The sequence below is a fragment of the Motilimonas cestriensis genome (assembly GCF_021295315.1).
Classification (GTDB): domain Bacteria; phylum Pseudomonadota; class Gammaproteobacteria; order Enterobacterales; family CBDFNC01; genus Motilimonas; species Motilimonas cestriensis.
On the sequence record NZ_JAIMJA010000025.1, the window covers coordinates 1 to 57,671 of the forward strand.

General features: G+C 44.6%; 47 protein-coding genes, 3 tRNA genes and 1 pseudogene. 28 read left to right on the forward strand and 23 right to left on the reverse strand.

Annotated features, from left to right (window positions below; all coding sequences use genetic code 11):
- A partial coding sequence (locus tag K6Y31_RS22525) for a transposase (RefSeq protein ID WP_427901917.1) occupies positions 1-147 on the reverse strand: 147 nt, incomplete at its 3' end.
- Positions 148-216: 69 nt separating this feature from the next.
- Here K6Y31_RS22525 and K6Y31_RS18615 point away from each other — a divergent pair.
- Positions 217-624: pseudogene (locus tag K6Y31_RS18615) on the forward strand (DUF2238 domain-containing protein); the annotation flags it as partial.
- A gap of 108 nt (positions 625-732) precedes the next feature.
- Here K6Y31_RS18615 and K6Y31_RS18620 read toward each other — a convergent pair.
- Complete coding sequence (locus K6Y31_RS18620) at positions 733-1,671, reverse strand: LysR family transcriptional regulator (RefSeq protein WP_233054493.1); 939 nt, start codon at positions 1,669-1,671, stop codon at positions 733-735.
- 348 nt (positions 1,672-2,019) lie between these two features.
- Between K6Y31_RS18620 and K6Y31_RS18625 the strand changes: the two genes are divergently transcribed.
- From K6Y31_RS18625 to K6Y31_RS18640, 4 genes are all read left to right on the forward strand, one after another.
- Positions 2,020-3,102, forward strand: coding sequence for an efflux RND transporter periplasmic adaptor subunit (locus K6Y31_RS18625; RefSeq protein ID WP_233054495.1), 1,083 nt, complete (start codon positions 2,020-2,022; stop codon positions 3,100-3,102).
- Between the two features lie 113 nt (positions 3,103-3,215).
- The gene (locus K6Y31_RS18630) at positions 3,216-6,302 is read left to right on the forward strand and encodes an efflux RND transporter permease subunit (protein ID WP_233054497.1); all 3,087 of its coding nucleotides are present in this window, start codon (positions 3,216-3,218) and stop codon (positions 6,300-6,302) included.
- A gap of 91 nt (positions 6,303-6,393) precedes the next feature.
- Complete coding sequence (locus tag K6Y31_RS18635; RefSeq protein ID WP_233054499.1) at positions 6,394-7,320, forward strand: DUF7916 family protein; 927 nt, start codon at positions 6,394-6,396, stop codon at positions 7,318-7,320.
- A 146-nt stretch (positions 7,321-7,466) separates the two neighbouring features.
- Complete coding sequence (locus tag K6Y31_RS18640) at positions 7,467-8,612, forward strand: RCC1 domain-containing protein (RefSeq protein WP_233054501.1); 1,146 nt, start codon at positions 7,467-7,469, stop codon at positions 8,610-8,612.
- 76 nt (positions 8,613-8,688) lie between these two features.
- Here K6Y31_RS18640 and K6Y31_RS18645 read toward each other — a convergent pair whose 3' ends face one another.
- A complete protein-coding gene (locus tag K6Y31_RS18645; RefSeq protein WP_233054502.1) occupies positions 8,689-9,042 on the reverse strand; it encodes a RidA family protein in 354 nt (117 codons plus the stop codon).
- A gap of 102 nt (positions 9,043-9,144) precedes the next feature.
- Between K6Y31_RS18645 and K6Y31_RS18650 the strand changes: the two genes are divergently transcribed.
- Entirely contained in the window at positions 9,145-9,453 is a 309-nt protein-coding gene (locus K6Y31_RS18650; RefSeq protein ID WP_233054504.1) for a putative signal transducing protein, read from the forward strand.
- A 59-nt stretch (positions 9,454-9,512) separates the two neighbouring features.
- On the opposite strand, the gene K6Y31_RS18655 is transcribed toward K6Y31_RS18650, so the two are convergent.
- The 3 genes from K6Y31_RS18655 to K6Y31_RS18665 all read right to left on the reverse strand — a co-directional run bounded on the left by K6Y31_RS18655 (position 9,513) and on the right by K6Y31_RS18665 (position 13,700).
- Positions 9,513-10,187: a DUF3047 domain-containing protein gene (locus tag K6Y31_RS18655; protein WP_233054506.1), complete on the reverse strand. Its 675-nt coding sequence runs from the start codon at positions 10,185-10,187 to the stop codon at positions 9,513-9,515.
- Between the two features lie 258 nt (positions 10,188-10,445).
- Positions 10,446-12,758, reverse strand: a complete 2,313-nt coding sequence (locus tag K6Y31_RS18660; protein ID WP_233054507.1) for a YgiQ family radical SAM protein — start codon at positions 12,756-12,758, stop codon at positions 10,446-10,448.
- A 102-nt stretch (positions 12,759-12,860) separates the two neighbouring features.
- The gene (locus K6Y31_RS18665) at positions 12,861-13,700 is read right to left on the reverse strand and encodes a DNA replication terminus site-binding protein (protein ID WP_233054509.1); all 840 of its coding nucleotides are present in this window, start codon (positions 13,698-13,700) and stop codon (positions 12,861-12,863) included.
- A gap of 248 nt (positions 13,701-13,948) precedes the next feature.
- On the opposite strand from K6Y31_RS18665, the gene K6Y31_RS18670 reads away from it, so the two are divergent.
- From K6Y31_RS18670 to K6Y31_RS18690, 5 genes are all read left to right on the forward strand, one after another.
- On the forward strand, positions 13,949-14,146 hold the full coding sequence (locus K6Y31_RS18670; RefSeq protein WP_233054511.1) for a hypothetical protein: 198 nt from the start codon (positions 13,949-13,951) through the stop codon (positions 14,144-14,146).
- 89 nt (positions 14,147-14,235) lie between these two features.
- Positions 14,236-14,592, forward strand: a complete 357-nt coding sequence (locus K6Y31_RS18675; protein WP_233054513.1) for a hypothetical protein — start codon at positions 14,236-14,238, stop codon at positions 14,590-14,592.
- A gap of 21 nt (positions 14,593-14,613) precedes the next feature.
- Positions 14,614-14,757, forward strand: coding sequence for a hypothetical protein (locus tag K6Y31_RS18680; protein ID WP_233054515.1), 144 nt, complete (start codon positions 14,614-14,616; stop codon positions 14,755-14,757).
- A 169-nt stretch (positions 14,758-14,926) separates the two neighbouring features.
- Positions 14,927-16,642, forward strand: a complete 1,716-nt coding sequence (locus K6Y31_RS18685) for a DUF1800 domain-containing protein (RefSeq protein WP_233054517.1) — start codon at positions 14,927-14,929, stop codon at positions 16,640-16,642.
- Positions 16,642-17,976 carry a DUF1501 domain-containing protein gene (locus K6Y31_RS18690; RefSeq protein ID WP_233054518.1) on the forward strand — a complete coding sequence of 445 codons (1,335 nt, stop codon included), beginning with the start codon at positions 16,642-16,644 and terminating at the stop codon, positions 17,974-17,976. The genes K6Y31_RS18685 and K6Y31_RS18690 overlap by 1 nt, the downstream gene beginning before the upstream one ends.
- A gap of 74 nt (positions 17,977-18,050) precedes the next feature.
- On the opposite strand, the gene gloA is transcribed toward K6Y31_RS18690, so the two are convergent.
- From gloA to K6Y31_RS18750, 12 genes are all read right to left on the reverse strand, one after another.
- Positions 18,051-18,461, reverse strand: a complete 411-nt coding sequence (gene gloA / locus K6Y31_RS18695; protein WP_233054519.1) for a lactoylglutathione lyase — start codon at positions 18,459-18,461, stop codon at positions 18,051-18,053.
- 92 nt (positions 18,462-18,553) lie between these two features.
- Positions 18,554-19,192 (reverse strand): endonuclease III, encoded by a 639-nt coding sequence (gene nth, locus K6Y31_RS18700; RefSeq protein WP_233054521.1) that lies wholly within the window; start codon positions 19,190-19,192, stop codon positions 18,554-18,556.
- 30 nt (positions 19,193-19,222) lie between these two features.
- Complete coding sequence (locus K6Y31_RS18705) at positions 19,223-19,930, reverse strand: electron transport complex subunit E (protein ID WP_233054523.1); 708 nt, start codon at positions 19,928-19,930, stop codon at positions 19,223-19,225.
- Positions 19,927-20,559: an electron transport complex subunit RsxG gene (rsxG, locus tag K6Y31_RS18710; RefSeq protein ID WP_233054525.1), complete on the reverse strand. Its 633-nt coding sequence runs from the start codon at positions 20,557-20,559 to the stop codon at positions 19,927-19,929. Before rsxG ends, K6Y31_RS18705 begins: the two co-directional genes overlap by 4 nt.
- Positions 20,556-21,611, reverse strand: a complete 1,056-nt coding sequence (gene rsxD / locus K6Y31_RS18715; protein ID WP_233054527.1) for an electron transport complex subunit RsxD — start codon at positions 21,609-21,611, stop codon at positions 20,556-20,558. Before rsxD ends, rsxG begins: the two co-directional genes overlap by 4 nt.
- Positions 21,608-23,974 carry an electron transport complex subunit RsxC gene (gene rsxC / locus K6Y31_RS18720; protein ID WP_251080912.1) on the reverse strand — a complete coding sequence of 789 codons (2,367 nt, stop codon included), beginning with the start codon at positions 23,972-23,974 and terminating at the stop codon, positions 21,608-21,610. The genes rsxD and rsxC overlap by 4 nt, the downstream gene beginning before the upstream one ends.
- A gap of 1 nt (position 23,975) precedes the next feature.
- Positions 23,976-24,521 (reverse strand): electron transport complex subunit RsxB, encoded by a 546-nt coding sequence (gene rsxB / locus K6Y31_RS18725; protein ID WP_233054528.1) that lies wholly within the window; start codon positions 24,519-24,521, stop codon positions 23,976-23,978.
- 17 nt (positions 24,522-24,538) lie between these two features.
- Entirely contained in the window at positions 24,539-25,120 is a 582-nt protein-coding gene (gene rsxA / locus K6Y31_RS18730; RefSeq protein WP_233054530.1) for an electron transport complex subunit RsxA, read from the reverse strand.
- Between the two features lie 169 nt (positions 25,121-25,289).
- Positions 25,290-27,149 (reverse strand): EAL domain-containing protein, encoded by a 1,860-nt coding sequence (locus K6Y31_RS18735; RefSeq protein WP_233054532.1) that lies wholly within the window; start codon positions 27,147-27,149, stop codon positions 25,290-25,292.
- 171 nt (positions 27,150-27,320) lie between these two features.
- Positions 27,321-27,396 (reverse strand) — tRNA-Asn (locus K6Y31_RS18740).
- Positions 27,397-27,475: 79 nt separating this feature from the next.
- A tRNA-Asn gene (locus K6Y31_RS18745) sits at positions 27,476-27,551 on the reverse strand.
- A 27-nt stretch (positions 27,552-27,578) separates the two neighbouring features.
- Positions 27,579-27,654 (reverse strand) — tRNA-Asn (locus K6Y31_RS18750).
- A gap of 247 nt (positions 27,655-27,901) precedes the next feature.
- Between K6Y31_RS18750 and K6Y31_RS18755 the strand changes: the two genes are divergently transcribed.
- Positions 27,902-28,639, forward strand: a complete 738-nt coding sequence (locus tag K6Y31_RS18755; protein ID WP_233054534.1) for a hypothetical protein — start codon at positions 27,902-27,904, stop codon at positions 28,637-28,639.
- Positions 28,640-28,684: 45 nt separating this feature from the next.
- Here the strand turns inward: K6Y31_RS18755 and K6Y31_RS18760 are convergent, their stop codons facing one another.
- Positions 28,685-30,010 (reverse strand): methyl-accepting chemotaxis protein, encoded by a 1,326-nt coding sequence (locus K6Y31_RS18760; protein ID WP_233054536.1) that lies wholly within the window; start codon positions 30,008-30,010, stop codon positions 28,685-28,687.
- A 1,241-nt stretch (positions 30,011-31,251) separates the two neighbouring features.
- Between K6Y31_RS18760 and uvrB the strand changes: the two genes are divergently transcribed.
- Complete coding sequence (gene uvrB / locus K6Y31_RS18765; RefSeq protein ID WP_427901918.1) at positions 31,252-33,252, forward strand: excinuclease ABC subunit UvrB; 2,001 nt, start codon at positions 31,252-31,254, stop codon at positions 33,250-33,252.
- Positions 33,253-33,304: 52 nt separating this feature from the next.
- On the opposite strand, the gene trpS is transcribed toward uvrB, so the two are convergent.
- Positions 33,305-34,324 (reverse strand): tryptophan--tRNA ligase, encoded by a 1,020-nt coding sequence (gene trpS / locus K6Y31_RS18770; RefSeq protein ID WP_233054539.1) that lies wholly within the window; start codon positions 34,322-34,324, stop codon positions 33,305-33,307.
- Between the two features lie 129 nt (positions 34,325-34,453).
- On the opposite strand from trpS, the gene K6Y31_RS18775 reads away from it, so the two are divergent.
- The 4 genes from K6Y31_RS18775 to K6Y31_RS22465 all read left to right on the forward strand — a co-directional run bounded on the left by K6Y31_RS18775 (position 34,454) and on the right by K6Y31_RS22465 (position 36,750).
- Entirely contained in the window at positions 34,454-34,606 is a 153-nt protein-coding gene (locus tag K6Y31_RS18775) for a hypothetical protein (protein ID WP_233054541.1), read from the forward strand.
- A 77-nt stretch (positions 34,607-34,683) separates the two neighbouring features.
- A complete protein-coding gene (locus tag K6Y31_RS18780; protein ID WP_233054542.1) occupies positions 34,684-34,938 on the forward strand; it encodes a DUF3297 family protein in 255 nt (84 codons plus the stop codon).
- 245 nt (positions 34,939-35,183) lie between these two features.
- Positions 35,184-35,768, forward strand: coding sequence for a nicotinamide riboside transporter PnuC (pnuC, locus tag K6Y31_RS18785; protein WP_233054544.1), 585 nt, complete (start codon positions 35,184-35,186; stop codon positions 35,766-35,768).
- Positions 35,761-36,750 (forward strand): AAA family ATPase, encoded by a 990-nt coding sequence (locus K6Y31_RS22465; protein WP_233054546.1) that lies wholly within the window; start codon positions 35,761-35,763, stop codon positions 36,748-36,750. Before pnuC ends, K6Y31_RS22465 begins: the two co-directional genes overlap by 8 nt.
- Before the next feature lie 170 nt (positions 36,751-36,920).
- Here K6Y31_RS22465 and tpiA read toward each other — a convergent pair whose 3' ends face one another.
- Complete coding sequence (tpiA, locus tag K6Y31_RS18795) at positions 36,921-37,676, reverse strand: triose-phosphate isomerase (RefSeq protein WP_233054548.1); 756 nt, start codon at positions 37,674-37,676, stop codon at positions 36,921-36,923.
- 153 nt (positions 37,677-37,829) lie between these two features.
- Positions 37,830-38,591: an envelope biogenesis factor ElyC gene (gene elyC / locus K6Y31_RS18800; protein WP_233054550.1), complete on the reverse strand. Its 762-nt coding sequence runs from the start codon at positions 38,589-38,591 to the stop codon at positions 37,830-37,832.
- 257 nt (positions 38,592-38,848) lie between these two features.
- Between elyC and mukF the strand changes: the two genes are divergently transcribed.
- From mukF to K6Y31_RS18820, 4 genes are all read left to right on the forward strand, one after another.
- Positions 38,849-40,207 (forward strand): chromosome partition protein MukF, encoded by a 1,359-nt coding sequence (gene mukF / locus K6Y31_RS18805; RefSeq protein WP_233054551.1) that lies wholly within the window; start codon positions 38,849-38,851, stop codon positions 40,205-40,207.
- A gap of 73 nt (positions 40,208-40,280) precedes the next feature.
- Positions 40,281-41,015: a chromosome partition protein MukE gene (gene mukE, locus K6Y31_RS18810; RefSeq protein ID WP_233054553.1), complete on the forward strand. Its 735-nt coding sequence runs from the start codon at positions 40,281-40,283 to the stop codon at positions 41,013-41,015.
- A gap of 2 nt (positions 41,016-41,017) precedes the next feature.
- Entirely contained in the window at positions 41,018-45,481 is a 4,464-nt protein-coding gene (gene mukB, locus K6Y31_RS18815; RefSeq protein WP_233054555.1) for a chromosome partition protein MukB, read from the forward strand.
- A gap of 195 nt (positions 45,482-45,676) precedes the next feature.
- Positions 45,677-46,990, forward strand: coding sequence for an HD-GYP domain-containing protein (locus tag K6Y31_RS18820; RefSeq protein WP_233054557.1), 1,314 nt, complete (start codon positions 45,677-45,679; stop codon positions 46,988-46,990).
- A 41-nt stretch (positions 46,991-47,031) separates the two neighbouring features.
- On the opposite strand, the gene ulaR is transcribed toward K6Y31_RS18820, so the two are convergent.
- Positions 47,032-47,799: an HTH-type transcriptional regulator UlaR gene (gene ulaR / locus K6Y31_RS18825; protein WP_233054559.1), complete on the reverse strand. Its 768-nt coding sequence runs from the start codon at positions 47,797-47,799 to the stop codon at positions 47,032-47,034.
- Positions 47,800-48,026: 227 nt separating this feature from the next.
- On the opposite strand from ulaR, the gene K6Y31_RS18830 reads away from it, so the two are divergent.
- The 7 genes from K6Y31_RS18830 (at position 48,027) to ushA (ending at position 57,662) form a co-directional block, all read left to right on the forward strand.
- Entirely contained in the window at positions 48,027-48,518 is a 492-nt protein-coding gene (locus K6Y31_RS18830) for a PTS sugar transporter subunit IIA (protein WP_233054561.1), read from the forward strand.
- A gap of 15 nt (positions 48,519-48,533) precedes the next feature.
- Complete coding sequence (locus tag K6Y31_RS18835) at positions 48,534-49,922, forward strand: PTS mannitol transporter subunit IIBC (protein ID WP_282560210.1); 1,389 nt, start codon at positions 48,534-48,536, stop codon at positions 49,920-49,922.
- Between the two features lie 91 nt (positions 49,923-50,013).
- Complete coding sequence (gene ptsP, locus K6Y31_RS18840; protein WP_233054563.1) at positions 50,014-52,671, forward strand: phosphoenolpyruvate--protein phosphotransferase; 2,658 nt, start codon at positions 50,014-50,016, stop codon at positions 52,669-52,671.
- 67 nt (positions 52,672-52,738) lie between these two features.
- Positions 52,739-54,481 (forward strand): alcohol dehydrogenase catalytic domain-containing protein, encoded by a 1,743-nt coding sequence (locus K6Y31_RS18845; RefSeq protein WP_233054564.1) that lies wholly within the window; start codon positions 52,739-52,741, stop codon positions 54,479-54,481.
- Positions 54,482-54,756: 275 nt separating this feature from the next.
- Positions 54,757-55,329, forward strand: coding sequence for a pyridoxamine 5'-phosphate oxidase family protein (locus K6Y31_RS18850; protein ID WP_233054566.1), 573 nt, complete (start codon positions 54,757-54,759; stop codon positions 55,327-55,329).
- 9 nt (positions 55,330-55,338) lie between these two features.
- On the forward strand, positions 55,339-55,575 hold the full coding sequence (locus K6Y31_RS18855; RefSeq protein ID WP_233054568.1) for a hypothetical protein: 237 nt from the start codon (positions 55,339-55,341) through the stop codon (positions 55,573-55,575).
- Positions 55,576-55,898: 323 nt separating this feature from the next.
- Positions 55,899-57,662, forward strand: coding sequence for a bifunctional UDP-sugar hydrolase/5'-nucleotidase UshA (gene ushA, locus K6Y31_RS18860; protein WP_233054570.1), 1,764 nt, complete (start codon positions 55,899-55,901; stop codon positions 57,660-57,662).
- Positions 57,663-57,671: the final 9 nt, after the last annotated feature.

Sequence of the window (57,671 nt, forward strand, 5' to 3'; positions counted from 1 at the left end):
AAGCTGCCTTGCCCATTTATCGACGGTTGACTTGCCTAACTCTAATGACTCAGCAACCTCGCGAACTGAGCGCCCGTTATCGACAACTTCTTGGGCAACTTCTAGTCGGAATTCTGGTGAATAAGTTGGTCTTGTACGTTTTGACATATTGATACCTGCTTAGTTATGGTGATCTTATCACCTCTAATCAGGTGGCCAAAATAGTTGTACCACTACATGCTGATGGTTGGTGGGCATTACACCTATGCTGAAGTGCCGCTGTTTGATGGCTTATTTGGCTCAGAGCGAAACAATTACGATAAGGTCGGCCATTTCTTTCAAGGCTTTGTGCCAGCTTTACTGGCTAGAGAAATATTAATACGTAAAAATGTCGTCAATGGCGATTTTTGGCGCAGTGTTATTATTGTGTCTATTTGCTTAGCCTTTAGTGCCTTCTATGAGCTAGTTGAATGGTGGGTAGCAATTGCTACTGGTGAAAATGCTGAAGCATTTCTCGGCACACAAGGCTATGTTTGGGATACGCAATCAGACATGGGATTAGCCTTACTGGGGGCAATTTGTTCTTTGCTCGTATTATCTTCAGTTCACAACAAGCAATTGCAAAAAGAATTATTTAAAGGCTAACGTGAGTTTACGCTAGCAGTAATGAGTGCTCGGTAAAGTACTTTTTACCTAAACGCTACTGTTATTGATCTGATTTGGCGGCCAAAGGCATGGCCGCTACTTTACCCATCATCTGTGTATTAAGCCGTGAGCAGCAATACCAATATTACCTGCGTTACTTTGTTTGTGTTGCTCCAACGTATTCATCATAAAGTCGATAAAGCGTTGACTGGCTAAACTAATAAAACGCCTAGATGGATAAACAAGATAGCATTTGCCTTCAAATGGCCCTATTTCTTCAAATAGCATGATCAATTGGCCATTATCAATAAACTCTTGTACGTATGGCCGCGGCATCATAGATATACCACGCCCAGTCAGTGTTGCTTCTAAGATGGCCTCAAGATTGTTCACACATAAATTACCTTTGAGTGTTAACACCTTGTCTTCACCGATAGGGAAGTTATTAAAAATTCGGCCATTAGGGTAACGAAAAAGGATAGAGTTGTGATTAGGCAGCTCTTCGAGCGAGATAGGGACAGGTGAATTTTTAATATAGTCAGGGCTGGCGAAGAAATGTATTTTTTCGTCACATATATGCCGCGCAACCATCTCAGTTTCATTGAATGTGTCTTCGAGTAAAAAAGCTAAATCGATGTTATTACGGATCATATTTTGTGGTTCAGCACTGACGATTAGCTCAACTGACAGCTTTGGGTTTTGATCCATAAAGTCAAAAATCACCCGTGTGATCCACAGCTGTTCGGGAACAGGCACAATTAATATGCGTAAGTGTCCTGATACGTCGGATTTATGCCCTGTTAACTCCGTTCGGGTTTGCTCTAACGCTGCTAACAGAGGTGTCGTTTTACTGTAAAAATGGCTACCGGATGCTGTTAGAGACATAGCACGGCTTTGACGATGAAATAACTTCACGTTCAGTTCATCCTCCAGCGCTTGTAAACGGCGGCTTAAAGTCGATTTTGGTAAGTTAAGGATATCAGCAGCCTCAACTAAACTACCGGTTTCTACAATGCGGTGAAACAGTGCAATATCTTCCGTTTTCATGTCATCACCCGACTCTTGGATAAGCGAAATAGTAGGCTTTTCTGCATAACCTATGCATATACCTCGATATGCTTAGTGTTTTCGCCCCTAAAAACGAAACTTTGCGTAAAACATACTGGTACTTAGTTGTAACCGGTTTAGGGAATACTGAGGTTATTTAACCACTCGTGCGTACTAAGCCACTTGTTTAAGTGTTAACAGTTTTACATAAAAATCACTGAGTTCAAGCTTATTTTGTCTCATTTTATGGAACTATCGGTTCCATTTGATTCCGTTTTTGTCAACTTTAATGACTGATATCGTTAACTCAACGCTAGACGATTTAGCAATATTTATGGAGTTAATATTATGAGACGTTTACTGACTAATGTTTCACTCATTGTTTTAGGGGCACTATTAATAGGTTGCAGTGCTGAGTCCCTTGAAATGACAACAGCCACGGTAAGGCCAGTCAAATTACTTGAAATAACCGACCGCAGTGCGGATTTAACACGGGTGTTTCCAGCTAAAGTGGCTGCAACTAAGCAGGCTAAGTTAGCATTTAGGCTATCTGGCCATCTTGTTGACTTTTCATTACACGAAGGGGATACCGTGACGAAAGGCACGGTTTTGGCGCGTTTAGATAACCGTGATGCGCGTAATACGCTCTTGCATCGCGAGGCGGATTATCAATTAGCAGCTGCCGACTTTAAGCGTAAAGACCAATTATTACGCCGAAAACTGATTTCTCAAGCTGATTACGATTTGGCTAAAGCGCAAGTTAAGTCTGCAAGAGCCAGTTTAGCCAGCGGCCAAGACCAACTAAGTTACACCGATTTAATCGCCCCTTATGACGGTATAGTGGCTAAGGTTCTCGTGGATAATTATCAAATGGTGCAGGCAGGTCAATCCATTTTAGTATTACAAGAAGGGCAATACCTTGATGTGAAAATCCAAGTTCCCGAGTCTTTTGTTAACAACCTCCAACACTTTAAAGTCAATGCGCAAGGTCAGGCAAGTGTAAGGTTTGCGATCAACCCAGACTTAACGTTGCCGGTGAAGCTGAAAGAATATTCCTCGCAAATTACGCCAGGTACGCAAAGCTATGAGGTGGTGTTTACTTTGCCCCAACCAGAAGACATGGCCGTGCTGCCTGGCATGAGTGCTGAAGTGATCATGGATATACCCGCAAGCCAATCAAGTACTGTGGCTGCCATTTTACCTGTTAACGCGATCATGAAACGCGACCATGACGGCAAGAGTGTGGTATGGATTTTTGATACAAGTAGCGGCACAGTTAATTCACGCCAAGTAAGCCTAGGCAAGGTAACCAATAAGGGCATTGAAGTGACTCATGGTGTGAGAGGTGGAGACAAAGTGGTGGTTGCAGGTGTGCAATTTTTAGCGGAAGGCTTAAATGTTAAGCCCCTGCGCAGACAGCGAGGGGTGTAGTGAATGTTATCTATTCGTTTTGCACTTCTCTGCTCGCTGTTTAGCCAGCACTTTAGCTCACCATGCAGCAACTTGCAGTTAAGCCGTTATGTTACTAGAGCGAGGTATAATGGATGAATTTTGCCGAATATTCTATTACGCACAAAGTGATCAGTTGGATGTTTACTTTGCTACTGCTCGTTGGTGGAACCGTATCATTTTTTCAATTAGGTCAGTTAGAATTTCCTGAGTTTACGATCAAACAGGCATTGGTTGTCACCGCTTATCCTGGCGCGTCTCCCGAGCAGGTCGAGGAAGAGGTGACGCTGCCCATTGAAGACGCATTACAGCAGCTGGAGGGAGTAAAACATATTACTTCGGTCAACAGTGCTGGCTTGTCGCAAATAGAAATTGAAATGGCCGCACATTTTGGACCCGATGAACTTCCGCAAATATGGGATGAAGTGCGCCGAAAAGTAAATGATATGTCGGACACTTTGCCGAAAGGGGTGATGACGCCAAAAGTAATAGATGATTTCGGTGATGTTTATGGCATTTTGTTAAACCTGACTGGTCAGGGCTACAGTGATCGAGAATTGCAAAATTATGCTGATTTTTTAAGACGCGAATTGGTACTGATTAAAGGCGTAAAAAAAGTCACTATCGCAGGCAAGGTGATGGATCAGGTCGTGGTCGAAATTTCTCAGCAAAAGCTTAATGCGCTTGGCCTTGACCAAGATTATATCTATAGCATGCTTCAACGTCAGAATGTGGTTTCAAACGCGGGGAGTGCCCGTGTTGGTAATCATCGTATTCGTCTCCATCCAACAGGGGAGTTTGATAACTTAGCGCAAATGGAGCGTTTACTTATTAGCCCGCCTAGCAGTGATAAGCTCATCTATCTTGGCGATATAGCTGAAATTTACAAGGATACCCAAGAGCAGCCTGCTAATATTTATCACTCCGCTGGCAATCAAGCGTTGTCAGTGGGGATCGCCTTTTCTAGTGGGGTAAATGTTGTTGATGTTGGCGCCGCTGTCAATGCGCGAATGATAGCGCTTAATAGTGAATTGCCAATGGGTATGGCGCTTACCACTGTGTACGATCAAAGCAAAATTGTTGATGAAACCGTGCGTGGCTTTTTAATTAATTTAGCCGAATCTATTGGTATAGTGATTGTTGTTTTGCTCATCTTTATGGGACTGCGATCAGGGTTGCTGATGGGAGTAGTATTATTACTCACGATCCTAGGTACCTTTATTGTGATGAATATACTCAATATTGAGTTACAAATAATCTCATTAGGCGCTCTGATCATTGCACTTGGTATGCTGGTTGATAATGCTATTGTTGTTACCGAAGGCATTCTCATTGGGATCAAACGCGGTAAAAGTCGTTTGGAAACAGCGAAGCAAGTGGTTTCGCAAACACAATGGCCGCTATTGGGGGCAACGATTATTGCCATCATGGCGTTTGCACCCATTGGTTTAACCGATACTGCCACGGGTGAATTTTGTCGTTCATTATTTCAAGTGCTATTAATTTCACTGTTTATCAGCTGGATCACCGCGATGACGTTAACACCTTTTTTCTGTCATCTGCTTTTTAAGGACGGCATTGTTAACAAAGGAGACGAAAGCGACCCATACAAGGGGATTTTGTTTACGGTTTTCCGTCAGGTATTAACCCTCGCCATGAGGTTTCGCTGGGTCACACTATCCCTCGTCATGGTGGCATTGGTGTTGGCCGTGATTGGTTTTGGTCAGGTCAAGCAAGTTTTTTTCCCTGCTTCAAATACCCCGATTTTCTTTGTCGATGTGTGGATGCCTGAAGGCACAGATATCAGAGCAACAGAGCAGCATATATCGCGTATTGAAAGCGATATTATGCAGCAACAAACTCGCAATGATATTGGTTTAGTCAATTTATCGTCCGTGATTGGTCAAGGCGCACAACGCTTTAATTTGTCTTACATGCCTGAAAAAGGCTACAGCGCTTATGGCCAAATAATTATTGAGATGGCTGATTTAACAGCACTTAATAAGTTTATGAGGACATTAGAAAATGACTTGAGTTTCACATACCCACAAGCTCAGTATCGTTTTAAATATATGGAAAATGGTCCCGCGCCTGCTGCTAAACTTGAAGCTCGATTTTTTGGCGATGATCCTAAGGTGTTACGCGAACTGGCGGCGCAAGCTAGCGCGATATTTAATGCCGAGCCCACCGCTGTCGGTGTACGTCATAATTGGCGTAATCAATCCACATTGATTCGTCCGCAGATATCTTTAGCGCAAGCCAGAGAAGCAGGGATCAGTAAACAAGATTTAGATGATGCATTACTGGTGAACTTTAGCGGAAAAAGGATTGGTACCTATCGAGATAATAGCCATCTTTTACCTATCATCGCCAGAGCGCCAGCTAGCGAAAGGCTAAACGTAGATAGCATTTCTGAAATACAAGTATGGAGCTCAGACAACAATACTTTTGTACCTATTACTCAAGTTGTTTCTAACTTTGACACTGAATGGGAAAACCCATTGATTATGCGCCGTGACCGAAAACGTGTTATTTCGGTACTGGCTGATCCCGTGAATGGCCAAGGTGAAACATCAGACTCTGTACTTAATAAGATAAAGGCGGATATAGAAGCGATTGAATTACCAGCCGGTTATGGCTTTGAATGGGGCGGCGAGCGTGAAATTTCCAAAGAAGCAGAAGCTGGGGTGTTTGGTTCAATTCCATTAGGGTTTCTCGCGATGTTTATCATCACAGTGATCTTGTTTAACTCGATTAAGCAAACATTCGTGATATGGTTTACAGTGCCGTTGGCAATGATCGGCGTGGCGTCGGGTTTATTGTTATTTGACGCGCCATTTTCTTTTATGGCGATGCTTGGCATATTAAGCCTAAATGGGATGATCATTAAAAATGGTATCGTGCTAGTTGATCAGATTAATTTAGAGTTAAGTGAAGGCAAACAGGCATACCAAGCAGTTATTGACTCAACTATCAGTCGGGTTCGGCCGGTATTAATGGCAGCGATAACGACTATGCTTGGCATGCTGCCTTTGTTAAACGATGCTTTCTTCGGCTCAATGGCTATTACTATTATTTTTGGTTTAGGCTTTGCGTCAGTGTTAACACTTATCGTATTGCCAGTTACCTATACATTAATGTTTCGTGACCAATGTCAACCTAGGTTGCCACAGGGAGAATAGCCCAGCATCAAACGCTAGGCGGATAAGGCTAATGTATCTCTTACCTGATTTTATTTTACCCTTAAATTTATCGCGCATGAGGATGTAAACAATGCATAAACGACTATTAGACTGTAGCGCTTCCGAGCTAAATGCCTTAGACAAAAATGAGCTGCTTTATGCCATTAAAGCAAGCGAAGGGCGAGTGTTGGTGAGTGAAAACATTGTGATTACCTCGCCTTTATTAACGCAAGTTACCAATGCTGAGTTAGCCGCTTCTCAGGGGGCGGATTTATTGCTGCTTAATATGTTTGATGCAGAAAACCCGGTCATTAATGGTATGCCTGAGAATATTGCGCCGACTGATCTCATCACCGAATTAAAGCGGCTAACTGGCAGGGTGATAGGGGTTAATTTAGAGGCCGTCGACCCTGAATTTGCGCAGCAGCATGATGAAATTTGGCAGATGAGCAGTGGCCGTGTGGCAAATGCCGAGAACGCACAAAAGCTTTATGATATGGGCGTGCGGTTTATTGTGATCACCGGAAACCCCAATAATGGCGTCAGTAACCGTGCTATTAGCCATGCTTTACAACAGATCCACTCTGTGGTTGGCGATAAGCTCGTTATCATCACAGGAAAGATGCACGGGGCAGGGGTGGTGAGTGAAAGTGGCGCAAAAATCATTACCGGTGAAGATGTCAGTCGATTTGCAAAAAATGGTGCCGACATTATTCTTGTTCCGGCACCGGGAACCGTGCCGGGCATGAGCCAAGATTATGTGAGCGAGCTCATTAATGTCGCGCATCAACACAAGGTAATGGCAATGACGGCGATTGGCACCTCCCAAGAAGGCGCAGACGTAAGTACAATCAGACAGATAGCGCTAATGAGTAAAATGGCGGGAGCCGATTTACACCATATTGGCGATACCGGGTACATGGGGATGGCGCTTCCTGAAAACATTCAGGCCTACAGCGTTGTCATAAGAGGCATCAGACATACCTATACGCGCATAGCTCGTTCAATTAATCGTTAATAGAGCATTATTGTTATTAACATTCATGGGCCCAAGTTTAATTAGAACAACTTGTTATCGATTTTTTCATGAATATAGTCAAATAATTATAGGTCGGTTGCGTTTATTAGCGGTGCCTAACCACAAAGAAATCAAGGGGAGCAACAGTGTCAACGCAAGCAGGGATTTTGTATGGCTGGGGAGCTAATCATTGTGGTCAACTTGGTTCGGGTCCTGGCGAGGATATCGCTAAACCGATTGTGATCCCTCATTTACCCCCGGTATGTAAAGTTTATACGGCAGCAATGCAAGCCTATGCGATTGATGAGCAAGGTAAGGTTTGGTCTTGGGGCTGGGATGCTTATTCCGGTCTACTGGGGCGAGGTGATGTAAAAGGCCAAGCAAGTTGGCTGCCAGCGTCCCTTAGACAAAAAGGGTCCACTGGCAATGAGTTACCTCAAGGCGATGGTGGTGTGGCAACTCCAGCCATGATTGAAAATCTTAATGACATCGCGATGCTGGCTTGTTGCAGTGAAAGCACTATTGCGCTTAGTAATAATGGCTCAGTCTGGGCTTGGGGAGAACAGCAGTCAGTTGGTTCGCCATCTGTAAATAGACGTTTCCCCACAAAAATTGAAGGGTTAGAAGGCATTGTTGAAGTGTTTGCTTCTAATGGTGGCTCATGTTTTTACGCACTTGATGAGCTCGGCAAGGTTTGGTCTTGGGGTGGAGGCTATGAAGGAGAGCTTGGACACGGTAAGCGGCGCAATCAGCCTAAACCCGAGATCATTCCGGGCATTGAGCACCCTAAACAACTGGCGCCGGGAAACTATTGTTGCTGGTTTTTAGATCAGCAAAACCAGTTATATTTTTGGGGCAATGGACAAAGTGTTGATATCCAACACAAAGGCACCCTAAGAATTAAAGAGCCCTTGAAGATTGACCGTTTTGAACAACCTACGCGCCTTTACGTTAATGAACATTATCATTTTATCCGTTTAGCTAATGGCAATTTAATTACGCCGGTAGGTGATTTAGTCGAGGAGTTGTTTGATTGGCAGCTTGATACAACTAATCCCATGCGTCTAACACCCATAGAGCAGTTTGAAGAGATAAATATGGGGGCCGATCATGGATTAGCCCTTGACCGTGATGGCAAACTCTTCGCTTTCGGCGATGCCTCACAAGGTGCATTGGGTAATGGTATCACCGAAGAGCAACGCTTTTATTTGCCTACTGCGGTGCCACTTAATGGTAGGGTTATTCAAGTTAGAGCGGGGCAAAATTGTTCTTTTGCGATTATCAATCAGTAAAAAAATGTGCTGTGAATATCGGCGTGATTGCTTGGCTTCAGTGATTTAATTTAAAGCTGAAGCCAAACCGTTTACCTTAGGCATTTATTTCAGCCGCAATGACTGAAATTTCAACCAGTAACGCTTCGCGGGCCATGTTCGCAGTGACACAAGCGCGAGCGGGGGCGTGGCCAGGCTCAACCCAGTTGTCCCATACTTCATTCATGGCGGCAAAGTCGTCCATGGTTTTAAGGTAGATAGTGGCCGAAAGCATATGCTGTTTGTCACTGCCAGATTGCAGCAGTAGCGTCTCAACTTTATTTAGCATGGTTTGGGTTTGCTCGGTAATGTCTTTACTAGCGTCAGCACACACTTGACCACAAAGATAAATAGTGCCGTTGTGTTTTACAATTCGGCTCATGCGTTGCTTAGTTTCTTGGCGCTCTATCATTTTTATTTCTTATTCGCTGTTATGATTGCGAGCAGTTTAGCAACATAAAATAAGATGTCTAGCCAAGTACCGGCAAGCTTAAAGTGGATTAAGGCAGGATCAATGAAGCTTATTTACACCCATGAAAACCGTTTATTAGTGAATAATGTGAAAAACTTGCTTGAACAAGCAGGGATAGAAACCCTCTTAAAAAATGAATTTAGCCAAGGTGGCATGGGTGAGTTGGCAATCTTTGACTGTTGGCCAGAGCTTTGGATCACCCAAGAAGGCAAGCTCGAGCGAGCCAAGCAGTTAGTGTATGACATCACCCACGCCAAGGAACAACCGAGTTGGTTTTGCCGTGAATGTGATGAAGAAAACGATGCCAGCTTTGAAACGTGCTGGCAGTGTCAACATAATAAGCCGGAATAAAGCATTACTTAATCAGGCGGGCTATAAATAGGCGAGTGCCAACTCATGTACTCATAAAATTAGTCTGATAAGGTTATTTCGCCATAGTAAGACTCGGCTTGGCTGGCGCTATTGTCGGTGTCGGTCATAATGGCAATAACGTCGATGTAGCGATAGGCTTTGCGATTCGCTTTATCACTGCCTTTGTCACCAAAATGAGTGATTAAGTCTTGATAGATGTTACGCCGCTCTTGGTGCCACTGGCCAAGGGCGTCTTCTTTGCCGCGCAGCGCGATCATTTTTAGGTTCGACCCAGCATAAGCATTGTTCCAAACTTGCCCTTTTGCTTGGTTACTTGACCATACATAGCTAATGGATTTAGTGCGCCAGACGAATAAACCGCCTTCGATCACCAAATAAATACGGGCGATATAATCATCACCACTTTTGCTGCGCTCATCTAATGCTGGCAGGGCTTTTTCTGCTAGCCAGCTCCAATTCAGATAGGGCGTTTCTAACAGATCAATTTGCTGCTTTAACACTAGGCCGGAAGCCGCATTATGACTGACCGCTTTTAGCGCTAAACGGCCTTTATATGGTTGCACGCTGTAACTTGTTTGGCCTGAAAACACCTCGGGAGTCCAACGTTCAACCCCCTTGTTGGCCAAGTCCGTTAAATTAACCGTCGCGTGAGCACTAAAACAAGCACTCAGGCAAAAAAACAGTGATACGTATATGCTGATAAGCGAGCCCATAGGATCACCTTATTCATCTTAATGTTTAAGCTTGAGTCTAGCCGAATGGCTCAGTGATCACACTGAATGGTTTTACTTAATCCGAGTTATTGATAAGCAAAATATACCTTATCCGCTTGTAATAGGCTTAAGCAATAGACTTAAGCAATAGACTTAAGCAAAGCGGAGGTTACTTAAAACAGAAGGTGTTAATTGAGGTTAAAAAAATACCCCGTATTGACGGGGCATTGTATAGCTAATGGCTTAAATTAAGGGCTTTTAGCGCCCTTGGCGAGACGGTTTACTCGGCTTGCGTTTACTTGCTGCGCTGGGTTTATTGCCCGGATTAGCGCGACTGCCTGCTGGCTTGCCATTGTTACTGGGCTTACCTGCCGATTTACCAGCGGCTTTTGGTTTATGCGTAGGGCTAATGGTTGCGCCTTTTGGTTTTTTAGCATTTCGACCATTGGTGGTGCCGTCTTTGCGAATATCTGGCTGGTTAGGGTGCTTAGTGGCAAAACGGTTGCTGCCGTGGCGACCCGATTGACGGCGCGTACCGCGCACGTTGATGTGCTCGGCTTCGGCTGATGGGATCAAACACTCAGGGCGCTCACCGATTAAGTTGGCTTTACCCATGTCTTTTAACGCTTCACGAATAATCGGCCAGTTAAGAGGGTCGTGATAACGCAGCAAGGCTTTATGTAGGCGACGTTGGCGGTCGCCCTTGGCAACATAAAGCTCTTTACGCTTTTTGTATTTCACGCGTGACAGCGGACTGGTTTCTGAGTGATACATGGCGGTGGCGTTACACATAGGTGATGGGTAAAAATTTTGTACCTGATCGCACTCAAACTCATTTTGCTTAAGCCACAGCGCTAAATTCAGCATGTCTTCATCGCTACAACCCGGATGGGCGGCAATAAAGTAGGGGATTAAGTACTGTTTTTTACCGGCTTCACGGCTGTATTTTTCAAACATTTCTTTGAATTTGTCATACGCGCCCATGCCTGGCTTCATCATCTGATCCAGTGTGCCTTTTTCGGTATGCTCCGGAGCAATTTTTAAGTAGCCACCCACGTGATGGGTCACCAGCTCTTTCACATATTCCGGTGATTCAATCGCCAGATCGTATCGTACGCCCGAGGCGATCATCACGTTTTTCACGCCTTTTACTTTGCGCGCTTCGCGGTAAAGTTCAATGGTGTGTTGATGATCGGTATTGAGTTTTTCACAAATTTTTGGAAACACACAAGACGGACGGCGACAGTTGATCTCGGCTTTGGGATCAGAGCAGCCTAGGCGATACATGTTCGCCGTGGGTCCACCTAAGTCGGAAATGGTGCCGGTAAAGCCTGGTACTTTATCGCGAATGTCTTCCATTTCTTTAATGATTGACTCTTGCGAGCGGTTTTGGATCACGCGGCCTTCATGCTCAGTGATGCTGCAAAATGAACAACCGCCAAAGCAGCCGCGCATGATGTTGACCGAGGTTTTAATCATCTCATAAGCAGGGATTTTTGCCTTGCCGTAGCTTGGATGGGGCACGCGCGAATAAGGAAAACCAAATACACCGTCCATTTCTTCGGTAGTCAGTGGAATCGGCGCTTGGTTTACCCAAAGCTCACGCTCGGCATGTTGTTGCACTAAGGCGCGACCCGACCAAGGGTTGGTTTCTAAGTGCATCACGCGGCTAGCGTGGGCATATAAAATACGGTCGTTACGCAGCTTTTCAAAAGACGGTAATCGCACCACGGTATTTTTGGCATCGTGGCGTGAGGTTTGAATACGAATAGGTTTGGCTGGCTCTTCTGCGGGATTTTGCCCCGTGCTGCACTCTGACTCAACTTGATATGGATTGGCCATCACCATGGCTTTGCCCGGTTTGTCGATGCGTGATGAATCGACCACTTTAAAATCTTCTGGGACTTCTTTTAACATCACTGCGGTGCCGCGAATACGGGTAAGGTCATTAACCGATTCACCTTTGCCTAAGCGATGTGCCACTTCAACGAGGGCGCGCTCGGCGTTACCAAATAACAAGATATTGCCTTTGGCATCGGGCAGTACGCTGCGACGGATCTTATCCGACCAATAATCGTAATGGGCAATGCGGCGCAAGCTGGCTTCAATGCCACCCAGTACCAGTGGTATTTCTTTATAGGCTTCGCGGCAACGTTGCGAATAAATCAACACGGCGCGATCAGGGCGTTTACCGCCTTCGTTATTCGGGGTGTAGGCATCATCGCTACGAAGTTTTCGGTCTGCGGTGTAACGGTTGATCATCGAGTCCATGTTCCCAGCGGTGATCCCGAAAAATAAATTTGGCCGACCTAGCGCCATAAAAGCGTCTTTGCTGCTCCAATCAGGCTGGGCAATAATGCCCACGCGAAAGCCTTGTGATTCAAGCATGCGGCCGATAACGGCCATGCCGAAGCTGGGATGGTCAACATATGCATCACCGGTGACGAGAATAACGTCACAGCTGTCCCAGCCAAGCTGTTTCATTTCCCGTTTTGACATAGGTAGGAAAGGCGCTGGTTTGAGATCAGGGCGGAATTTTGGGTAGTCAAAAAGACCAATTTCAGCTTGCATAAGTACATCCACAACTTTGGGGGCGCAAAGTATAACCTATCCCCAAGCCACTTCAAACTGAAGGATCCCGTGTATGTTAAGGATTTTTTCTATTAGGGGTTGTTAGGGTTTAATGATGACACTTTCATCCTTATAACTCGGCTTTTTCTGCGCGTGATTATTAAAGTGATTAAGCGAGCCGATTTGTTTTAGCGCATCTGGCTTACCAGCGATTAAAATTGGAATGCCATTAGTGAGTTGCTGGGTTTTACTGGATAGGTGCTCTGGCTTATTTAAATAACGCAGATGGATCACAGGAGTAGGAGCAAGACGTCGGCGAAAGGCGACTTCTTTGCTTCTGTCACTGGCGATTTGATTGGCTAGCACATTGACGTTAGCTTGTGCTACCTCATCCATGGTTTGATGACGCTCTTGCTCCACCAAGTTAATCGCTTTATCTGTTTTTGAGCGCACATTACTGGTTTTTGTGGCCCAACTAAAACGAATGCTGGTCAGGGGGTCGGTACAATAATGAATTTTGCGCAATATCTGTAACGTGATCGCGCATGGCCGTAAATCATGTACCAGATTAAAACGTACATGACGGTTTTTCTGCTTGGCTAAAAAGGTTTTAATTTCGCCTTTGGTGTGATTGACCTGCTCGCACAACAGCGCAAGTTTAGCAGGCTCACAATCCAGCCAAATAAACCCTGCTGCTTTGCGCGTTATTTTAAGATTGCTATTAGGATCGCCACTGTAATTTTTAATCCGGCGCCAACCAAGTTGCCGAGCTGGCTCGCCGCTGCTGGCTTCTACAGGGATGACATCAGGAATGGTATGTTGTTCTTTGCCATACACAGGTAAAGCGAAGGTGTGGGCTTGCACTATGGCGCTGGTCAATACCAGTTCTTCTAACTCATGCAGTTGATTATCTAACGTGTCTAACAAAGCCGCTAATTCCATATATTCCCTTCGTTTATTGGCTACGAGCCTGTTCAAAGTGTAAAGCGCCTATTTGATGGCTTAACCATAACAGCGCGTCTAAATCCGATAAAGTGGCGGCTCGAATTTCCATTATTGCAGTTCCCTCTGTCTTTCGTGTTAGGCGAAGTTGCCCACGTCACTAGGCGATTACCTTAGCAAATGAGCTTGCTAAGGTAACTTGGCAGGCGAAGAGTTAGCTATTAAATCAGTATGCTTAAGCCATTGAAATGACTTTAGCCACTAATTTGACGATCCCGGCATCGGCTTCTAAAATGTTGCTCGCCAAGATATTGACCGACATGGCCTCGCCTGATGCGTATATGACACCTGCTCAGTCGGCTGAAAAATGGGTTCATTTGGTTAAACAAGACAAGCTGAAACCCAGAGATTACATTTGCTTAGAAACGGGAAAGCTGCCTTGGTGATAGCCTAAACGGCTAAGTAGGATTGGATATATGGGTTTTGCTTAAAGCGGTTAGAACCACTTTAGGTAAACTATTAACGGACACTTAATTTGAAACGAAAAGATCGAGGCTGCTATTGCTCACTCTGGCAGCAGTCTCCAGAAACCTTGATTGAACAAGGTGTTAAAAAGGGCTACTGTGGTGTTTGTAATATCTGCGATCAGCAAGGCCACTTGCGCCACGCTCCTGGGGCATTCCCATATACCGACGCGTGGTGTGATCAATGCTTTAAGGTTCAGTCGGTGATTAATCTATTACAGGCTTTAGCCATCCCTATGTTGGTTGGCTCCTTGTTTTTTCAGGCTTGGTTGTTCACAGGGCTTGCGGCGCTGTTATTTGGCCAAGGGTACTGGCTGAATAACGATGGCAAAGCCATCATTAGGAAGTTGTCCCGTAAACTAGTGTGATCTTGATGTAAGGGCATAGCTATGAAAATTGATAGAAAGATGCGCTGGGTTGCTCGAATTTTCTTTGTTGCTTTCTCCTTTGTGGTGATCCGTATGCTGTTTGAAGGTGGTTATGGATACACCAGTGCTGGAGAGTCAATATGGCTCGTCCAGCCTAGCCGCTAGACATTCGATTTTCACAACATTCATCGCCCATGCTTATTTCGCCGTTTGAGAGATGCCGCACACGACTTGTTATTAAATAGTAAGTTTTATGTTACAGCTAACAGACCAGTTAGAAAATAATGCATAGAATCCTTTCCCTTACGATTAAGCTGGGTAAGCGGAGCTGCTAATGATTCAAGGTAAGGCGATGATTTTACTCGCCAGTATGTTAATGCTAGGCGCCTGTGGTGGTGGTTCAAGCAATGCTGGCAATGCTCAGGGGAGTGGAGGAGATCAATCGCCATCGCAGCCACCCACTTCAATACCAGATGGTCAAACCCCGCCGGGAAATGAACAAGAAAAGCCGCTCACCTATCCGCAGATGAGCGTTGCACAGGCAAGTCGTTTGTTGCATCAAGGCACCATGGGGCCAACAGGTGCTGAAATTAGCGCAGCGAGTAAGCTATCTGCTCACGCTTGGATTCATGACCAGTTTAGCCAACCAATCACCTATCATTTGCCATTACTCAAGTTAAGCCCAGGTAAAGATCAAGCAAGTTACAGCAACCGAATTGACACATGGTGGCGAGCCAGTCTAAGTTCGCCGGATCAACTTAGACAACGGGTGGCGTTTGCTCTAAGCCAAATTTTTGTGGTGTCAGATACCGGTAATAATTTACGCAGTCGCCCTGAAGGCATGCTCAATTATTATGATTTATTACTTAAACATAGTTTTGGTAATTATCGCGACCTTTTGCAAGCGGTGACGTTATCACCGGTTATGGGCACGTATTTAAGTCATTTAGGTAATGAAAAAGCCAATGTTGAACTTAATATTCGCCCCGATGAAAACTATGCCCGAGAAGTAATGCAGTTATTTACTATTGGGTTAGAAGAGTTGAACCTTGATGGCACGCCAAAACGAGACAGCAATGGCAATACCATTGCGACTTATGATCAAACTCAAATAGAAGGGTTTGCCCGTATTTTCACTGGCTGGACTTTTGCTGAAAGTACGAAATGGAAATATCCAAACAAAGATTACCTAAACCCAATGCAAGTTTGGCCTGAATATCATTCAGAGCTTGAAAAAACCTTACTCAATGGCACCGTCGTCGCGGCCAATGAAGGCCCAGAAAACGCCCTTAAACTTGCACTAGATAATTTATTTCAGAACGATAATGTCGGTCCATTTATTGGCAAACAGTTGATCCAACGGTTAACGACTTCTAACCCAAGTGCTGATTATATCGCCCGCGTTAGTCAAGTATTTAACGATAATGGCTCCGGTGTACGCGGTGATTTAAAAGCCGTTGTTTACGCTATTTTAATGGATCAGGAAGCGCGTGATTTAAGCCAAGCCCCTGAACACTTTGGAAAATTGAAAGAGCCACTGCTGCAAACTGCGCAGTTATGGCGAGAGCTTAACGCATATAGTCAATCTGGCTATTTCTATACTTGGGATTTAGCATCTACTCATGGTCAAGTGCCACTGGGCTCACCATCGGTATTCAATTTTTACCGACCAGACTACCAACCGTTATCCTTAGCAGGAACTGAGCTGGTGGCGCCAGAAGCGCAAATTGCCAACAGTGCTACCAGTATCGGCTTACTTAATTATCATTACTCAAGTTTAGTGTGGCGTATTGCCAGTACCAAAGATCAGACGGCAGGCAATCAAATATTAGTGGACTTGTCACCTCATGCGCAAATCGTTGAACAAGAAGGAAAAGCGGCGTTAGTTGAATACTACAATCAAGTGTTTTTAAGTAAGCAAATGAGTGATGAATTAAGGCAAGAGCTGCTCAGTGTTTTTGATTGGGCTGCTAAGTATGATTTAGAGTATCAAATTGCTTATTGCTTGTTTTTATTAGTCGTTTCTCCTGAATACGTACATCAAAGGTAATGGATATGGATCGCAGAACATTTTTGTCTTTATGTATTAAGGGTGGCGTATCAGCTGCTATGCTGACATCAACGCAACTTAGTGCGATGCAGAGCTTATTAAATCAACAACATTACAATGATTATAAGGCCTTAGTTTGCATATTTTTATTGGGCGGTAATGACTCAATGAATATGTTGCTGCCAATGTCGGGGCAAGACAAAGCGGATTATTTAGCCAGTCGTCAGAATCTGGCGATTGTTGATCCTGTTAGGTTATCACCTATTTCTACTCTGCCTGAGACAGGGTTAAACCCTGCTTTAGCACCACTTCATGAATTATTTAATGCAGGTGACTTGGCGTTTGTTGGCGGCGTAGGAACCTTGTCTGCTCCAACCTCGTTGGACGATTACATTAATAAGCGCAGTCATATCCCTAGCCATTTATTCTCTCATAATGATCAACAAGCGCGGTGGATGCACGGTAAAGAAAAACAGAGTATTAACACCGGTTGGGGCGCGCGGATGTTGGAGTTACTTGAAGACCAGCCTCATTTCGCCAGTAATATCTCTCTAGCAGGCACCAATCCATGGCAAATTGGTAGTAAGACGTCGGCATTTGCCATGTCTCGAACAGGCCAAGCCAATATAAGTGCATTCTCTGGCACGAATACACGAGCCGTGCAATTAGAGCAAAGTGTGATGCGCCAACTTGCCGCTAGTCAAAAAAGAATGGCGAAGGTATACGGTGACGGGTTAACTCAAGGTATCGCCAACAGCCAAGCAATGAATGCCAGTTTAGAGAATGTTGCGCCATTGCCAGATTTTGGCGAGGGCCGCTTGTCTCAGCAGTTACAAACAGTGGCTAGAGTTATTGCCAGTCAAAGTCAGCAAGGCGCGGGCCGGCAAATTTTCTATGTCACTATGGGCGGTTTTGATACCCATGATGAACAGGTGACTAAGCATCCAGAGCTATTAGCTGAGCTAGCGACCAGCTTTAGTGAGTTTAATCAAGCCATGGTGAGTTTAGGTGTCAGTGATCAGGTAACGAGTTTTACCATGTCTGATTTTGGTCGCACCTTGAGCTCGAACGGTGATGGTACTGACCATGGCTGGGCCGGTAATCAAATCGTGATGGGCGGTGCGGTCAAAGGCCAAGATATATATGGGGCACTCTTACCGCAACGTTTGGACAGTGAGTTTGATGTTAAAGGTGGACGCTTGATCCCACAAGTCAGTACCGATCAATACAGCGCCACTTTAGCTAAATGGTTTGGCTTGAGCGCTGGTGAACTAAATGAACTATTTCCCAGTTTAAGTCGTTTTGATCAGCAAACATTGAATTTTATGACTTAAGTGTGCATAACAAAAAGCCCAACTAATGGTTGGGCTTATACTCAAGTAACTAGTTTAGTTTTTTATAGAGGTAATTAGTCGTTACCTAAACCTTTGCCCGCATCTTTAGCGTTGATTAGCTCGATAGCGTAGCCGTCAGGGTCTTTAACAAAGGCGATGACGGTGGTACCGCCTTTTACCGGACCTGGTTCACGAGTGATGTTACCGCCGGCGGCGCGAATGGCATCGCAAGTGGCGTAAATATCTTGAGTTTCAATGGCGATATGGCCGTAAGCGTTGCCTAAGTCGTAGCTCTCTGTGCCCCAGTTATAAGTCAGCTCAATCACCGTTTGTTCGGTTTCTGCGCCGTAACCTAAAAAGGCTAAGGTGTATTTGTATTCCGCATTTTCAGACTGACGCAATAGCTTCATGCCCAGCACTTGAGTGTAAAACTCAATGGATTTTTCTAAGTTACCGACACGAAGCATGGTGTGTAATAAACGCATTGCTGACTCCTAAAATAAAAGTGATATATTTTTTATATTGCTCAATTCTACTGACTAAAGATGATGAAATACAAGACTTAGCCGGTAATGGATCAAGTTTCGCTGGTTTTATCTTTAAACTCACACAAGTCTTCAATTAAGCACGCATTGCACTTGGGCTTGCGGGCAACACAGGTGTAGCGACCGTGTAAAATGAGCCAGTGATGTACGTCTACTTTGAATTCAGCGGGCACCACTTTAAGTAGTTTTTCTTCTACTTGGTCAACATTTTTACCCATGGCAAACTTAGTGCGGTTTGATACGCGAAAAATATGTGTGTCTACGGCAATTGTCGGCCAGCCAAATGCGGTGTTAAGCACGACGTTTGCCGTTTTTCGGCCCACGCCGGGCAGGGCAACAAGGGCATCAAGATCTTCTGGCACTTCACCGCCATGTAAATCGAGCAACATGCGACAGGCTTTTATCACGTTCTCGGCTTTGCTGTTATATAAGCCAATGGTTTTAATGTAGCTTTTAAGGCCGTCAACACCAAGATCAAAAATTGCTTGCGGCGTGTTCGCGACAGGAAATAACTTGTCGGTGGCTTTATTAACGCTGACATCGGTCGCTTGAGCGGACAAGGTGACCGCTACTAATAATTCAAATGGACTGGAAAAATTCAGCTCGGTTTCGGGCTGCGGGTTGTTATCACGCAGTCGCGTTAATATTTCCAGTCGTTTGTCTTTATTCATTGTTTGCTCACCAGCATAGAAAAAACCGAATTAGGCTTTTTTATCCATTATATTTTTTACGGCAATTAAAAAGCCCATTACCACAAATGCGCCAGGGGGTAATACGGCAAACAAAAAGGTGGATTCAGTGGTAAACACGTGCACTGTTATATCGCCAAACAAGTTGCCGAATAAAGCCTGCGCCCCATAAAATAACGTGCCGCTACCAAGTACTTCGCGCACTGCGCCTAAGGTGAGCAGCACAAAGCTAAAGCCTAAGCCCATCATTAAGCCGTCAAGGGCGGCGAGAGTTGGCGTGTTTTTTGAAGCGTAGGCTTCAGCTCGGCCAATAATGGCACAGTTAGTCACGATCAACGGGATGAAAATACCTAGCGATAAATAAAGGTCGTAGGTATAGGCGTGCATAAGCAACTCAATACAAGTCACTAAAGACGCAATGATCATAACGAAAATAGGAATGCGGATCTCTTTAGGCACATGATTGCGCACCAACGAAACAATCCAGTTAGACAACACCAATACTGCCGTGGTCGCAATCGCTAAGCCTAAGGCATTGATTACTGTTGAAGAAACCGCGAGCAGGGGGCATAAACCTAATAATTGCACCAAGCCCGGGTTGTTTTTCCACAGACCTTGTAAAATAATTTCTTTGCTCTCACTTGAAATGAGTCCGGTCTGGGCTAGCTTAGTATTATCGCTCGGCTGCGCATCATTGCTTACATCATCTAATTGGCTCATGACTTCACTCCACAGTTAGCTGATTGTTGATACAGGTTGTCTTTATTGAGTTGATAAAAAAGCACGGCATTTCTAACTGCTTGCACTACCGCTCTGGGCGTAATCGTGGCGCCGGTGAAGGCATCAAATTGGCCTCCGTCTTTTTTTACGGCCCAGCGTTTATCCGCTTCAGATTCAACGGTTAAGCCACTGAAATGGGTGATCCAATTTGATTTACTTAGATCAATTTTATCGCCTAGCCCCGGTGTTTCTTTATGCTCCAGAGCGCGGACACCTGCCACCGTGCCGTCGTACCAAATGCCCACTAATAAGCGGATATTACCGTTGTAGCCATTCGGCGCGATGGCTTCGATTGCGAGGCCAACGGGTTGTTGATCTTTAAGGGCAAGCCAAGTTTGCTGTGGCTCTGTGGTGCCTAAATGTGGGTCTTGGCTATAAAAACAACTGGCGAATAAATCGTTATTATATTGGTCCGCAGGGATCAGCTCACTGATGTTACTGATTAATTGACGCTCTATTTGTTGGTCAATCATCGGCTTAGTTAGTGCTGAAGTAACGGCAACTAAGGCTGTTGAGACCACAGCGAAAACCCCTAAGGTTAAGCCATTTTTAGAAATAGACTTCATCATGCTTTTTTACTCCCATATACAACGGGTTGGGTGTAATAATCAATTAAGGGGACGCACATATTGGCCAAGATAACCGCGAAGGCAACGGCGTCAGGGTAGCCGCCCCAAGTGCGTATCACATAAGTTAATAACGCGATGAGTAGGCCAAAAATAATACGGCCTCGCACCGTTGTCGATGCGGTGACAGGATCGGTCAAAATAAAGAAGGCGGCGAACATGGTTGCCCCGGAAAACAGATGTAACAAGGGTGAAGCGCTGGCATCGGGATCGCCTAAGTAGCCAATTAATGCAAATAAGAATAAGCCACCGATAAAGCTCACAGGGATCTGCCAGCCAATGGCTTTTTGCTTGAGTAGCACTAACCCACCAACCAGAAAAGCAAAGCTTACCCACTCGGTACCGTATCCTGCAAACGTACCGAAAATCGGTTTTGTCATGCTTTCTGATGCGGTTAAGCCATGGCCTAAATCTGTTTTTAAGGTATCTAACGGCGTGGCCATGGTGGTGCCATCTACGGCAATTTTTATTTGATGCAAACTGTAGCCATCAATAGAAAAACCAGTGGTGATCATTGACCAAGCATCAGCCAAGGTAACACTATGCTGCATTAACGCCTCTGGTGGTGCCCAGCTGGTCATGTGTACTGGAAATGAGATGAGCAGTAAAACATAGGCGACCATCGCGGGGTTAAATAAGTTTTGCCCTAGGCCTCCGTACAAATGTTTCGCTACTAAAATGGCAAATACGATACCAATGGCGGTGATCCACCATGGAGTATAAGGCGGTAAACTGATGCCAAGTAATACCCCTGTTAGTAAGGCACTGTTGTCGCGAATGGTTGGCAGTACTGGACGTTTGCGTATGGCAACTATCACCGCTTCAGTTATCACGGCGAATAAGCCCGCAATGATAATTTGGATCAGGTTACCCCAACCAAATACATACCATTGTACAAAAATGCCCGGCAGCAAACATAAGATCACTAAACGCATTAGATCTGGCGTTTTAAACATTTTGCGGCCAAAGGGCGATGAAGCTAATGCAAATTTCATGATTCAGTACTGTCCTTTTGTTGTGCCTTTTTCGCCTTGGCGCGCGCGATGGCGGCGGCAACGGCCGGATTTTTACTTGGTGCAGGCTTTTCTTGTGGCGCAGGCGCTTCAGTATCCTTTTGCTCGGTAGCCGCGGACTGGGGCTGCGGCTCTTCTTTTTCAGCTTGCTGTGCGGCCTTTTTCGCTTTAGCGCGCGCGATGGCAGCGGCAACAGCTGGATTTTTACTTGGCGCAGGCTTTTCTTGCGGCGCTGGCGCTTCAGTATCGTCTTGCTCGGAAGCAGCGGACTGAGGCTGCGACTCTTCTTTTTCAGCTTGCTGCGCCTCTTTTTTCGCTTTAGCGCGAGCGATGGCAGCGGCAACAGCTGGATTTTTACTTGGCGCAGGCTTTTCTTGCGGCGCTGGCGCTTCAGTATCGTCTTGCTCGGTAGCAGCAGACTGAGGTTGCGGCTCTTCTTTTTTAGCTTGCTGCGCTTCCTTTTTCGCCTTAGCGCGAGCAATGGCTGCAGCAACAGCTGGATTTTTACTTGGCGCAGGCATCTCTTCTGATGTTTGTGCCTCATTTTCATCTTGCTGCGCTTCTTTTTTCGCCTTAGCGCGAGCGATGGCGGCGGCTACAGCTGGATTCGTGGCTTTTGGTTTTGCCTCCGTTTGCTGCTCTTGAGCTGTTGTTGCGCTATTGTCAGTTTGCTCTTGTGCGGCTTTTGCCGCTTTGGCTAAACGCGCTTGCTCTTTACGGGCGGCGCGCGCTGCTGCGACATCAATATTGGCGTTAGTGTTGGGCGCTTGACGTTTGGCTTTGGCGCGGGCAAGGGCCTGCGCTACTGCATCTTGTGCTTTGTCTTTAGTTGGCTCAGCAGTAGTTGACTCAGGTTGGTCAGGCTTAGCCGCATTCAATTGCGCTTTACGTTTCGCAGCTGCTTCTTTGTGCTTCGCTTCGCGCGCTGCTTTTTCACGCTCAAGGCGCTCTTGGCGTGCTTCATGACGGATCCGCGCGATTTCTGCTTTTTTCTTTTCTGTTTCTTGCTTGCGAATATCGGCTTTGGCAATACGATAGTATTGCACCAATGGAATTTCACTTGGGCACACATAGGCACAACTGCCACATTCAATACAATCAAATAGACTGTAGTCATTAAGTTTATCGTGATCGTTATCCTTGGCGTACCAATATAGCTGTTGCGGTAACAGTGAAGCAGGGCAAGCATCGGCGCATTCACCACAACGAATACAGGCCATTTCTTGGCCCGGAGGCGGTAATTCTTTTACCGTTGGTGCCAATAAACAGTTGGTGGTTTTTATCACCGGGGCCATGGCATCTGGCAGCGTAAAGCCCATCATTGGACCGCCAATGATCAAACGTGTTTGGTCATTAGGTTGTGGCTCAAGCTCAAATTGCGCGAGTAAAGACTGGATCGGTGTGCCCAGTAGCACATGAGCATTACCTTTTTCTTTAAAGGCCTCGCCAGTAATAGTAACAATGCGTGAAATTAATGGCTCATCGTCAATCACGGCACGCTTGATCGCAAAGGCGGTGCCGACGTTGTGCATTAAAATGCCCATGTCGATCGGGTAGCCCTTGTTGGGTACTTGTTTACCGGTGAGCAGTTCGATCAGCTGTTTTTCACCGCCGCTGGGGTATTTAGTCGGTACACTGGTGACGCGACGAGTGTCGGTTTCAAACGCTGATAATGCGGCAATCGCTTCTGGTTTGTTGCTCTCAATCGCAATCACGGTTTGCTTGCACTGAGTGACAAACTCTAAAATTTCGATGCCTTTGATCAGCTCATCGGCATATTCGCGCATCAGCATATCATCAGAGGTAATGTAGGGTTCACACTCGATACCGTTGATGATCAGTAACTCAATGTCGGCTTTAACAGAAAGCTTAATGTGCGCCGGGAAACCGGCACCGCCTTTACCTGCAATGCCCGCAAGGTGAATTTTGTCGATGATGGTATGGCGGTCTAATGCAGTAAAGTCAGTAGTAGGGTTGCGCTCACGCCAAGCGTCTTTGCCATCAGTTTCAATAACGATACTCAATTCAGGTAGACCAGAGGCATGACAACTGGGGCGCGCTTCAATGGCTTTTATTGTACCTGAGCTGCTTGCGTGCACTGGCAATGCTCTAAAATTGTTATGGCTCGTTAAGGCTTGGCCTTTAAGTACTTCATCGCCAACATTAACCAATACGTCAGCGACCTCACCAATATGCTGATTAAGAGGGATCACTAACTCCTTTGGTATTGGGGCGAAGGTGATGGCCTGCTGATTGGAGAGAGATTTGCGCTCTGCAGGGAAAATACCGCCAGCATATTGCCAGAGTTTGCCTCTTTTAATTTGGGCCAATATAGACTGAATCAAACTACTGAACCTCTTTGATTGAAATAGAGTTAAGATCCCATTGCCACGTTTTAGTTGTTTCGTCCACAGGGATCATTTCAATACAATCGGTTGGACAAGGCGCAACGCAAAGCTCACAACCTGTACATTCATCGGTGATCACCGTGTGCATTTGCCGAGTCGCACCCAAGATGGCATCAACCGGACAAGCCTGAATACACTTAGTGCAACCAATACATTCATCTTCATGAACAAATGCGACGGCTTTTGGCTTTTCTTCACCTTCTAATTTGGTAGGCTCAACGCCCATTAAATCAGCCAACTTTAAAATAACAGCCTCGCCACCCGGCGGACACTTATTGATTTCGTCGCCGTTCGCTATCGCATTGGCATAAGGCTTACAACCGGGATAACCACATTGCCCACATTGGGTTTGCGGTAAAATGGCATCAATCTGCTCCACAATGGGATCTGACTTAACTTTAAAACGTATGGCGGCGTAGCCTAAGATCAAACCAGCCACTAACGCTAATAGCCCTAGGCTGATGATTGCAACTCCAATACCCATCTGTTCGTACTGCTCCGTTAAAACTTAACTAGGCCGGTAAAGCCCATAAAGCCCAATGACATTAGGCCTGCGGTGATCATTGCAATGGATGCGCCTTTGAATGGCAGTGGCACATCAGCGGCGGCCAAGCGCTCACGCATGGCAGAAAATAAAATCAGTACCAGTGAAAAACCCAACGCAGCGCCAAAACCATAAATAAGTGATTCAATAAAGTTATGGCCTTCGTTAACGTTTAATAATGCCAAACCTAATACTGCGCAGTTTGTGGTGATCAATGGTAAGAAGATACCCAATAGTCGGTACAGACTCGGACTGGTTTTATGTACCACCATTTCGGTAAATTGTACGACTACCGCAATCACTAGAATAAAGCTCAGCGTGCGCAGGTAAATCATGTCTAAAGGCAGCAACAGGTATTGATTAACTAAGTAAGAGACGGCCGCAGTTAAGGTCAGTACAAAAGTGGTGGCGAAGGACATGCCAACGGCTGTGCTGATCTTACTTGATACACCCATGAATGGGCATAAGCCGAGAAATTTTACCAGTACAAAGTTATTAACTAATACCGTACCGATTAATAGCAGAAGATATTCGCTCATTTTGGTCATTCACTTGATTGCCGAGGGGCTATATTAACAAGTTTTACGTGATGAAATAAGCTTAATCATGGCTATTTTAGTGTAACTGGTGAAGGGTTAATCGCTTTTGGCAAAAGGCCTTACAGAGAGTAAGGCCTAAAATAGCGAGGTTTTTTAACCTTAAATGAAGTTATTTAACTTTCGACAAAGGAGTGGGGCGAGAAATTAAAAAGCCTTGTAATCCGTCGACGTACATATTCTCAAGTAATTGTTTCTGCTCCAGGTGTTCAACCCCTTCGGCAATCACTTGACAACCCATACGGTGAGCAACATCAACAATCATGCGTAAAAACTGTTGGTTAGCACTGTCGCGCTCAATATTACTGATTAGTCCAGCATCCACTTTTACAAAATCCGGTTTTAGTTCCTTAAACAAGCGAAATGAACCAATACCCTTACCAAATTTACTGATGGCGCTGCGACTGCCCGTACGCTTTAACATATCAAACACACGTTTACTGGCAACTAAGTTGCGATCTAACACTTCTTCATCAAATTCAAAAATCATTGATGCTGCTATGTTAGGTTCGCGGAGTAATAAGCGCTCAAGCCATACAATAAAAGCACTGTTTTGTAATGAAGTGGCGGAAATGTTTACGCCCCAACGCGCTGAGCCATCGGTTTTGTGACGGCATTGGCTAACCATGGTTTCAAGAATGACTTGTTCTAGTTTAACAATCAGATCCATACGCTGCGCCATGGCAAACACGGTTTCGGTAGGGATCATCGCGTTATTTTGACCAACAAAGCGGGTGAATATTTCCTGGTAACCTTTCATATTACGGTGAATGGCTTGAATAGGTTGATGCAATAACATCACCGCTCGGGTTTCGATGATCTCTTCAATCACCTTCTTCCAGTGCAGTTGACCTAAATTGGTTTCATTGGAATCACTTTGCTCAAATGCCCAAGCATTGACGCCTTCGGTTTGTGATTTTGCTAAGGCAATATCGGCACGAGCCAATACTTGCTCTGGCAATTGGCCTGAAGAAATAGCGGATAAACCAGTATAGGCAACACTTTCAAGGTTATGTAGAGCTTGGTATTCATCAAACTGATGCTTTAGGGTTTTAGCCAGTTTTTGCGCCGCGCTAATGGTCATGTTCGGTGCGAGCAGGGCAAAGTCTGAGCCTGAAATACGGTAACATTGGCATTCAGGAAAGCGTTTAATTAGTTGCACTAACATCCTTCCGATATCAGACAAGTAAATATCGCCTTGTTGGTAGCCACGCTGCTGGTTAATGTTGTGTAACTCCGATGCGCGAACAAGGGCAAGAATAGCGGCGTTGCTATCACCTTCAGAGCTTAATATTTGCGTTAACTCTTTACGAAAGGCGTGGCGGTTGTTTAAGCCCGTTAAATTGTCCATGTTGACTTGCTTAGCAAGTAACTGAATTTTTTGTTGCTGCTCTTGCATGACTTGATGAAAGCGTTGTCTTTGCTCAAGTAGCTGCTCGGTTACCTGCGAGAAGGTGCTAAGTTGCGCATCTTCTGAGCTAACCTCTTGCACTAAGCTTTTCTCTAAGTTTTTGATTAGACGGAAATAAGCCCAGTTTACTAATACTGCGGTTACTATAAATAAAATTAACAATTGGTAGAAAAGCGTTGCGGCAATACTAGAGATAGTTTGAAAGCTGTTAATGTAATTAATACTTAATGTCGCGGTTTGGATATCGACTTTGTCGGTAGCACTTGGAAATAGCAATTTGAAAAGCAGCGAAACGCCTTCCGATGTATTGGCCATATAAGTGAAATCACCTGATTTGTCGGTGATTTGCAAGTGACTGAGATGATGCTTAGCGGCAAGTTGGTCGGCAGTATTCTGAGAAGCCCCTTTTATCTCAATGGCTTGAGTTATTTCATTGGTGACATCTTCATTAACAACTGCAATTAGCGGTGTGAAATGAAGCTTAATTGCCAATAATACTGCAATTGCAGCAACCAAAATAATGGCATTGGTAATAATAAGACTATGTTTGTACTCTTTCATATCGCATCCAAGCTAAGTTAGGCTGATTCAATTATAGGCCTTGTTATGGTGGTGGAGTCTAACATGGTATGTTCAACTACAAAAATAGCATATCTTAATATTGAGACATAAATATAATTGTGTCAGACGTTTATTAAATACTTGAGAGAGGGTGTGCGAAGAAAAAGAATGTGGCTCCTCCTGCTGGGATTGAACCAGCGACCTGCGGATTAACAGTCCGTCGCTCTACCAGCTGAGCTAAGGAGGAACAATTTTTACTTTGTAATATTTTTCAATATTAAGTGCCATGCACTTTCGATTTAAGCTCAATGCTTAAAACTAGAATTTGGCTCCTCCTGCTGGGATTGAACCAGCGACCTGCGGATTAACAGTCCGTCGCTCTACCAGCTGAGCTAAGGAGGAATTATTCTTTTCATTTTAAGTGTTGTGTGGCTCCTCCTGCTGGGATTGAACCAGCGACCTGCGGATTAACAGTCCGTTGCTCTACCAGCTGAGCTAAGGAGGAATCATTTACACAATGTGTCTCACAACAACGGGGCGCATATTAAAACTCGGGCGTAGGGCTGTCAACACTTGAACAAATAAAAAGTGTCATTTAGCGATTGGCTGCTGAAATACTAGCCGCTGGTGTATAAAACATGCTCGATAACATCCTAAAAGTATAAATTAAATTGTTAAAGGTTCAAAAGGCATAGCCGATATGATATTTAATTCACATTTTATAGTGTCAACATGACTAATGCGAGGATGAGATGAAACTTGGCCTATTCCCAAATAATTTAATGGCAACAATACTAAGTCAAGCTAATCCTAATAAAGTACAAGAAAACTCGACGTCTCTTAGCCAAGATACGCTGCACACTTTAACGACTGATACCTATTACAAGGGGAAGGAGCAAGAGCCTGATCCCGTATACAGTCGCCCGATGGTGATCACTGAATCTAAATATACTGTCGCTGAAATGGAAGAGCGCCAACGCATGCGAGACATCGCACTTGGTCAGCTCTATCTCGGTGGTGATATGTTTCATGCCGCAGACCAAATGACTAACCATTATGATGAGTTTATGTCAAAAATCGAAGCGGAAAACCCAAAACTAGCTGATAAAAATTGGGGATTTTCGGTTAATGCCGAAGGGGCAATAGAGGTGACAGGGAAACTCGCCGATACCGAAAAGCGCTATTTAGAAAACATTCTTAATGAGGACACCAGTTTTGTTTGGTTAGCGCAAGGTATTAAAGAGGATTTTTTGAAATACACTGAGATGGAGCGGGGAGGGCCGGATGGAACCAGTCAATACTGGGGTAAATATGATGTTAATGAGGACAACTTTGGTGACATTATTGATATGCGTGAATTGATTGAGGTTTCAAGAGAAACCAACGAGGCAACAACGCTATTTGGCCGAAACCTAAATGTATTTCGCTTTGTCGGTAACTTTGGTAGCCAACTTGGAATAAACGCTGACGTTAAACATGCTTCGGCCTAATGGTTATGCTTATAATCAATTAGCATGTTATACACATACTTAGCGTTATGGGACTACTTTTATCGCAATCGCATTGTCATCCTTATTGAAGCCGTCAATACTGTTTAGCTGGCTAAGTATCTTATTCATCTCTGAAATTTGTTTAATTATACGGTGTGAAACCTCCGCTGTACCCTCTGCAATCGTAGAGTTGTTTCTCAATACCGGCTCTACTTGGGTTAGACCGTCATCTGCATGAGTGATGCTTTCTGTTTGTAACTTGGTCGCAGAATCAATGTCTTGCGTTAAGCTAAGCAATTTAGATACATCCTGAACAATATATTCTAGTCGCGAAGCAACATCGTCTACGGCGGTTTTTCCCGATTCAACGCTCTCAATAGATGCGAGAATAAGCTCGCCTGTTTTTCTCGCAGCATTAGATGACCGCTGGGCCAGTGTTCGCACCTCATCAGCAACGACCGCAAAGCCACGGCCTTGTTCTCCGGCCCTAGCGGCTTCAATGGCGGCATTAAGAGCAAGTAAGTTGGTTTGCTCGGCAATGCCGTCGATAACCTGAATGACTTCTCCGATGGCTTTACTTGAAGTGCTGAGTTTTTCGATCGTTGTTACCATTGCACTCATGGCACTGCTGGCATGCTCGACACGTTCAACTATTTCACTTGCAAATGAACGGACATCGGCAACGCTTGAAGCATTGGCTTCAGACTGAATTCTCACTTCAGATAAGGATTGACTCATTTCTTCTATGGTACTTAACAGCTCCGTGGTACTAGAAGCAAGGCTAATGCCCACTTCGCTAACGTTATTCGCATCGTTACTTAAGCTATCTGTCATGCCCATAATATGTTTATAAACTCGCGCAAGTGCGACTTTTTCCGTCACATCTGAGACAACTTCAACATGGCCAATACGTTTACCTTGGGTATTCTTCAAATAGCATGTGTCGACGTCAAAGTCTTTGTCCCATTGATTAAAGTGCGTTTTAGTTTTGTTATTACGCAGACATTCGACACCACAGTTTGGAGTTTTACAAATATTCGCCCCCCAGTTATTACAAGCTTGTCCTAATACATCTGCACGAGTTACCCCTAGAGGCGAGGTTGCGGCTTTGTTTACAAACGTCCATTTCATATCAATATCAGTAACAGATAAAGGCAAAGGTACAGCGTCGAGAATCTGCTCATACCAATGATTTTGCTCCACCATTTGGCGATTTTGGTAAATGAATAGCACGAGTGTCGCGATAGCGAGCACTACAGGTAAAACGATGAGAAAGGTATTGTTCGGTTGATCTATAAAAAGGTTAGCCGACAATAAAATTATCTGTGCGCCAATGAGTACTATTGCTAATAAAAGGTTTCTATTATCCATCAAGTACTTCTCCCAAAATTAACATGACTGCACTTTGTTTTATTATAGTGTGGAGGTCTGCAAATGCGTTGTTTATTGCTAAGTTCACAAGATTTAGCGAGTCAATCGTAAATTATAAAGTTAATAAAAAGTATACTTAAGAGGATTTATCCTATTGGGTGTATCTGACGCTTTGCGCTTTGCCGACTTGAGCCCGTGATCATCTATTGATAGCGGTACCAGGGGAGTTTAACCAGCTATTTATCAAGCTATCTGCTTTCCTAGCAACAGATAGCCTAAACCCTAAAACAGCTTTACCAGCGCAGCAAGACTTAAGCCCAGTCTAAGGTGTTGTTGGGGCGATAGCATCGCCTCAGGAAAGGTTTACATTAAAGACGGTGAACGAGTGGCCCAAGCGGCCAACTTACCTTACAGTGAAGTTGAGGTGTGATTTAACAGTCGTTTAAGCACGTTTAATAATATTTAATTTTAAATAAGTAAACTTAGTAAAATGGGCTGTTGGTTATGATTTTTCAATCTAACCGAATTTTCTTTCCAAACTATGTGGCGCGCTACATCAAAATAAAGTGAAAAATGAACCTTGGTTCACATTTTTTTTCGATGTTTTTTTTGCTGTGACTAAATAGGAGTTATGCACACAAGGCTGGCAACCTTGCTGTGCAAGGCCTGTGTAGACTTATCCACTATTTTTGTGGATAAGTGTGTGGGTTAAGGTCTGTTAAGTGCTTCTGAGCCTTGTGCCATCAGGGGTTGAGCTTATCACTATATTTTATGTTATATATTGTCATATCCTTTAATAACAATAACTTAATTATGTCAATAGTGTCATGTTTATGGAGGTGGTGAATAAATTAATTTCTTAGCTGTACAATTGTTCAGCTGTGGGTTATTTCTTTTTTCGCTAAGAAAATTTAGGGATAGTCAACCATAAAATGAAAAAAATTAACGTTATCTTTTATTGCTTATTCGCCCATCATGAGTTTCAAAAAATGTTTCACCGCGTTAGTTAGTAGGTCATTACCAATGACGGTAAATAGAGAGCTAACTTTAAAGGATTTTAAGCTTTAACTGGCTGGTGAAGCCTAATATGACTGATCAGTCTCGCCTTTATCGCATTTTTATCGCAGCTGGGCTTGGCAATGCCTGATAACGCCAGTTTTATCGGTTAAAATAGAGCAAAATTTCGGTTGGCAAAATATAAACAGTTAAGCTACGGTGCATGCTTGCCCAAAGGAGCCTATATAGTGAAAAAATCATTTCAACTTGAATCCGCATTTAAACCCAGTGGTGATCAGCCTGAGGCGATTAGCAGTTTAGTTGAGGGTTTTAATGACGGTTTAGCGCACCAAGTGCTGCTTGGTGTGACAGGCTCGGGTAAAACCTTCACTGTGGCTAATTTGATCACTGAGCTGGATCGGCCAACTATTATTATGGCGCCAAACAAAACGCTGGCGGCGCAGCTCTATGGTGAGATGAAAGAGTTTTTTCCTAATAATGCCGTCGAGTATTTTGTTTCATATTACGATTATTACCAACCAGAAGCTTATGTGCCTAGCACCGACACATTTATTGACAAAGATGCATCGGTCAATGATCACATTGAACAGATGCGGCTTTCGGCGACTAAGGCGCTGATGGAGCGCCGTGATGTCATCATCGTTGCGTCTGTCTCCGCCATCTATGGCCTTGGTGATCCGCAATCCTACTTGTCGATGATGTTGCACTTAACCACGGGCGATATAATTGATCAGCGTGATATTTTACGTCGTTTGGCGGAAATTCAATATACCCGCAATGATATGGCGTTTAGTCGCGGTACCTTTCGCGTGCGTGGCGAGGTGATAGATGTGTTCCCGGCAGAATCGGACAAGCACGCGGTGCGCATTGAGCTGTTTGATGGTGAGGTAGAGCGCTTAAGCTTATTTGACCCGCTAACGGGCCAGAGTTTAACAGATGTACCTCGGATCACGGTTTATCCTAAAACTCACTATGTGACGCCACGGCAAACCATATTAGATGCCATAGAGAATATTAAAGTTGAGTTGGTTGAGCGTAAAAAGCAGTTACTCGACAACAACAAGTTAATTGAAGAGCAGCGCATTAGCCAACGGGTGCAATACGATATAGAGATGATGCAAGAGCTAGGTTATTGTTCGGGCATTGAAAACTACTCACGTTATTTATCTGGCCGCTCACCGGGCGATGCGCCGCCGACATTGATTGACTATTTACCGGCTGATGGCTTGATGATTATTGATGAAAGCCACGTCACGGTGCCGCAAATTGGCGCCATGTATAAAGGTGACCGGTCACGTAAAGAAACCCTTGTTGAGTATGGCTTTCGTTTACCGTCTGCGCTGGATAACCGACCATTAAAGTTTGATGAGTTTGAACGCATTGCGCCGCAAACCTTATATGTGTCGGCTACACCTGGCAATTATGAGTTAGAGCAGACCAACGGCGAGTTTGCGGAGCAGATAATTCGCCCAACCGGTTTACTTGATCCTGAAATTGAAGTGCGCCCTGTGGCGACGCAAGTTGATGATCTATTATCTGAAATTCGTATACGGGTGGCGCAAAAAGAGCGGGTCTTAGCCACCACATTAACCAAAAAAATGGCGGAAGATTTATCGGAGTATTTAGCCGATCACGGCGTTAAAGTACGTTATTTACACTCTGATATCGACACGGTTGAACGGGTGGAGATCATTCGTGATTTACGTTTGGGTGTGTTTGATGTGATTGTCGGCATTAACTTATTACGTGAAGGCTTGGATATGCCAGAGGTGTCACTCGTGGCGATCCTCGATGCTGACAAAGAAGGTTTTTTACGCTCTGAGCGTTCGCTGATTCAAACCATTGGCCGCGCTGCACGTAATATGAAGGGCAAGGCGATTTTGTATGGCGATAAAATCACTAAATCAATGCGCAAAGCTATTGATGAAACAGAGCGCCGTCGCGGAGTACAGCATCAATTTAACCTTGATAACGGCATCACGCCAAAAGGGGTGAATAAAGCCATTTTGGATATTATGGCAATGGGGACGGGCAACAGTAAACTCAATAAAGTTGCCGAGAAGAAGGGTGAATATAAGATTGTTGACCCGAAAATTTTACTGAAACAAATTGCTGAATGTGAAAGTAAAATGTTTGAGCATGCCAAAAACTTGGAGTTTGAACAAGCGGCGGCTATGCGCGATGAAGTGGCCAGCCTGCAGCAGCAACTGATTGCATTAGGTTAATAACGTGAAGCCCCTTGTGCAAAGGGGCTTGAATAGCATGGCGTTGTAAAATTCACAAAATATTTAGGCCAAAAACAGCTTTGACGTCAAACAGGGTTTTCTCGGTTTTTTCTTTTGCGGCCTGACTGCCTTGCTTTAAAATAGCCATTAATTGCGCCTTGTCGTTTAAGTACTCCGCTCGTTTATTGCGTATCGGACCTAGCAATGATTGTAGGCATTCTTCAAGTATCTTTTTGGTGGTGCCATCGCCAAGCCCACCACGGCGATATTGGCTCTTTAGCTGTTCAACGTAGTCTTTGTCACTATGAAAGGCGTCCAAGTACGTAAACACAATATTACCTTCTACCTGACCGGGATCTTGTACCCTGAGATGGTTAGGATCGGTATACATGGCTTTAACCGCAGCGCTGATTTCTTTTTCAGAAGCGCCAAGGTTAATGGTGTTGCCCATGGTTTTAGACATTTTATTTTTACCATCTGTGCTGGGTAACCGCGGTGCATTACTCAGCAATGGCCTGCATTCGTTAAGCACCTTCTTGTTTGCTAGGTGATTAATTTTTCTGACTATTTCATTGGTTTGTTCAAGCATCGGGAGCTGGTCGTCGCCGACAGGAATGAGTGTTGCATTAAAGGCGGTAATATCAGCCGCTTGAGAAATAGGGTAGGTTAAAAAGCCAGCAGGAATAGCGCGTTCAAACCCTTTACTTTGAATTTCAGCTTTGACGGTGGGGTTACGTTCAAGCCGAGCAATAGAAACCAAATTACTGTAATACATGGTCAGTTCGGCAAGTGCGGGTAATTGTGATTGTAGGCAGATAGTGGTTTGCTCAGTATTGATACCGACCGCCAAGTAATCGGCCACCACATTAAGAATGTTAGATGATACCTTGGCCGGGTTGTGTGCGTTATCTGTCAGGCCTTGCATGTCGGCCACCAGTATTGTTTGCTCGTGTTGCGATTGCAGAAACACTCTTTGTTTCAGAGAGCCAACATAATGACCAAGGTGCAATGGCCCCGTTGCTCTGTCGCCGGTTAGAATAATCTCTGGTGTTGGTTTTAGGGTTATGTTCATGAATTATCTCCAAGTAAAAAATGCCACTGGAGATAAAAGAGATGTTACATTCTTAGCTACCTACCAGCAGCTTAAGAATGTGAAAATTCCGCGCCGCTCTAAAAAGAGCGCCACCAGAAAAGGATAGATGTGGGCGTATTGAATGTTTTCATGGCTAAAACTTATCAAGGAATGTTTGATATCTCAAGCACTAAATCAATTATGACAGAGGCTTCTGTTTACGCTAGGGGGGGATTTCCTCAAGAGAAGGGGTTGGCTCAAAGTGGTGGTCATTTGCTGTAAAATGCTGTGCTACATATGCTTGAGCGCTACGCTCACATTGTCTACAATAGCGCACTTTATATTTTTAGGTCATCAACATGAACGACACTATAGCGCAACCTGATTTACCTGATCGTCTATCCTCTAATCCACGTAGCCCGCATCATGTGGCAGACATTTTTGAAAGTGAACATGAAATTGGCATTAGACTTAATGGTAAAGAGCGTTTCGACGTTGAAGAATATTGCATTAGTGAAGGATGGGTTAAAGTTCCTTCACCAAAGGCGTTAGATCGCCGTGGTCATCCACTGATGATCACTTTAAAGGGCAAAGTTGAAGCCTACTATTGTTAAGGTTTTCCAATAAAAGCGCGTCTTACTTTAGACGCGTTTTATCGCTAATTTGTATTTCTGTTTAAGTAACCGCCGGTATCAATCGATTCCTTCTTTTTCCTATTTTCTCTTTCTAATTTGAATAAAATCCCCATAGCTATTTTTATTGCCTAGAAAAAGCGATTTCAGTGATAAAATACAGAGCCTTAGCCGCGTTTATATAAATTGATATGTGGCTAGATAGCCATCACAAATGGAGTTGATAAGTGGATTTTATACAGCAAATGATAGGCAGTAGCGCCATTGAGTATATTGCCGTGACTTGTGGGTTTCTTAATGTTTATTTGATCATTAAACGGTCGCTGTGGAACTACCTGTTTGGTTTCATTATGGTGGTGCTTTACGCCAAAATTTTCTTTGATTATCAACTTTATAGTGATTCATTATTACAAGTATTTTTCTTTATCACGCAATGTTATGGCGTGTTTTATTGGCTGAAACATAAAGCCCCTGATGGCAAGGTTCAAGTGGCCTATCTAAATCATCGTCATTTTAGTCAGGGATTGTTGGCTACAAGTGCATTGTGGCTTATTTTAGCCGTGGTGATGCAACAATATACTGATGCAACACATCCATTTTGGGATGGTGCAATTGCGGCGTTGAGTGTCTCTGCGCAAATATTATTGATGCGCCGACATTTGCAATCATGGTATCTGTGGATTGCCGTTGACGTGTTAGCCATTGGACTGTTTATAGTGAAAGGTTTACTGCCCACAGCAGCGCTGTATGGCGTGTTTTTGATACTTGCTATCTTAGGTTTATTACAATGGCAGAGAGCATCACGTGACTAGAGGCTTATATCTTGGCAAGTTCATGCCTATTCATCATGGTCATCTGTGGGTGATTGACACCGCAGCTCAACTTGTGGATGAGCTCACCGTATTAGTATGCGCAGTTAGCCAGGAGCCAATTGATGGCCGTTTACGTAGCCACTGGGTGAGAAGCAGTGTTAGCGAGAACATTCAGGTGCGTGAACTTTTTGATGATTCATTACCTCAACAGCCGGAGGACGACCCCGACTTTTGGCCAAAATGGCGTGATGCGCTTAGCCCATTTGGCCCTTTTGACTATGTTTTTGGTGGGGAAGATTACGTGGTGCAACTTGCTTACGAAATTGGCGCTGTTGCGGTGCCACTTGGCCGCAGTAGCGTTAACATCTCAGCTACTATGATCAGAAATGCCCCCTATGAACATTGGCGTTATATACCCACCGCCGTGCGGGCTCATTTTCAGCGTCGTGTTACGTTTTTAGGGCCTGAGAGCACGGGCAAGTCGACTTTGTCAGCGCGGTTGGCACAGCGGCTTGATCCTAGTGGTCAATTGAGCAATCTGATGACGGAATATGGTCGTATTTATGATGCTTCCCTCAAGCAAGGACAGAACTGGACGCGGCAAGATTTTCGTAGCTTAACACACACTCACATTGCAATGCGTAATGCGCTTGCTAAGCACGCTGGGCCTTACCTGATAGAAGACACCGATATGATCCAAACCATGGCTTGGCAGCGATTGTTAATGGGAGAGTTGGATAATCAGGACTACCCGTTACAGGATTTCGCTGATTTATACTTATTATTATCGCCTGATGTGCCTTGGATTGACGATGGTACTCGTTATGGCGAATCATTTCGCGTTGATATATTTGAGTTTTTAAAAACGCAACTAGAAGGTTTAGGCTTGCGATTTGTCGTGATTGATGGCAATGACTGGAATAGGCGAGAGCAGTTGGTGAATGATGCGGTAGATAAGCTACTTAACCTGAGCTCAGGATAAGCAAACGAGTATATTTCTCCTTGTATGTTGAGCGAGTTGATTGGCTTTCTTGTAGGACTTGAGCTTGCTCAGGGAAATTGTGATGTTCGCTGAGCAAGCTCAGCACCTACAAAAAAGCGCCTAACGAGTTAACTCGCTAGGCGCTTTTTAATCAGATTTAATATCTAATATTAAGCTTGAGCAGCTTCGATGATAGCGGTGAAATCAGCCACTTTTAAAGAAGCGCCGCCTACTAGGCCGCCATCGATGTCTGGTTGAGCAAATAGCTCAGCTGCAGTCGCTGGGCCAACAGAGCCGCCGTAAAGAATTTGTACTTTAGCCGCTACGTTAGCATCTTGCGCTGCTAGCCATTGACGGATGTGCGCGTGAACTTCTTGAGCTTGCTCTTTAGAAGCTACTTTACCCGTACCGATAGCCCACACTGGCTCGTACGCGATTACCGAGTTTTCAAGTGCTGCTACGCCGTGCGCTGCGATTACTGCTGCTAGTTGCTTTTCAACTACTGAGTTAGTTTTATCAGCTTCACGCTCTTCAAGTGTCTCACCAATACAAAGTACAGGTACTAGGCCGTTGTCTTGGATCACTTTGAATTTAGCAGCAACTACTTCGTCAGTTTCAGCGTGTAGTGTACGACGCTCACTGTGGCCAACAAGGCTGTATTTCGCGCCGAATGATTTAACCATTACCGCTGATGTTTCACCAGTGAATGCGCCCGCTACGTTTAGGTCACAGTTTTGTGCGCCAAATTCAATTGCGCCGTCTTTAGTAAGCGCTTCAGTTTGGCCTAAGAAAATGGCAGGAGGACATACTGCTACTTCTACGCCTGTTGCTTTAGCAGCAGGGCCAGCTAGACCGTTTAGTAACTCAGCAACTGATTCTTTAGTGCCGTTTAGTTTCCAGTTACCCATAACTAGAGGTGTTCTCATGTCCATTTCTCCAATGATTATCAAATGAATAGTAAATTTTTTTCCAAATCTGCCATCGATTATAAAAAGGCAGTTGGCTTATAAGTAGTGATTTGAACAAATAAATGTGTAATTAATTTTCATAAATACAATAAATGTGACTTAAATCACTCTTTATTTGATGTTTTGTCGTAATTCTGACCACCAAATGCCTAAATACTCATGCACAGCCATCTCTGAGCGCTCTAAATAGTAGGCACTTGGGATCATCCTATTGCTTGGTTCGGGTAATGTTGAGTTGCGCTGCTTGTAATAGGCAGGTGCGGCAATAGGTTGTGAGTTTTGCATGGCAAACAGCTTCATGGCCCGTGGCATATGGCTTGCTGAAGTGACCAGTGCTGCTTGTTTACCTTTGATTAATAACGCCATTTCTTTGGCTTCATCAGGCGTGTCGCGGGTGTGATCTAAGCGTTTAATTTGCGCCTCGGGTACGCCAAAGCTCAGAGCTAAAGTTGCCATTAATTCGGCGTGGGTTTTGCTGTCGCCAAAGTTTGATCCCGATACCACAATAATGGCTTGTGGATTGGCTTGCCAAATGCGAAACGCTTCGGCAAAGCGCGCAATGGCAGTGCCGCTCAGCTGGCCAGTAATGGCTAAATCAGGATCGGCAAGGCCACCGTGGCCTAACACTAAAATGGTGTCAACTTTTTGCTCAATGTTAAAGGCTGGATATTGGCGCTCTAGGCTGGCAATAAGAGAGCCACTGACAGGCTCAGATGAAAATGCCAATAACGTTATCAAACCTAAGCTGAGGACAAATTTACCAAAGCGTTGTTTGCTGGTCATTATCAACAGTAATAAACCAAAGGTAAGCAGAATAAGTGAAAATGGTAGGGGTTTAAGCAATCCGCCTAACCACTTTTTGAGTAAAAACACAGCAATATCTCCGTTTGCGAAATTGCGCAAATATTACCAGTTTTATGCAGCGCCGGCTTGTGCCAAAATAGCGGCCTTATTTAATCTGCTTAATTTGGTTTTATTACGCGGTATTAAGGAAAAAAAGGCCTTGTTTATAGCAGGGCGCTAGTCTTATCTTTTTGATTATTAGCAATTATACAGATATTACCGCGTTACCCAAGTTTACTTGAGCTGCGCGGTAAAGATTGAACTCGTTTGGTAAATTTGGGAACACGATGACCAAAAAATACACGCTAGCAGCACAAAAGAACTTACCTGAGCTAGTTGGTTGGGTAAAGCAAGAAGCGTTTAGCTTAAATTTGCCTTCCGACCGATTGGCATTTTTGATTGCTGTGTCGGTGGTGGCAGAGCAAGAATTAGGGGCAGAATTAACCGAAGCACAGCTGCATGATGCGTTTCGCTTGGTGAGTGATATTTTTGGTCAAGTAGACGAGACCCAAACCGAGCGGGCGAACAATGCGATAAATGAATTTTGTCGCCAACAATTATTTAATCGCTTTGGCGCAGATACCATGGACACCGCAAGCCTGTATCGATTAACGCCCTTAGCGCTGGGCATTGTTAACTTTTATGCCCAGCAAAAAACCTATTCCAATGTTAAATTGTCTATTCTACTCACCCAAGTTGCTGCTGAAATCACCAAGGTATATGACGCGGCTAAGCAGGGCGGTGATGAACAATATTGGGATGAGTCGGTTTACAGTGTACTGAAATACTCCGTGGAAGATATTTTTGAGCGCATCGATTTAACCCAGCGCGCCATGGACAGCCAACAACAAGCAGCGAAAGATAACATTGCCCAGTTATTGCACCAAAACTGGAGCCAAGCCATTAGCGCCTGTGAGCAGCTATTAGCCGAAACCAGCAGCCACTTACGTGAATTACAAGACACTTTAACCTCAGCGGGCGATAAGCTGCAGTCGGGTTTGCTTAACATTCAAGAAACCGTGCACGGCAATGAAGAATATGAGCACATTGAAGTACTGGTGTTTAACTTACAAGCCCGCTTAGATGGCATCATTGCTTGGGGTCAACAGTCTATCGATTTATGGACCCGCTACGATCGCCATGTGCATAAGTTTATTCGTACCGCCATCGACATGGACAAAAACCGCGCCTTTAGTCAACGTTTGCGCGAGTCGGTACAAAACTTCAGTCAACATAACTGGCATTTAGTGATAGCCGAAGAAGACCGCATTCTTGAGCTGCGTGATGAAACCTTAAGTTTCCGTGACGAAACCATCACCGGTGAAGTGCCACAAGAAATGGAATACCAAGAGTTAGTGGATATTCAAAACGAAGTGGCCGGGCGCGTAGAAGCCTACTTGGCGCAGTTTAAAGATAATCAACAACCCCTTGAGTTAGCCATCGTTTTACGTGATTTCTTGGCTGATTATCCCAGTGTGCAGCATTTTGATATTGCCCGTTTAGTGATTGATGAGGCCTGTAAACTGGGCCTATCGAGTGCGGAAGTGAAATTTACCGGGGCACAGGCGCCATGGCGACCCATTAACACCACTGGGGCTAAAATTCAGGCGCATCATATTGATACCTATGACACTGATGGCCAATAGAATTTGATTCATTGATTTTATTCATATTTTTATTTTTTTGCTTTTTGCCAGCAAAGGCAGGAGTTAACAACAGATGCAAATAACCGATCTAAACGACAGCACAGAACAATATATTTCGCAGGATCTGGCCCGCGCGGTGGCCAATCCCTTATTTCCACAAATTGATGCTCAGCTGCGCAGTGGCCGTCATATCTGCAATGATGACTTTCAAGCGCATTCTTACTTAGCCGATGCTTATGAAGCGTTAGAGTACTTCTATCGCCGTTATCAAGTGGAATTAATTAAAGCGCCTGAAGGGTTTTTCTACTTAAGACCAAAATCTAACGCTTTGTTAGGCCGCAGCGTATTGTCTGAGCTTGATATGTTAGTGGGCAAAGTGTTGTGTTATTTGTATTTAAGTCCTGAACGCTTAGCCAATGAAGGGGTATTCACCTTAACCGAGTTATTAGAAGAGCTGGCTAACCTTGCTGATGAAACACAGTTATTACGCATGGTTAACCAGCGCAGTGGCGGCTCAGATTTAGATAAGCAAAAGTTAAAAGAGAAAGTAAAAGGTTGTTTGCGCCGTTTTCGCCGTTTAGGCATGGTTACGTTAATTGGCGGAGTGGATAAATTCACCCTAAACGAAGCAATCTTTCGTTTTGGCGCCGATGTGCGCACCGATGAAGACCCACGTGAAGTGCAAATGCGCTTAATTCGTGAAGGTGAAGCGATAGTGCATGACGATGACATGCCAACGGATGAAAAACTGCAACAATCCGATGATGCAGACAGTGATAACGAAGAACAATTAGGGTTAGAGGTATAATCATGGCAAATCGCGGCAAGTTTTTATCATTAACCATGGTTAACTGGAACGGCTTTTTTGCCAGAACCTTTGAGTTAGATCAGCTGGTGACCACGTTATCAGGCGGTAACGGCGCAGGTAAATCCACCACCATGGCGGCGTTTATTACGGCGATGATCCCTGACCAAACCTTATTGCATTTTCGTAACACCACGGAAGCGGGCAGCTCTAATGCATCACGGGATAAAGGGTTATACGGTAAGTTAAAGTCGGGCCCTTGTTACAGCATGCTACAGGTGCGTAACTCCCACGACCAAGTGATTTGGTTAGGTGTGCATTTAGAACAAATCGCCGGGCGTGATAAAAAAGTGAACATTACGCCGTTTGCGTTAATGGACTTACCAGAAGACATTAAACCGACCGAATTATTACTCGAAACCTTAGCCACTGGTCAAGCGCGGGTGAGGCAATTTAGCGAGCTGCGCGCCGCAGCCGCAGAGATTGGCGGTGCCCGTGTCACTAAATATAACTCGATTAACGAATATCATAACTTTTTGTTTGATATGGGCGTTATTCCGAAAAAGATGCGCGACCAAAAAGATCGCAGCAAGTTTTATCGTTTAATTGAAGCCTCATTATACGGCGGTATTTCCAGCACTATTACCCGTTCATTGCGCGATTATTTATTGCCAGAAAACAGCGGCATTCGCAAAGCCTTCCAAGACATGGAAGCGGCAATCAAAGAAAACCGTCACACCTTAGAGCGCATTAAACAAACTCAAAGTGATCGCGATTTATTTAAGAACCTGATCACCGAAACCACCCATTACGTGGCGGCGGAATATGTTCGTTTAGGCAGTCAGCGCCAAGCATTCTCTGATGAAGCGCTCAGCCATCGCGCCAAATTACAAGACACGCAGCGTTTGCTCAAAGAAGAGCAAGGCCGCATTATTTATTTGCAACACGAGCTGGAAAACCTGACTAACCGCGAAAGCATGTTAGAAAAAGAACTAGAGCATGCCAGCGACATGTTACAAAAAGTCATCCAAGCGGTGGCGCTACAAAGCAAAATCAGCCAATACCAAGCTGAAATTGACATCACCCTAGCGCAGCTAGAAGAGCAACAGGAAAAACTCGAACAAGCTAATATTTTGTTTATTGAAACTGAAGCCAGTAAACAAGCGGCGGAAGCGGAAGTTGACTCACTGAAAACCCAATTAAGTGACTATCAACAAGCGCTGGATATTCAGCAAACCCGTGCCATTCAATACAAGCAAGCGGTGGCGGCGCTAGAGCAAGCGAAATTAAGCTGCGATACGCCTGATTTAGTGCCGGAATTAGCGGCAGACAAACTGGCTTTGTTTAAAGGGCAAGAAGAAGAGTTAACTCATCAAGTCCTAGCGGCTAAGCACCGCCTAGAAATGGCAAATGCGGCGCTGGAAAAATTTGAACAAGCATTGGGCTATTTAACGCAAATAGAGCCGAGCGCCGATCGTAAACATGCCTTCACCCAAGCCAAATTGCAGCTGCAACGCCAGCAAGAATATGTCGGCGTGACTAATCGTAAAACTGAAATTGAGCGCAGCTTACAAGATGCCTTGCGCCAGCAAAAACAGCAAGATCAAGTCACGCAATGGGTAGCCGATTATGCCAGTCAAACCTCGGTAAATCTTGAGCAAGAACAGCAAGTGGCCGAGCAACAAGCCCATTGGTTGTTAGAGCAAGAAACCCAGCAAGCACAGCAAGCTGAATTAGCCGACATGCTGTCCACCAACAAAGAAAAATTAGCCTCGTTAACGGCAAGTAATCAGCGCCTAACGCAGTTTGCGCCTAAATGGCTGGTGGCTCAGGCTGAAAAAGAAAAACTAGAGCTGTCTTCAGAGCAACTCCTTGAAGACGCCAGCAGTGTAAGTGCTGTGATGCAGCAAACTTTGCAGCAAGAACAAACACTGAAACAGCGTAAAGAGCAGTTACAACAGCAAAAGAGCGAGCTTGAACAGCAAATTCGTCGTTTGCAAAATGCCGGTGGTGAAACAGACGAAACCTTAGGCAGCATAGCCCTTGATTTGGGCGGCGTATTACTCAGTGATGTTTATGATGATATCCCGCTGGAAGATGCGTCTTATTACTCCGCGCTATACGGCCCCGCGCGTTATGGTGTGGTGGTACGTGATCTAGAAGCGGCAATTGAAAAGCTGAAAAATGTCGCAAACTGCCCAGAAGACTTATACCTGATCCAAGGCGATCCCGATGCGTTTGATGAAGAGTTATTTAACGCCACTGATTTAGGTGAAGCAGTATTGGTACGTGAAGGTACCAGACAGCTACGTTATTCGCCTCATCCAAAAACGCCACTGTTTGGCCGCGCAGCCCGTGAAGCTCGGATCGCAGAGCTTGATAAAGCCCGTGATAGCTTGATTGAAGAATTTGGTAGCGTGTCGTTTGAGCAACAAAAGAAACTGCGTTTATATAATCAATTTAATGACTTTATCGCAACGCATCTGGCCGTCGTATTTGAAGCAGATCCGCAAGCGCAATTAGAAGCGAATAAGCAAGAAATTCGCGCGTTAGAGCAGCAAAACCAAAGTGCGCAGCAGCAACAAACACAATTACTGCAAACCCTCAAGAACATTAAAGCTCAGCTGCAACTGTTGGATAAAATTCAGCCACTGGCTTATCTGATTGGTGATGATACCGTAGCTGCTCGATTGGAAAATGCGCAAGAGATGGCTGAGCAACTGCGTCAGGCCGTGCAATTTTTAACTCAGCACAAGAGTGCGTTGGCTGGCTTAGCCGCTCATGTGGACTACCTGCAATACGATCCACAAGACATTGAAGTGCTAAAAGCCACACTGGAACAAGTGGATGCACAGTTAGCGGCGAAAAAACGCCAGTGTTACCACTTAGAGCAATTACATGCCCGTTTGGCTCATTTCTCGTATCACGATGCGCAAGCACTACTGGATCAAACCAGTCAAATTAACGATGAGTTAAAAGCCAAACTCGTGTTGGCAGAGAAAACGCGCCAGCAAGCCCAAGCGCAAGAAAAGCAATGTCGTGAGCGTTTAAATCAAGAGCAACAAACGCAGGTGGCGTTAACCGCTGGTCTGAACGCCAAGCAGCAAACCTTGCAAGAAAACCACACCGAATTAGCGGCGCTGGGCGTGGTGTTAAGTCATGACAGTGAAACCAAGGCGAAAGCGAATAAAGAGCAAGTACAACAAGACTTAATTGAAACCCGCAATAAACGCAACAGCAGCGGCGCCCATTTAAAAGTTACTGAAAAAGAAGTGTCGACCTTAACCGCTAGCGAAAAGTCGGTGAAGAAAGGTTATCACCAAGCACGCGCCGCCTTAGTTAAGCAAAAATCCGGCTGGAGCCTAGTTAAAACCTTAGCGCAGCAAAATGACGTGGCACGCCGTCTTGATCGCGCAGAGCTGAAATACCTAGATAGCGATGAACTGAAATCCATGTCAGATAAGGCATTAGGAACGTTGAGAATGTCGGTCGCTCATGATGAAGATCTACGCGACGCACTGCGTTACTCAGAAGATAGTCGCCAGCCTGAGCGTAAGGTAATGTTTTATGTGTCGGTCTATCAGCACCTGAAACAGCGTATTCGTCATGACATTATTCGCAGTGACGACCCCGTTGAAGCGATTGAAGAAATGGAAATTGAGCTAGCGCGCTTAACCGATGAGTTGAAGCAGCGTGAATCACATCTGTCGATTTCGGCTCATGAAGTGGCCAGTAAGATCAACAACACCATCCGCCGTGAACAAAACCGTATTCGCGCCTTAAACCAAGGGCTGCAAAGTGTCGCATTTGGTCAGGTAGCGGGCGTACGTTTAAATGTATCGTTACGTGAGGCTTACTCAACGCTACTTAACGCGTTAGCCGAGCAGGGCGCGCAGCATCAAGATTTGTTTGGTAACAATGAATTGAGCTTCTCGGAAGCGATGGCGAAATTGTTCCAACGCTTAAATCCGCACATAGATCAAGGTGAGCGCAGCCATCAGGTATTAGGTGAAGCTTTATTGGATTACCGCAACTACCTTGAAATGCAAATTGAAGTTTGCCGCGGCACTGAAGGCTGGCTTCGCGCAGAAAGTGGCGCATTATCAACGGGTGAAGCGATAGGTACTGGCCAAGCCATCTTGTTGATGGTGCTGCATTCGTGGGAAGAAGAGTCACGCCGTTTCCGCGCCCGTGATGTGCTACCTTGTCGCTTATTGTTCTTAGATGAAGCTGCGCGCTTGGATGCTCGCTCTATCTCTACCTTATTTGAGCTGTGTGAGCGCCAAAATATGCAGTTGATCATCGCCGCGCCGGAGAATATCAGCCCAGAAAACGGCACCACCTATAAGCTTATTCGTAAAACCCACGGTAACAATGAGCACGTACATGTGGTTGGCTTACGAGGTTTTGGTTATGGCAAAGCGGAAAGTGAAGCCAGTTTACAGTCCAGTATTCCTGAGCTGATTTAACTTAAATACTGATTGGCAAATACGTATCAAGCGGCCTGTTGTAAACAGGCCGTTTTTATATCTGCTTAGCTAATATGTCCCTTGCTGATTATTTTGCAACCGATAACTTTTAAATGACTCAGTACCTTAAAGATGTTTGCAACATAAGCCATTTACTCTAAATGATATAGATTTTTATTAAGAGGTAGTGTGGGTATGCTGATGTACGCTCGAAATAAAGTAAGTAAACCCATTGAGACTACAGAAACACTGAGTGTCGATTTTAGACAAATGCTTTTGGCCATTGAAAACGCAGGATCGTTTGTTGGCAATGGCGATATAAATCATTGCAAGCGAGTTGCGTTTATCGCTAGCCAATTAGCTAAGCAATTGAATTTCAGTGAGGAAAAAATACAATTTGTTTATGAGCTGGGTTTAATCCACGATTGTGGAGTGTCAACTGAGCATATGTACGCAAACCTAGTGAGTCAGTTTGATTGGGATGGCGCACAGCAACATTGCATTGTGGGCTATCATTTATTGAAAGATTTAGCGCCATTTTCAGCGTTTGCACTGCCTATTTTATATCACCATACCCATTGGCAGAAGTTAGAGCGGCTTGATATAAGTGCTGAAGAAGCTCGATTTGCTAATATTATTTTCCTTGCTGATCGTATCGATGTATTAGCAATGGAGCATGACGAAAAGCATATTTTGGTAGCAAAAGAGCAAATATTTCAGACCATTGCCCAATATCAAGGGACTTTTTTTGACCCGCTTATAGTTGCAGCATTTCGTAGCATCCATAAACATGAAGCTTTTTGGATTTCACTCAGCGATCGTCACATCGTTCGTTATACCTTCAAGATGGGGCTGCTTGAAAACAACCGAACACTAAATCTTCATGACATTAAGCATGTGTCCTTAATTTTGGCGTATATCGTTGATCAAAAAAGCCCTTATACTGCGATGCATTCAATACGCGTTGCCAGTTTAGCCAAATTTCTAGCGGCGACTGTAGGTTTGTCAGATGAAGTCTGCGAGAAAATTGAAATAGCAGGCTTATTACACGATCTTGGTAAGCTACGTGTGCCAACGTCTATATTAGAAAAAAAAGGCGCTTTAACGGATATTGAGCGTTCAATTATGCGCCAGCATAGCTACGACACTTTTGAAATTTTAGGCCATGTAAAAGGGCTTGATGAAATTGCCAGTTGGGCTGCCTTTCATCACGAAGGCCTAAATGGCGATGGCTATCCATTTCATCCACCGGAAGAGGAAATCAGTGTTGAAGCAAGAATTGTTGCCATCGCAGACATTTTTCAGGCTTTAGTACAAAACCGCCCCTATCGTGAAGGTTTGAGTTTAGCGGGCGTTTTGGCCCGCCTTAATGATGATGCTAACAATGGTAAAATCGATACCCATATTGTTAACTTGGTACTGCAACATCAACAGGAATGTTATCAAATTGCCACCGGTGCATTTGGCGATGAGTTGTCTATTTTTAGGTTGCCGGAACAGCTTGCCTAGCGACTTTTATTAATAACCGTCATAAAGCGGGCCCATAATGGTTATACAAGGTGCACTTGAATATTATGCTCAAGTAACACCTCTATCATCTTTGGATCGGCCGCTTTACCGGTGATCACCATGTCGATTTGATCTAAAGTAAATAGCGAAATACCGCCAAACACGCCGACTTTGGTTGAGTCTACCAGCGCGATCACTTTATCGGCATATTGCAACATTTTCTTTTCTTCCATAAAGGTTAACAGTGCCGACTTAGTCAGCCCTGCTTCGGTGAGGCCATCACCACTGACCATCATGTAACGACCTTGATAAGACACATGGGTGTCGGGCGAAACCAAGAGGTTTTGGCTTTTTATGTATTGCCCGCCAAGTACGACTAAATGGGGATAATTTTGTGAAATAAGGTAGGTTAACAAGGGCAAATAATTTGAGTAAACATGAACATTGCTATTCAAAAGATATTTGCCCATGAGAAAGGGGGTTTGGCCTTCACCAATAAATATATTGTCTTTTTCTTGGCACAAAGCCACTGCCTTTTGAGCGATCCTATCAGACTCTTCATAATTGCTGTAATCAGAAATAGTGGGGTAAAAGCCCACCATGCCCGGCGAGGTACTCACGGTAGGAGAAAGGATTTTTTCGGCGCCATTGCGAATCTTTTTAAGCTTCCCTTCTGTATCTAAATCAGAAATATCGCGTCTAACGGTAGCGGGTGAGCATTGTAGTAGATCCACCAGTTGGCTTACGGTGGCTAACGAGTGCTCTTGTAAATAGTCTAGAATTTGATTGTGACGTAATTTAGCTGTCATGAAAGATCCACTTTTATCTGATTCAAATTGAGCACTTTTGATTACTTTGCGTTCTAAGTATTTAGCATAACCTAGCATTGATTATATTTGATGTAAATTGATTATAGTTAGCCCCTTGTTTCTATAATGTTTCAAAATGTTAATCATATGATTGCAAATGTTATCAGCTTTTTTGACTAATCTTGGTCGCTTTATATACTCAATTCGAGGTCAACAGAGGGAATGAGATGAGCGAACACCTAATCAGCCAACAGACTATCTTGTTGGATTTTGCAGCGGATTCGAAAACAGACGCACTCTATAAAATATGCGCCCACTTGTTTTTGATGAGAAAAACGCAAAACCCTGCAGGCTTGTATGACGACATTATTAAACGGGAAGCGATAGTGAGTACCTTTGCTGGTCAACACACAGCGATTCCCCATGTTATTAGTTCGCATGTGTCTGAGCCCGTACTTTGTTTTGTTCGATTAAGCAATCAAGACTTTGTATGGAACGATAATGATGAAGATGTTCGCATTATTTTCTTTCTTTCGGTACCAGAGCAAAAAGATTTAAAGCAATTGAGAGAGTCGCAGTCTCATGTTTTTTCATCGATAGCTCAACTCATGCAAGACACACACATAATGGATTTATGGCTCACCACAAACGATGAACAGGTCATTCTTGACAGTTTGAAAACAGCCTTTCAATCCAATCTAAATAAAAAAATAATATAGTTGGGAGACAACACTATGTCTGGAAATAATCTGAAGGTTGGCGTTCAGTCGGTTGGGCGCTTCTTAAGTGGAATGGTGATGCCAAATATTGGCGCGTTCATTGCTTGGGGCTTGATTACCGCTTTATTCATTCCTACTGGCTGGTTGCCTAACGAAAGCTTAGCTAAGCTAGTCGGCCCAATGATCTTATATCTATTACCATTATTAATAGGTTATACCGGCGGCAAAATGGTTGGCGGCGATCGCGGTGCGGTTGCTGGCGCAGTGACAACCATGGGGGTCGTGGTTGGGACGGACATTCCGATGTTTCTTGGTGCGATGATAGTGGGGCCGCTGGGCGGTTTGGCTATTGCCCGTTTTGACCAGATGGTACACGGTAAAATTAAGCCTGGCTTTGAAATGCTGGTGAATAACTTTTCACTTGGCATTATCGCTATGATCATGGCATTGATTGCTTATGAAATAATTGGCCCTGTGGTTTCAGTTGTTACGGCGGCACTCGGATCAGGTGTGGGTTGGATAGTTGATCAATCTCTATTGCCGTTGGTATCAATCATCGTTGAGCCAGCCAAAATTCTGTTTTTGAATAATGCCATCAACCACGGGGTGTTTACGCCACTGGGGGCTGAGCAATCTGCCGAGTTTGGCGCTTCAATTTTCTATCTTATTGAGACTAACCCAGGCCCAGGTCTAGGAATCCTATTAGCTTATATGATCGCCGGCAAAGGTACTGCGCAAAAATCGGCTTATGGCGCGTCAATTATCCACTTCTTTGGCGGTATTCATGAGATTTATTTCCCTTACATTTTAATGAAACCGCGTTTGATTATTGCGGTGATTGCAGGCGGTATGGCAGGCGTCGCGTTTAATATGATCACTGGCAATGCCTTGGTTGGTCCACCATCACCGGGCTCAGTATTTGCGCTAGCATTAATGTCGACTAAAGGCATGGGTATTGTATTAACACTGGGCTCTATAGCGGTGGCAGCCGCAACTTCATTCACTATTGCTGCCTTGCTTATTCGCAGTGATGCATCTGAGACAGATGACTTGGAAGCAGCAAAAATGGCGGTGGATGCAAATAAAGCCGAATCAAAAGGGCAAGCAGTACCAGCAACCGCTTTCGCCAACCAAACAGTACGTTCAATAGTGGTGGCATGTGATGCTGGCATGGGGTCTTCTGCCATGGGGGCAACCGTACTTCGCGGCAAAATAAAAGCCGCAGGCTTAGACATTCAGGTGACGAATGCCGCAATCAACGATTTGGTCGACGCTGACATAGTGATCACGCAGCAAGAGCTGTCGGCACGGGCTAAAAACAAATTACCCAATGCGCGTCACTTGAGTATCGGCAACTTTATGGATGCTGGGTTCTACGATGAGTTGGTCGCCAGCCTAACCTAAGTTTTCAGTGATAGTGCTCAGAGGGGTAATTAACTGGGCGCTATCATTTAGTTACAGACGTATTCAATTTAAAAGTGAAAACGGGATCCTTATGTCCTTTCTAAAAAATCTATTTGGTGGCGCAGACAAAGTGACTACCAGCGCAGAGCAGCAAGCAGTAGCCAGTGCTGTTGAGCCAGAGCCAGCGCACAGTAACAAGATGCCAGACAGCGAGGCAGACAATCAAGTAGAGCAGGTCAGTCCTCTGACCATCACTGCGCAGCAAATTCATATCAACAAGCCGTTTACCAGCAAAGAGCAGGTACTTGATTGCATCGCACAAACTATGTTGGCGCAAGGGTTAGTATCAGACAATTACCTTGAAGCCCTAATGGCCAGAGAAAGTAAAGTGAGCACTTATCTGATTAACGGTGTCGCTATCCCCCACGGTGTTAATGAAGCTAAGTCGTTAGTGAAACAAACAGGTGTGGTTATTGTACAAGTGCCCAAAGGGATAGTTTGGAACGCCAATGGCGATGTTGCCAAGTTATTTGTCGGCATTGCCGCGGCGGGTGATGAGCATTTAAGTCTATTGCAAAAGCTAACGGAAGTGGTCATGGACGAAGGGTTAGCAGAGCAGTTAGCGACAACGGCGGATGCCAATCATATTATCCAAGCGTTAGGTGGCCAGTCGCAGAGTACGACGCAACTTGAAGAAGACTTTAGCATTCAGGCCACGGCGACCGTGGTAGATGAAGCCGGCATGCATGCAAGACCCGCTAGCTTATTGTCAGAGCATGCCATGGAATATCCTAATACCGAGATAAGATTGCGAAACGCCAATCGCAGTAGCAATGCCAAATCAATGGCGGGGTTATTGGCGATGGGAGCAAAACTTGGCGATAGCTTGGTTGTTTCAGCTCAAGGCGAACAAGCGCATGATGCCGTTGAGGCATTAGCCAAGATGATTACAGCCGGCTTAGATACAGAAAGCGATAACCAGCATGCCACCTATAACCCCCTTGCGGGCTTAGCGCCAATGCCATCACCGGCGGGACACCTTGTGTTACAAGGCTTGGCGGCGTCACCGGGCATTGCCTATGCAGAAATCGTTATCTTGCGCGAGCATAAATTTACTTTCACAAAAGAGGGGACGGATGCTGCCCATGAACTGAGTGAACTTAAACGCGCACTCGAACAAGCCGCCAATGAGCTAGAAATATTACAGCAAAAACTGATGCAAAAGGCGCCATCGGAAGCGGCCATTATAAAGGCGCAAACGTTATTACTTCGCGATGAAACCATTCTACAAAGCAGTCATGACCTTATTTACCAAGGGTGCAGTGCACCATGGGGTTGGCAGCAAGCATTGGATAGTCAAATTGATTATTTATCTACGGTTGAAGATGAGCGGTTGCGCGCGCGCATGGCTGATCTGAAAGACATTCGCGACCGAGTGATTAGATTGTTACAACCTCAGCAAAACGATGTGGTGTTCCCAGATCATGATTTTATTTTATTGGCTCGCGATCTAACCCCGTCGCAAACAGCTGGATTAGAAGGGCGGCCAATTAAAGGCATCGCCACTGAACTTGGCGGCCCTAATAGCCATATGGCCATTTTGGCGCGGGCATTAGGCATTCCTGCCGTTGTGGGTATCGGTGATGGCGCGTTATGCCAATTAGCCCAAGAAACAACCGCGGTGATTGATGCCCAAGGGGCTTGTTTGGTTGTAGGTCCTGATCAGCCAACAGAGCAACAAGCTAAGGTTTGGATAAATACTTGGCAAGAAATACAGCAAGCCCAAGCAGCGCAGCAACATGAGCCAGCTACTACCCTTGATGGCCGCCGAATTGAGGTGGTTTGTAATATTGCTAAGCCACAAGATGCAAGCGCGATTGTGGCACATGGCGGTGAAGGGGCCGGCTTGCTTCGCACCGAGTTTTTGTTTGAATCTTCCGAGCAAGAGCCGACAGTGGAGCAACAAATAGAAGCATTCAAAGCCATCGTTGCTGAGTTGCCGGGCAAACCGTTAGTGGTACGCACCGCTGATATTGGCGGCGATAAACCGGTTTCTTGGCTGGACATGCCCCATGAAGATAACCCATTTTTAGGGGTTCGCGGTGTCAGGTTGTCATTTAAGCACCCTGATATGTTTAAGCGTCAACTGGAAGCTATCTACCGCACAGCCAAGTGGCAAAAAGAGCAAACCGGAGCATGCGGTTTACACATTATGTTTCCCATGATTGCCAAAATGTCAGAGTGGCAACGTGCTAGCAGTATCGCCGAATCTGTGCGCCAACAATGGAACGCCCCGGTGTTACCCCTTGGCATTATGGTTGAAGTTCCATCGGCTGCTTTGGTGGCGGATAATTTAGCTAAGTATGTGGATTTCTTCTCCATTGGCTCCAATGATTTAACTCAGTATACCTTGGCCATGGACAGGTTGAACCCTGAACTGTGCCACGCGGCTGATAGCTATCATCCTGGCTTACTGCGCTTGATTGAAATGACCGTTAAGGCTGCTGATGCCAACGGTAAATGGGTTGGGGTGTGTGGCAACATGGCCGCTGATCCCAATATTGCCTGTTTGCTGGTGGGGTTAGGTGTACATGAGCTTTCGGTGAGTCCAGCCAATGTCCCAGCCGTCAAAAATATTATTCGTTCCGTGTCGTTTACAAAACTACAAGCAAAAGCGCAAAGAGCGCTGAGTATGTGTAGTTCAGAAGCGGTGATGGCTATGTATCAAAATCATGACGATCTAATTTAACGCCATATTTATAAATCAGTTTTATCAATGAGTTGTGAATACAAACAAATATGAATGAGGCAACAACATGAGTAATCAATACACTAAATATCAAGACCTAACTCTACCTATTCCACCTGTGACCATGACCTGGAACATGTATGGCGCAGGGGTTGAAAATATCGGCAAAGAAAACCAACCAGAGGCATTTGATGTGCCAGAGCCTGCAGATAATCAACTTTTGGTGCGAGTTGATGCGGTTGGCTTGTGTTTTTCAGATGTAAAACTGATTAACCAAGGGAGTAAGCACCCTAAATTATACAATCGCGATTTACGCAAAGAGCCGACGCGATTAGGCCACGAAGCCACGTTAACCGTGATCAAAGTGGGGGCTGATTTACAAGATACCTATAAAGTGGGTGAGCGCTATGCGATGCAACCAGACATTTACCAAAACGGTAAAAGCACAGCTTATGGCTACACAGTGCCGGGTGGTTTGACTCAATATCACTTAATTGGTCCAGAAGTGTTAGAAACTGATGCTGGCTCTTGTTTGCTGAAAGTGTCAGAAAAAATGGGCTTTGCCGAATCGGCCCTACTTGAACCTTGGGGTTGTGTGTGGGCGTCATATACTCAACGTCGTCGCCTTGAGCCGAAAGAAGGCGGCATTATGTGGATAGTTGGGCAAGTCGGAGATACCACGGAATACGAATTTTCTCATGGCCTTCACGCGCCTGCGACAGTGGTATTAACTAACGTGCCGGATTCGTTACGCGAAAAGGTTGAAAAAACAGCGACTAATGTATTGATTAGGAATGATATTACCACTGAAAACTTAGCAGATGTGGTTAGCGAACTGACAGGCGGGGTCGGCTTTGATGACACCGTGGTATTAGCGCCAAAATCAGCCAAAGAGCTAACCATTATTGCAAAACATGTGGCGCGTCGTGGCACCATGAATATGGTTGGTAACGCTCCTGTTGATGGTTTAGTGGAAGCGGATGTTGGCCGACTACATTATGACTATGTGGCATTTATCGGTAACAACAGCCAGGACATTGCGGCTTCATACGGCGAAGCGCGCAATCGCTGTGATTTACGTAAAGATGGTTTTGCGGTGTTTGTAGGTGCTGGTGGTCCAATGGGGCAAATGCATGTGCAACGTGCCATTGAGTTAAAAGATGGACCAAAGCAAATTATTGTCACTGACATTAATGACCAACGTTTAGCTGAGATTGAGGGACGGTTTGCTAGCTTAACCGAAGCCAACCACTGTGAATTGATCACTTATAACCCCACTTCGAACGCGATGAGTTTACCGGATTTTGTTAACGCCAAAAGTGGTAATCAAGGTGCAGATGACGTGGTAGTTTGTGTGCCTAATGCAAACATTATGGCGGAATCTGCCACCTTTATGAAAGATGATGGCATGTTGGTGCTGTTTGCTGGTGTGCCCAATGGCACCTTGGCGCCGGTTGATTTTAGCTCGGTGTATTTAAGTAATGCGCAGTACACAGGAACCTCAGGTTTAACTATCGAAGACCAAACGGTAGTCATGAACAATACCTTAGCGGGTAACATTGCGCCGGCAATTTGTGTTGCAGCTATTGGTGGCATGAAGGTAGCCAAAGCAGGGATAGAGGCAATGATAGCGGCGAAATATCCAGGTAAAATACTGATCTTTCCTCAACTTGAAAATCTGCCATTACTTGGCTTAGACGAGTTGGCAGAGCAGCTACCAGAGGTAGCTGAAGCGTTAGGTGAAGGCAATACTTGGAATGTTAAAGCTGAGCAAGCCTTGTTTGAAGCATGCATCAAGGACCCAGCTTGATCTGCGCCTAACGATCCCGTTTTATGGTTGACTGGGCAATGTTAATCGACCGGATTTCTTATTGTCTTGCAATAAAGCAGCTTAATGTCATGCATTAAGCTGCTTTATATTTATAAGTTAACGTTCGTTAGTATCATTCCTCATTTTTCATACATTTGGCTTAAGTTGTTGCCGTCAGCTAATTAAACATATTTAGTTTGTTGATTTTATTTGATATAAATGTGACTTGATGTGGTGGGTAGATAATCGGCATTGAGCAATGTTTAGGAGAAGATATGGGACAGCAGTTTACTGAGCTACAAGACAAACATAGTGACTTTATCGCCAAACAACAGATGTTTTTTGTCGGCACCGCCGCCGAACAAGGGCGAGTTAACATTTCGCCAAAAGGGTCTGACTCGTTTCGGGTGGTGAATAAAAACCAAGTTATTTGGCTTAACCTGACTGGCAGTGGTAATGAAACGTCGGCTCATGTGCAAATTAACCCAAGAATGACAATCATGTTTTGTGCTTTTGCAGGCGCACCAATTATTTTACGCCTTTATGGTCAGGCTCAGGTGCTGCATCGAAATGACCCATTATGGCAGTCTTATATATCATTGTTCCCCGCCAGTATTGCTGCGCGCCAATTGTATTTGTTAGATATCGATTTAGTGCAATCATCTTGCGGCATGTCGGTACCTTTGTTTGATTTTAAGCAACAGCGAACGGCGTTAGCCGACTGGTCTGAGAAACAAGGAGAACAAGGCATCGAAGCGTACTGGTTGAAGAAGAATCAGCAAAGTATTGATGGTTTTGACACCAATATTGCTAACTTGGCGGGTTTAGCCACAAACAATAACGAATAAGGAAGTATTATGATCAAACTACTAAATAAAGAAACGAATGTGTTGCTAGGTGAACTGACAGAGTCACAACTACAATTTTTAATTGATCAATTAGAAGAAGAGGACAGTGCTGATCAAGATTACTGGATTAGTCCTGAACAAATCGCACTTTTTAAAGAGCAAGGCGCTGATTACGCTCTTTTAGATTTACTTGAGAAAGCCATTGCAGGAACAGATGGCGCTGAAGTAATTTGGCAAAAAGCTTAGTTTTTTAATTGTATCAATGGGTTTGCCTGTTGATACAGTTTCCTATGTTTTAATAGTCGCCATTCCCAAAGTACATTCCCGCCCAAATTTATTAAGTTAAAACTCACTAAACAACATATTTGGTTAGTATCTGTAATCACCCTCAATTTATTTAAAAAATTGTGAACAAGTGTCTAAAAAAGTTCACATTCAGGCGTCATAGTAACTGCGATTTTAAATATCTCGTGGTGAAACAAACTGCAAAGCGCAACCAGTTCAGCGTTATATAAGCAGGTGTCATCGCCGAGTGAGCTAAACACTTTTACTATAAAGGATTTATGAGTATGTCGTTTAAATTTAAACATGGGCTTGTGGCCAGTGCGTTAATGCTTGCATTAACGGGTTGTAACAGTAGTGATGATAAGACATCAGTAAAAACACCAGTGCCTGAAGTACCAGTAGTTACTGCGCCAAATATGTGTGACGGCGTTCCTTGCACCAAGTTCACTATTCTTCATACCAATGATAATCATGGTCGCTTTTGGCACAACTCTGACGGTGAATACGGCATGGCAGCCCGTAAAGCCTTGGTTGATCGTTTACGCAGCGAAATTGAAGCCGATGGCAGTAAAGCACTGTTACTTTCTGGTGGTGATATTAATACCGGTGTTCCAGAGTCAGACTTACAAGATGCAAAACCAGACTTCATTGGTATGAATGCGATAGGCTATGATGCGATGGCGGTGGGTAACCATGAATTTGATAATCCTTTAAGTGTTCTGGATGCGCAACGTGAGTTAGCTAATTTCCCGATGCTAGCAGCTAATATTTATAAAGCGGATGGCACTCGTTATTTTGAACCTTATAAAGTGTTTGAAATAAATGGGTTGAAAGTGGCTGTGATTGGTTTAACGACTAAAGATACGGTTAAAATTGGTAATCCTGAATTTATTAGCGATCTTACATTTACCGATCCTCAAGTTGAAATCGTAAAAGTGATAAAAGAGATTAAAGAGGCGAAAGCAGCCGACTTAATTTTTGCCGCTACTCATATGGGCCACTTTGCGAACGGCAAAAATGGTAGTAATGCCCCGGGTGATGTTGCACTAGCGCGCTCACTGGAAGAAGGCATGCTACAAGGTATTATCGGCGGCCACTCGCAAAACCCTGTTTGTATGGAAGCTGGCTCAGATGATTATGCTGACTTTAAGCCAGGTGGCGCTTGTGCCCCTGATCAACAAAAAGGCACCTACATTATGCAAGCGCATGAGTGGGGCAAGTATGTAGGTCGTGCAGACTTTGAAGTAATCGATGGCAAAGTGAATTTAGCCAGCTATGCACTTATCCCTGTAAACCTTAAGAAAACATTAACGGATGCTGATGGTGTTGAGCAGCGTGATGAGAATGGTGACAAAATTAAGGTGTTTGTAACGCAAGAAATAGTGCCTGATGCTGACTTAATGCAAACATTGAAAACTTATCAAGACCAAGGTCAAGAGAAGTTGAATGAAGTGATTGCGACGACAGATGGCCTTTTAGACGGCGAACGCGCTAATGTGCGTAACCAGCAAACTAACTTAGGCCGATTGATTGCCAAAGCTCAAGCTGAGAAAGTTAATGCTGATATCGGTGTGATGAACTCAGGTGGTGTGCGTGCATCGATCGCACAAGGGAATATTACTTACCGCGATGTACTGACAGTGCAGCCTTTTGGTAATAACGTTACCTACAGCAGTATGACAGGTGCACAAGTCAGCGACTATTTAAGTAAAGTTGCAACCATTCAACGTGGTTCGGGCGGTTATGCACAAATTTTTGGCGTTAAAATGAATGTAGACTGCATGGCAAAAACGGTAGACATCAGTGACATTCACGGTAAAGGCTTTAGTGCTACTGAGATGTACAGCTTCAGTGTACCAAGCTTTAATGCTGCGGGCGGCGACGGTTACCCAGCATTGACGCCAGTGGACACCGGTTATGTTGACGCTGATGTTTTATACTCATACTTAAAAGGCAAGGGCACAGTGATCGAATCTGATTATACGCCTACAGGTGATATCGTTTACCTCAATTCAAACAGCCCGTTGGGTTGTGAAGTGGCGCCATAACATTTGAGC

Excerpts from the sequence above, each read along its gene's own strand:
- nth (WP_233054521.1), bottom strand. The coding sequence starts at position 19,192 with ATGAATAAAGACAAACGACTGGAAATATTAACGCGACTGCGTGATAAC.
- mukB (WP_233054555.1), top strand. The coding sequence starts at position 41,018 with ATGGCAAATCGCGGCAAGTTTTTATCATTAACCATGGTTAACTGGAAC.
- K6Y31_RS18655 (WP_233054506.1), bottom strand. The coding sequence starts at position 10,187 with ATGGGCTCGCTTATCAGCATATACGTATCACTGTTTTTTTGCCTGAGT.
- ptsP (WP_233054563.1), top strand. The coding sequence starts at position 50,014 with ATGTCCTTTCTAAAAAATCTATTTGGTGGCGCAGACAAAGTGACTACC.
- mukE (WP_233054553.1), top strand. The coding sequence starts at position 40,281 with ATGCAAATAACCGATCTAAACGACAGCACAGAACAATATATTTCGCAG.
- K6Y31_RS18645 (WP_233054502.1), bottom strand. The coding sequence starts at position 9,042 with ATGATAGAGCGCCAAGAAACTAAGCAACGCATGAGCCGAATTGTAAAA.
- K6Y31_RS18835 (WP_282560210.1), top strand. The coding sequence starts at position 48,534 with ATGTCTGGAAATAATCTGAAGGTTGGCGTTCAGTCGGTTGGGCGCTTC.
- K6Y31_RS18685 (WP_233054517.1), top strand. The coding sequence starts at position 14,927 with ATGATTCAAGGTAAGGCGATGATTTTACTCGCCAGTATGTTAATGCTA.
- K6Y31_RS18760 (WP_233054536.1), bottom strand. The coding sequence starts at position 30,010 with ATGGATAATAGAAACCTTTTATTAGCAATAGTACTCATTGGCGCACAG.
- rsxD (WP_233054527.1), bottom strand. The coding sequence starts at position 21,611 with ATGAAATTTGCATTAGCTTCATCGCCCTTTGGCCGCAAAATGTTTAAA.
- rsxG (WP_233054525.1), bottom strand. The coding sequence starts at position 20,559 with ATGATGAAGTCTATTTCTAAAAATGGCTTAACCTTAGGGGTTTTCGCT.
- K6Y31_RS18690 (WP_233054518.1), top strand. The coding sequence starts at position 16,642 with ATGGATATGGATCGCAGAACATTTTTGTCTTTATGTATTAAGGGTGGC.
- K6Y31_RS18630 (WP_233054497.1), top strand. The coding sequence starts at position 3,216 with ATGAATTTTGCCGAATATTCTATTACGCACAAAGTGATCAGTTGGATG.
- K6Y31_RS18855 (WP_233054568.1), top strand. The coding sequence starts at position 55,339 with ATGATCAAACTACTAAATAAAGAAACGAATGTGTTGCTAGGTGAACTG.
- K6Y31_RS18650 (WP_233054504.1), top strand. The coding sequence starts at position 9,145 with ATGAAGCTTATTTACACCCATGAAAACCGTTTATTAGTGAATAATGTG.
- K6Y31_RS18670 (WP_233054511.1), top strand. The coding sequence starts at position 13,949 with ATGACTTTAGCCACTAATTTGACGATCCCGGCATCGGCTTCTAAAATG.
- K6Y31_RS18680 (WP_233054515.1), top strand. The coding sequence starts at position 14,614 with ATGAAAATTGATAGAAAGATGCGCTGGGTTGCTCGAATTTTCTTTGTT.
- trpS (WP_233054539.1), bottom strand. The coding sequence starts at position 34,324 with ATGAACATAACCCTAAAACCAACACCAGAGATTATTCTAACCGGCGAC.
- K6Y31_RS18830 (WP_233054561.1), top strand. The coding sequence starts at position 48,027 with ATGAGCGAACACCTAATCAGCCAACAGACTATCTTGTTGGATTTTGCA.
- ushA (WP_233054570.1), top strand. The coding sequence starts at position 55,899 with ATGTCGTTTAAATTTAAACATGGGCTTGTGGCCAGTGCGTTAATGCTT.
- tpiA (WP_233054548.1), bottom strand. The coding sequence starts at position 37,676 with ATGAGAACACCTCTAGTTATGGGTAACTGGAAACTAAACGGCACTAAA.
- K6Y31_RS18665 (WP_233054509.1), bottom strand. The coding sequence starts at position 13,700 with ATGGAATTAGCGGCTTTGTTAGACACGTTAGATAATCAACTGCATGAG.
- K6Y31_RS18780 (WP_233054542.1), top strand. The coding sequence starts at position 34,684 with ATGAACGACACTATAGCGCAACCTGATTTACCTGATCGTCTATCCTCT.
- rsxB (WP_233054528.1), bottom strand. The coding sequence starts at position 24,521 with ATGGGTATTGGAGTTGCAATCATCAGCCTAGGGCTATTAGCGTTAGTG.
- K6Y31_RS18620 (WP_233054493.1), bottom strand. The coding sequence starts at position 1,671 with ATGAAAACGGAAGATATTGCACTGTTTCACCGCATTGTAGAAACCGGT.
- K6Y31_RS18735 (WP_233054532.1), bottom strand. The coding sequence starts at position 27,149 with ATGAAAGAGTACAAACATAGTCTTATTATTACCAATGCCATTATTTTG.
- K6Y31_RS18660 (WP_233054507.1), bottom strand. The coding sequence starts at position 12,758 with ATGCAAGCTGAAATTGGTCTTTTTGACTACCCAAAATTCCGCCCTGAT.
- mukF (WP_233054551.1), top strand. The coding sequence starts at position 38,849 with ATGACCAAAAAATACACGCTAGCAGCACAAAAGAACTTACCTGAGCTA.
- K6Y31_RS18845 (WP_233054564.1), top strand. The coding sequence starts at position 52,739 with ATGAGTAATCAATACACTAAATATCAAGACCTAACTCTACCTATTCCA.
- K6Y31_RS18850 (WP_233054566.1), top strand. The coding sequence starts at position 54,757 with ATGGGACAGCAGTTTACTGAGCTACAAGACAAACATAGTGACTTTATC.
- K6Y31_RS18820 (WP_233054557.1), top strand. The coding sequence starts at position 45,677 with ATGCTGATGTACGCTCGAAATAAAGTAAGTAAACCCATTGAGACTACA.
- rsxA (WP_233054530.1), bottom strand. The coding sequence starts at position 25,120 with ATGAGCGAATATCTTCTGCTATTAATCGGTACGGTATTAGTTAATAAC.
- K6Y31_RS18755 (WP_233054534.1), top strand. The coding sequence starts at position 27,902 with ATGAAACTTGGCCTATTCCCAAATAATTTAATGGCAACAATACTAAGT.
- K6Y31_RS18625 (WP_233054495.1), top strand. The coding sequence starts at position 2,020 with ATGAGACGTTTACTGACTAATGTTTCACTCATTGTTTTAGGGGCACTA.
- ulaR (WP_233054559.1), bottom strand. The coding sequence starts at position 47,799 with ATGACAGCTAAATTACGTCACAATCAAATTCTAGACTATTTACAAGAG.
- gloA (WP_233054519.1), bottom strand. The coding sequence starts at position 18,461 with ATGCGTTTATTACACACCATGCTTCGTGTCGGTAACTTAGAAAAATCC.
- K6Y31_RS18705 (WP_233054523.1), bottom strand. The coding sequence starts at position 19,930 with ATGAGCCAATTAGATGATGTAAGCAATGATGCGCAGCCGAGCGATAAT.
- K6Y31_RS18635 (WP_233054499.1), top strand. The coding sequence starts at position 6,394 with ATGCATAAACGACTATTAGACTGTAGCGCTTCCGAGCTAAATGCCTTA.